We start from the raw sequence: 57,671 nt of genomic DNA, 5'->3' as shown, positions 1-57,671 counted from the left end.
GTCCGTGGTCCCGACAGTGGTGTCCCCTTCCTCGACCTCACCCCGGGTGGCGTTCAGATAAACCTTCCTGTACGTGTCCGAGGTGTTGATGAAAAAGAGGTCCTTGATGGCCTCCAGCTCGCCCCGGGCGCTCAGATAGTTATTCTGTTCGTCGCCCTTTGCCTGGTTCAGATATTTCTTGTTTTCAAAATCGTAGGAGAGATCGAAGAAGACTCTGGAGTGTTCGTACGTCGCGCTCAAACCCGGCTTGACAATAAACAGGGTATCCCCTTTCGGGGTATTCGTCTCCGTGACGTTGTCATTGTACTCCATGGTGGTCGAGATTCTCGGCTTGAACGTGAAGCCCTCGCCCCGGGCCACGCCCGCCATGGGAATCAGCAGGCTGAAAGCCAGGAGCAGAACGGGAACCGTCGACATGCGTACTACGAACACAACACCCTCTCAGCGGACAGACAATCCTGACCAATACAATGAAATTTCATAAGCTTTACTCGCTATTCAATTGCATTGCAAGAAGCCAGCACCGGAATATCCGCTTACTCACCTCCGAACAGCAACCTGTAGGCCCACCCCTTCTTTGCGGGCCGGGCCCCTTTTTTTTCAACTGGTTTCATGGGTTCCATCTTCTGCTGCGCCATCTTGTTCCAGTACATGGCCTTGACGGATTCCAGGCCGTCCTGGAGCAGCTTCACCTTTTTCTCCACCGTATCCAGCCGGTCCATCAGGACGCCCACGGCGTTCTGGTCCACCTGGTGCGATGCGCGCTCCAGCATGTCGAGGCGGTTGCCCAGGTCGTTGATGGTCTTGAGCACCTGGGACGCCCGTTTGGGCAGCTTCCTCGCCTTGTGCATGCCGGTCGCCGTGGCGGGCTTCTCCTCGCTCTGCCAGTACTGCCTCTCGAAATCGAGTTCATCGGCGATGGCCGCGACGTCCTCCCTGGCGATCTCCCGTTTCTCGCTGGCGAAGGCGTCGAGCAGGAGGTAGTCGCACAGGATGTTGATCAGCCGGGGCACCCCGCGGCTCAGTTCATGGATCAGGTCCAGGGCGCCGGGCTCGAAGACCACGGCCTCTCTGTTCCCCGCACTTTCCATGCGGTAATAGATGTATTCGGACACCTCTTCCCGATCCAGGGGCTTGAGGTGGCATCCGATCTGAATGCGCTGACGGAGTTGCAGCAGTTCCGGGCTGTTGAGTGTGTCCCGCAGTTCCGGCTGGCCCACCAGGACGATCTGAAGCAGCTTGCCGCCGTCGGTCTCCAGGTTGGAGAGCATGCGGATTTCCTCCAGCAGGTCCGTGGACAGGTTCTGGGCCTCGTCGATGATCAGCACGGCCCGTTTTCCCGTCGCGTACTGATCAATGAGGAATTCGTTCAGATCCCGAAGCAGCGCGGCCTTGGACCGCCCGTCGGTCTCCAGGCCGAAGTCGTCGTTGATCATGGTCAGCAGCTGCTGGGAATCCGCCTTGGTATTGAAGATCTTGGCCAGGGTCACGTTGTCGAGATGGCGCTTGATGAGCTCGCGGATGAGCGTGGTCTTGCCCGCGCCCACTTCGCCGCTCAGGAGGATGAACCCGACGCGCTCCTCGATGCCGTACCGGAGGTACGAGAGGGCCTTCCCGTGGGACCGGCTCATGAAGAGCATGTCCGGGTTCGGCAGCAGGTCGAAGGGTTTTGACCTGAAGTTGAAGAATTCCTCGTACATGGCGTCGCCTCAATACCTAGTTAGGCATTGTAAGAATACTTGTAGCTGTAGTGCGCGTATCCGCTGTAACCTGCGGCCGAATGTCCGCGGGACGCCTGGGTGAACACGGCTCCGGCCACGTTGGCCCCGCTCAGGGCCTCCAGGGTCTCGTTCAGCTCGTACTTGGACAGCCGCTGCTCCCTGACGACCAGAACCACCATGTCGGCCAGCCGCGCCAGGATGCGGGTCTCGGCAAAGGGCAGGACCGGCGGCGTGTCGATGATCAGGAAGCGGTCGGAATACCGTTCCTTCATCTCGCGCAGGACCGTGGCCATGCGCTGGGAGGCCAGGAGCTCGCCGGGGTTGGCCATGGGCGTTCCGGCAGGAAGGAAGGAAAGCTTGCCGATGCCGGTCCGGATGATCGCGCTGCTGACGTCCGTACCCTCCAGCAGGCAGTCCGAAAGCCCGTAGGCCTGGTCCATGCACAGAAGTTCATGGCAGGAGGGTTTGCGCAGGTCGGCGTCCACCAGGAGCACGGTGTGGTCGAATTCCTGGGCCAGGCTGATGGCCAGGTTGGTGGAGGTCACGCTCTTGCCCTCGCCCACGGTGCCGCTGGTGATGACGATGGTGTTCTGAAATCCCTTTTTCTTGGTCAGCCGGACGAGATTCTGCTTCAGCTTGCGGAACTCCTCGGCCGCCGGGGACACGATGTCGTTGAGGGAGACCAGCATGTGCTGCCCGGCCACCCGGTCGAGCACCTCCTGGGGAATCTCCTTCCTGGGAGCGAGGCCCAGATCGTGCGCCGACGCGCCGCCGCCCACGGGGCCCGATTGATTCGCGCGTCCCGACTTCTCTTCCTCCCGGCCGCGCAATTTGGATGCTTTTTTCAATGCTTCTTCTATTCTGCTCATATTCATATCTCCTGTCAGCCGACCATGCCGGCGACCTTGGCTATCACTTTGTCCACCAGACCGAGGTGGAGGAATTCCATCACCAAAAACGACAGGGAAATCAGCAGGCCGACGAACCCCACGGCATAGATCCACCGGTCCCGGGTGCGCTGCTTGGCCAGCTGCGCCTCGTCCCTGACCTTGGGGATCACCGCCAGCACGGGCACGCCGTACTCCTTGAGGTCGTCCAGGGTCTTGATGCTGGGATTGATCATGTCCAGAAGGACGATGACGCCCACGCCCAGGCCGATTCCGCCGATGATCCCCAGCAGGATGATGAGCGGCCTGTTCGGCTTGGAAGGGATGGAAGGCACCACCGCGGGATCAAGAACCCTGAAGGACATGGACTTGTCCTGGAGCTCCATTTCCTTGGAGACCTCGGATTGCCCATAGCGGGAAACGAGCTTCTCGTAGATGATCGTCTCGTTGGCGCGCTTGCGTTCGAGTTCCGTGAGTTCGCTGCGCATGGCCGGAATCTGGCGGAGGATATCCCTGTTCTTCTTGATCTCCTCTTCCAAATTCTGCGCCGTATTCTCGAGCGAGGCCAACTCCACCTTGATGGACTGGTACTCGGAGGTCCGGTACACGGCCTCCAACTCGGATTTGCCTTGGGCGCTGATCTGCCGCTTCGTTTCGGCGATAGCGTTCTCCATTTGCCTGACCCGGGGGTGGTTTCCCGTATACCGGCCCTTCATGGCTTCCAGGGCCTTCTGCTGGGAATCCAGCTGCTGCCTGAGGGGCGTGTTGCTGAGCAGAAGACTCCTTGAGGTCTTCAGCGCGTTGATGCGGATGCGAAGCTGTTCCAGGGCGGTGGTCGCATCGTTGATTTCCGAGCGGACGGCCCCTTCGTCCGCGAACAGGACCTGCCCGGATTCGGCCTTGAACTTGTCGATTTCTTTTTCCGCCGCGTCGATGCGCTTCTTGAAGACCTCGATCTGCTCGGCCAGGAACTGGGTCGCTTCGAAGGATTCCTTGCGCTTGGTGGAGGTGTTCTCCTCGATGTAGATGCGCGTGAGGGTGTTGACCACGTCCCTGGCCCTGACCGGGCTCGGGTCCTCATAGGAGATCATGAACACGCCTTTCTTCTCGTCCAGGCGTATCTGGATACGTTTCTGCAGCCCTTCGATCATGGCGTCGAGATCGCGATCCGAGGTAATGTGGACATCCATGTCCAGGGCCTTGATGATGTTGAGGACCATGGTCCTGGAGAGCATGGTCACCTTGATCGCCTTGATCTTCATGTCCATGGACGGCGTGATGGCGATGCCCTTGACCAGGTCGCTGATGACGTTCTGCTCGATGAAGACGATGGACTCCGCCTTGTACTTCTTGGGCATGACGTAGGCGACGACGATGGACACGAACATGACGACGAGGGCAATGGAGATCAGCAGGCCTTTGCGCTTGAGCACGAGGTGCACATAGCGCATGAGGTCAAAGCCGTTCTCGTTGGGAAGGGCGCCGGGAAGCGGATTGGGCATCTTTTATGTCCTAGAAGAAGCTTTCTTTCGCGATGATGTAGTCGCCGGCCTGGAGCTGGACGTTCTGCTTCAGATCGCCCTTCTTGAGGAGGTCCTTGGTGCGCACCGGGATGCGCTCCTTCTTGTCACCGACCGTGCGGACGATGACGACTTCGTCCTCGTTGGCGTACTTGCTGAACTCTCCGGCCTGGAGCAGCGCATCCAACACCGTGAGCCCGTCCTGGTAGAGGATGGCCTTGGGCTGGTTCACCGCGCCGACCACGTATACGTTCTGGTCGTACTTGACCGGCATGAAAATGGTGTCGCCCGGTTCGAGCCGGATGTCCTTGTCGAACTCACCCTTGTAGAAGAGTCCCACGAAATCCGACATCACCTTCTTCCCGTCACGATAGACGTAGGCCTTGCTCAAGTCGGCGCGGGCAAGGGAACCGAGGGAGGCGAGCACACGCAGGAGCGTGGTGCGCTGCGGCATGTCGAACACCCGGGGTTCCACGCCGCCGCCGACCACGAAGACCCGGCTGTTGACGCTCTTGACCAGGGAAATATTGAGGATCGGGTCCTTGATCAGGTTCGAAATACGCGCCTGCAACTGTTTCTTGAGCTGGGGCAGGGTAAAGCCCGCAGCCTCAATGTCGTCGACCCCCGGCATGGATATCTTGCCGTCGGGCCGGACGGTGACGGTAGAATTCAGTTCGTCCTCCCCCCAGACGTGCACGGTGAGCACGTCACCCTCGCCGATGACGTAGTCGTCGGCCAGACAGAGGGCCGGCGCCAGGAACACCAGCGCCACCACCAAGACACATGTTTTCAAGATACCGCCTGAAATCTGCATGCCACCCTCCTCTTTAGCGTCCCAACTTCATGGCCATGACGGATACGGTATCGATCATAATCCGGAAGTCGAAGAACAACGAATAATTCTTAATGTAGTACAGGTCGTAGCGCAGCTTTTCAATAGCATCCTCGACCGAGGCCCCATAGGGGTAGCGGACCTGGGCCCAGCCCGTGATGCCGGGCTTCACGAAGTGGCGCTCGGAATAGTACGGGATGACCTTCTTCAGATCCTTGACGAACTCGGGGCGCTCGGGGCGCGGGCCCACCAGGCTCATGTCGCCGATCAGGACGTTGAAGAGCTGCGGAATCTCGTCGATGCGGGACTTGCGCAGGAAGGCGCCCAGCTTGGTGATGCGGTTGTCGTTCTGCTTCGCCCACACGGCGCCGGATTCCTTCTCGGCGTCCTGGCGCATGGAGCGGAACTTGTAGATGACGAAGTTCTCGTCGGCCTTGCCCACGCGTACCTGCCTGAAGAGCACCGGGCCCGGGGAGTCCAGCTTGATGGCCAGGGCGACCAGGGGCAGCAGCGGCGAAACCAGGATGATGCCGACAAGGGACAGGACGATGTCGCCGATGCGCTTGAAGAAGCGGCGCAACCCCATGATCTTGAAGCCCTTGGAGAAGATGAACCAGCTCGGGGTGATGTTCTCGAGCATGAGCTTCCGGTTGACGCGCTCGTAGAACTCGGGGGCGTCCATCACCTCCATCCCGCTCAGCTTGCAGTTCAGGATCTCCTGCAGGGGGAAGGCGCCGCGGCGCTCGGTCAGGGAAATGACCACCTTGTTGGCCTTGACCTTCTTGGCCCGGTCGAGGATCTCACGGGTGGGGTTGTCCACCTGGGCCTCGGGATCGGCCCACTGGCCCGGCACGCATTCGATGAAGTCGCGGAACTGGTAACGGCCGCCGGAGGCCAGGGCCAGACCCTTCATCTCCTCGGCCAGCTTGCCGTTGCCCACAATGACCACGCGGTTCACCAGGCCGGGAATCTTCTGCCAGTTCCGGGAAAGGACGATCCAGCTCGACTGGAACAGGCCGAAGAGGCACAGGACCAGGAGGACCATCTCTTCCAGGCGCATGAACAGGCCGGTCTGCCAGTAGACCAGGAAGGCCACGTTGGTCGCCAGAATCAGGCTGATGAACAGGCTGGGATAACCGTCGGTCTTGTCGCCCTTGGTGGCATACAGGGTCATGTGGACGATGCAGGACGAGACCAGGACCACGGCGACCAGCGCCGCCAGGTCGTAGTAACGTCCCCGGAAGACCGACAGGACCTCGCTGAAGTCGTTGAAGAACAGCAGCGAGCCGAAGACCAGAGCCAACGCCAGGGACAGAAAGTCCTTGAATACTCTGAGTGATGCTATTGCTACCATAATTGTCTCTCCCTCTTGACCATGCGCACTTACTGGGCGTTGATGGTCTTAAGCAGGTTGCGGGCCTCCGTGCTCTTTTCGCACTGGGGGCAGTCCGCCACGGCCTTGAGTTCGGCCGCGGCCTGCTCCATCTTGCCCGCCTTGTAATATGCGTAACCGAGGTGATACTTTATGTTCGAATCATCGGCCTGCGCCGACGCCGCCTTCTCCAAGATGGAAACGGCGGGGTCCGCCTTGTCGTTCACGGCCAGGGTGTAGCCGAAGGTGTCCATGACCGCGGGGCTCCACGGCGCCTGCAGGTAGGCCTTGTAGGCCAGCCGCAGGGCCTCGGGGGCCGTCTTGGCATCCTCGACATAGATCATGGCCAGGTTATTCAGGGCCGGGATGTACCTGTCGTTCAGTTCCAGCGCCTTGGTGTAGCTGGAGACGGCCTTGCCCTTGCGGCCGGTCGTCAGGTAGACGTCGCCCTGCATGGCGTGGGCCTGGAAGGACTTCTCGTCGCTCTTGATGACCGAGTCGAAATAGGTCAGGGCCTTGGGATAATCGCCCAGGCTGGAATAATAGCGGCCGAGCTGCAGCAGCAGGGCCGGATGGGGGCCGCACTTGGCCACGCCTTCCTCCAGGGCCTTGCCCCAGGCGTCGGTCCGGCCGGCGCTCATGTTGACGTCGGCCAGGATCAGATACCCGCCCGGGACCTTGGGGTTGAAATCGCACATCTGGCGGGCCGCGGCCACGGCCTTGTCATATTCCTTCATCAGCACGTAGGTCCGGGTGCGCAGGCTGAGCCCCGCCTCGCGGTTGAGCTTCTCGATCTCGTTGCTCATGTCCAGGACTTCGTCGTACCGCTTCAGGGCGTACAGGATGTCGGCCTTCTGCTGGATGAGCTGGATGTGGTTGGCATACCGGCCCAAGCCCTCGTTCACGACGGCCAGGGCGCCTTCGTTGTCCCCGGCCTTCCGGCGGCTGCCCGCATAGGCCATGTAGGCGGTGGGATCGTCGGACTTCAGCGCTTCCTTATAGGTCGCGGCGGCCTCGTCCCCCTTGCCCATGGTGTCCAGGATCAACGCCTTGGCCAACAGGGCCTTGAGGTATCCTTCGTTGTGGGAAAGAAGGGCATCGTATTCGGCCAGGGCGCCGTCGGCATTCTTTTCCGACAGGTCCATGGACGCGAGCATCATGTACGGGGCGGGATTCTTCGCATCCAGGGACTGGGCCTTGCCCAGATATTCCCGCGCCTTTTGGGGATCCTTGCCCAGGAGGGACATCCGGGCGAGGGCGACATACAGCGGCACGTCGTCCCTGGTGCCCTTGAGGCCTTCCTCCAGGACCGACCGCGCAAGGTCATTGTCCCCGTTGCGCAGGTAGAAGCTGGACAACACGAGCCGGGGGCGGACGCTGTCCGGAGCGGCGTTTATGGCGCCCTTGAGGGCCTCCTCGGTCTCGCCCATATCCCCCTGCTCATAGTACAGCGCGCCCATCTTGATGAAGGCGTTTGCTAAATTCGGGTTCTTCGCCGTGATCTCCTTCAATTCGCTCAGCGCCTTGCCCGGATCGCCCTTGGCGGTATAGGCGTCGCCGAGAATGACACGGGCCAGGACGTTGTTGGAATCGACCGCGATGATCTTCTCCGCCTCGGTGATGGATTCGTTGAAGCGCCTCTGCTGGAAGAGGATAAGGCTGATCATCTCGCGGGCCTTGAGGAACCGGTCGGACCGGTCGGCGGCGATGCGCAGCTGGGAAATGGCCGTCTCCAGATCGCCCATGCCATAGTAGCTCATGCCGAGGTAGAAATACCCCTCCACGTCGGGACGGAGGGCGACGGCCTCCTGAAAGGCGTTGACGGCCGCCCGGTAGTCCTTCTTGGCGTAGTCGATCATACCGGTGAGCATCTTGCCGAAAGGCGCCTTCGGGGCGCCTTCCTGGAGCTCCTTGGCCAGGGCCGAGGCCCTGTCGTAGTCGCCCTCGGCGAGGAGGGTCTTGGCGTACAGGTATTTCCCATAGGCGTCGGTAGGGTGGGCCTTGACCAGGGTTTCCAAGGTGTTGCGGTACGTTTCCTGATCGCCTTCCATGCTCGCGATTCTGGCCTTGAAATACAGCCCCTCACTGTTGGCCGGGGAGGCGGTGAGCAGATTGTCGACGAGGGTCTTCGCCTGTTCCGGCTTATCCTGGGCAAGGTACAACTGGGCCAGGGCCAGTTCGGCCTCTTCCATGTTGGGGTCCAGGGTCAGGGCCTTCTCGAACATGTCCTTGGCTTCGGCGAAATTGCCCAGCCCCCAGTTGGCACGGCCGAGCAGACTGTACCCCTCGGCGGACTTGGGCTCCTTCTTCGTATAGGAGGCCAGGGCTTCGGCGGCCCCGGCAAAGTCCTGGCGATACAGCTTCAGACGGCCCGTCTCAAGGAGCAGGGCGGTATCGTAGGGGTTCTGGCGGGCGTACTTCTCGAAATTCTTTTCAGCCTGGTCCAGCTTTCCCGTTCTCAGGTAGGCCTTTCCCAACGCAAAGCGCGCATCCATCTTTTCCGGAGACTGCTCCAGCAACGTCTTGAAGATGACGATGGCCCCCTGGTAGTTCTTCTCCTGCATGTACCGCTGGCCTTCGGCCATGAGGTCGGCCTCGGAGTTCTGACCGCACGCGGGGAGCAGGGCTATCAGGCAAAGAAGGAAAAATATGGATGCAACTCGAGCTTTCACAACAGCCTCCAGAGAGATGTCAATTGTCGTTCGCGGCCAGCTATTCGGCCGCAGGGATCACCTCCATTGCTATAATTGTGCCAAGCCGGCAATAGAATAATAACAGTCTAAAATAACAGAATTTATAAAGCCAGATGGCATTCTCTGAGAGTGTTTTCAGCCTCTGTTTGTCCGGGAAATCCGGACACCGCACCCGGATGATCAACCGCCGGATTTCCCCCTCCGAAACGGCGCGGTCCGCACCCGTCCGGACGATTCCGCAAACAGTCGACAAGAACAGCGACGGACACCCGCGTCCCCATTTTTTACTTTTCCACAGGTTGCCCCTCGCCGGAGCTCTTTTTCGCAGGAAATGCCGCAATCGCTCCACGTATCGCCCCTGTCCCTGACAAGGCTCCGAACAGCCCGTTCGGAGGCCATTATTTCCAGAATTTCACTCAATTTTTTCTAGATATAATAAAACTAAATCGAATAATGCTTGTCCATTGCAAACGTTAATAACATCATTGATTCCGACATATCCGGATTTTCCGGACAGGGATCGCGCTGCCTCCTGCGGACGGGCCCGGAGGAATGTTGAGAAGGCGTGAAAGATTCGCATCAAAGCCATGTCGGTCAGCCGATGGCATCAACCGTAACTTCTTTGCAAAGCTGAGGAAGACAAAGGGCCGGGAACTTGATACGGATAGAGCTATAATCGGATAGAGCGGCCATGATATACCGAATAGCACGACAGAATCTCTTCCATGACAGGGTACGCCTGTGCGTCACCCTGACCGGCATCGTCTTCGCGGTGGTCCTGATCACCGTTGAGATCGGGCTCTTTCTCGGCTTCACCCACACCATATCGGCGGTCATCGATAATTCCGGAGCCGACGTGTGGGTCACGTCCCGGGGGGTCAAGAACTTCGACATCGCCCTGCCCCTGAAGGAGCGCAAGTATTACGAGGTCCTTTCCCTGCCCCAGGTCGAGGAGGTATCCAGGTTCATCATCCGGTTCGCGGACTGGAAAAAACCGGACGGCCTGCAGGAGTCCATCGAAATCATCGGCTACGAGACCGACAAGGACATGGGCGGCCCCTGGAACTTCGTGCGCGGCTCGGGCAAGATGCTCGACCTTCGGGACGGGATCGTCATCGACCAGCTGTACATGGACAAGCTCGGGGTTTCCAAGCTGGGCGACGAGGTGGAGATCAACAAGAGAAAGGCGCGGGTGACGGCCCTGACCCAGGGAATCCGGTCCTTCACCACCTCTCCCTACGTCTTCGCCTCCCTCGATGTCGCCCGGCGCCACACCTTTCTGGAACCGGGCGAATTCACCTACCTGCTGGTCAGGGGCAAGGCGGGAGTGACGCCGGAGCGGCTGAAGGCGGCCATCGCCCGGAGAGTGGACTACGTGGACGTGTACACCACGCCGGAATTCAGCGACAAGACCCAGCAATACTGGATGTTCAACACCGGGGCCGGAACCGGGCTGCTCATCGCGGCCTTCCTCGGCCTGGTGGTCGGCATGGTCATCGTGGCCCAGACCCTGTACGCCACCACCCTGGACCACATCGCCGAGTTCGCCACCCTCAAGGCCATGGGCGCGCCCAACTCCTACATCTACTCCATCATCATCGTCCAGGCGGCCATCTCCGCCCTGCTCGGCTACTCGCTGGGCATCCTGGCGGCCAGCATCATCTCGGACATGAGCGCCTTTTCGGCCATGGTCATCGTCCTGCCCTGGGGGCTGAAGCTGGCCATGCTCGGCCTGACGCTGGCCATGTGCATCGTCTCCGCCGTCATCTCCATCCGCAAGGTCATGCGCCTCGATCCCGCGCTGGTCTTCAAGGGCAGGTAGCATGCCGAGTTCCCGGACCGTCATACGCATAAACGGCGTCTCCAAGCATTTCGGCACAGGAGACAACCTGACCTACGCCCTGAGGGACATCACCCTGTCGGTCGACCGGGGCGAGGTGCTGATGCTCATGGGCCCCTCGGGCAGCGGCAAGACCACCCTGCTGTCCATCATGGGCTGCATCCTCCAGCCCGATGCGGGAACCCTGTCCATCGCCGGGCGCGAGACCACCGGACTAAGCGCCCGCAAGCTCGGGGCGCTGCGCCTCGAACACCTGGGTTTCATCTTCCAGGAGTACAATCTCTTTCCGACCCTGTCGGTGGTGGACAACATCATGGTCGCCCTGCACCTGCGGGGGATCAGGGGGGCCGAGGCCCAGAAGCGCGCCATGACCGCCCTGGAGTCCGTGGGGCTCGAGGCCAAGGCCGACTCCATGCCAGAGACCATGAGCGGCGGACAGAAGCAGCGGCTGGCCATCGCCCGCGCCCTGGCCGGGAGGCCGAGCATCATCCTGGCGGACGAGCCCACGGCCGCACTGGATTCCGCCAACGGAAAAATGATAGTGGAACTCATGACCGGACTGGCCCATGAGCGGGACCACTGCGTGGTCATGGTCACCCATGACCCGAGGACCATAGGCTATGCGGACCGGATGCTGACCATCGAGGACGGCGCCCTGGCCGCGACCACAACCACGCCAACCACCGGCGGATAGTAGCATGAAAACCGTTATCGTCATCATCGTCCTCATCCTGGGGGCGGCCCTCTTCGTCCACTGGCGGTCCCCGCAGTGGCTCGACGACTACCTGCCCGCCACCGACCGGCAGACCGAGCCCTTCGGGCAGATGCCCGAACTCGACAAGCAGTCGCCCTGGGTGGCCGGGTTCGGCCGGGTGGAGCCCGTCTCCCAGAAGCGCCGCCTGGCCTTCGAGATCAGCGGCCTGCTGGAAAAGGTCCTGGTGGAGGAAGGCGACACGGTCAAGCAGGGCCAGGTGGTGGCCCTGCTCAGGGACAACGAATACGCGGCCGGGCTCGATGCCGCCCGGGCCGACGCCCAGGCCCTCAAGGCCCAATACGAAAAGCTCATGGCCGGCGCGCGCCAGGAGGAGAAGACCGAAACCCTGTCCGTGGTCCAGCGGACCAAGTCCGTCATGGAAAACGCCCACGTGGAAATGAAACGGCGCAAGGAGCTCCTCGCCAAGGACCTCATCGCCAAGGAGGAGGTGGACCGGGCCGTGACCGAGTATCTGGTGGCCGAGAAGGAGTATGAGGAGGCCCGCCAGCGCTACCTGGTGATGAAGAATTTCTCGCGCAAGGAAGACATCGCCACGGCCTGGGCGCAATACGAGGCGGCCGTGCAGCGCACCGTGGAGGCGCAGTCCCAGCTCGAAAAGACCCGGCTCAGGAGCCCGGTCACTGGCAAGGTCCTGCGCGTGCACCGCCAGCCCGGGGAAAACGTGTCCATCTTCTTCGAGTGCCCGGTGCTGACCGTGGCCGATATCAGCCACTACCAGATCCGGGCGGAGATCAACGAAAAGTACGCCGCCCTCCTCGAACCGGGCCAGGAGGCGTACTTCACCTCCGAGGCCTTCGGCAGCCTCCGCTTCACGGGCAGAGTGGAGCGGGTCGGGCACATGACCGGCCCCAAGACCGTAACCCTCGACCGGCCCCAGGAAAAGGCCGACACCAAGGTCCTCGAGACCATCATCGGCCTGGAAAACCAGGACGGGCTGGTCACCGGGCTGACCGGAGACGTCTTCATCCTCACCAGCGCGAACTCCGGCCAGGTCCGAACCCCGGTCGGGACCAGCGCGTCGGACCAGTAATCATGAAACCGAACACCCACGACCTGCTGGCGCGAGTCGCCCCCTTCGCCCTGTACATGGCCTTCGTGGCGGTGCTGGAAATACCGGCCCTGGTCTCGGGTGAGCCGCTGTCCCCGTCCTTCGTCCTCGCCCTGTACCCGGTCAAGGCGGCCCTGGTCGCTGCGGCGCTCCTGACATTCAGGAAATTTTATACCGACCTGGACTGGGGCTCGCTGCGCAGGCCCGCTCCGACCACACTCAGCGTCTGCGGCGGCATCGCGGTTTTCGTCCTGTGGATCAACCTGGACCTCCCCTGGGCCGTCCAGGGCGAGCTGACCTCGTACGATCCCACCCAGGCCGCGCCGGGTTGGGCTCTGGCGCTCATCATCGCGCGCGTGGCGGGCGCGGTCCTTGTCGTCCCGGTCATGGAGGAGCTGTTCTGGCGCTCCTTCCTGGTCCGGTACCTGATCGACCGGGACTTCATGGCGGTCCGGGCCGGAACCTTCACCCTGTTCACCTTTACGGCCACCGCCGTGCTGTTCGGCCTGGAGCACCAGCTCTACCTCGCCGGGATCCTGGCGGGCCTGGCCTACAACGCCATCTACATGAAGACGGGAAGCCTGGCCCAGTGCGTCCTCAGTCACGCCGTGACCAACGGACTGCTGGCCGCATACGTGCTGGCCACCCAGTACTGGCGGTTCTGGTAGGCCGAAAAACTGTAAAAACCGCCCGGAAAAGCTGTCGGAAGCCTTAACACATTCGCCCCCTTGGCCAGCTGTACCAATGAGAAAAACAACGATTTCAGCATTCTATATTTTGGCACGCCAACTGCATAAGTCATGACAACTTTGAACCTAATACCAAAAGGGGCTCGCTATGAAGAAGTTGTTTATGTATTTCGCACTGGCTCTGACCGTGCTCGCCATGCCCGTCATGGCCCAGGCTACTGACATCTATGGCTGGACGCTGGACCTCTCCGCCTACGGCGGCAACACCTTCACCAACATAGACCAGCTGAGCGTCTACGGATATGGTGACATCGATCAGAGCTACGGCGGCGACGGCGTGCTCAATTCCGGTGATCCCTTCAGCGTTTCCTCCATGCTCTACAACGTCGCCTACACCGACGGCAACGGCGTTTACCACAACAATCCTGATTGGGGCGGCGGGAAGGAACTCTTCTTCGCTTCCGACAATCTGGCCGGCATCGTCACCAACGTGACCGCCACCAACTTCGACTACGTGTACCAGAGCGGCGACGTGACCCTGTACTTCGGCGACAGCAACAACCTCGCCGGTTCCACAGCCCTCGCCACCATGTCCTTGTCCTGGGGCCTGGGCAATTCCACCAACGTGAACCTGGGCGGTGCCGCCCTGTCCGGCCCGACCGACATGGGCATTCAGTTCCTGACTGCGGTTCTCGCCAACGGCCTGATCTCGTTCGACACGACTGACTACCCGGAACTGGCCGCCGCCTACCCCTGGCTGTCCACGTTCTTCACCTTTGACCTCAGCAACAACCTGAACACCAACGTCGTTCCTCTGGTCATCAACGATGAAGGTTTCACAGCTCGGGTCACCACCGGCGGCGACATCACCCTGGTTGCCACTCCGGAACCGTCCACCTTCCTGATCCTCGGCTTCGGCCTGCTCGGCCTGGTCGGCTTCCGCAGGAAGTTCAAGAAGGCGTAACTCAGGTATTCAAATCCCCGATACGGTATCAAGCGGGTGTGGCGAAAGCCGCACCCGCTTCATACTTCTGGACGACCGGAAGGCCGCCCTCCCCGCCGTCCCACCCGCCGCTCCACCCGCCATTCTTGCGGGTGTTCCTGTTTCCGACAGCCACCTTCCCGCGGACACGTTTGCGGACACACTAAAAGAGGACACCGCTCTCCTCTCGATGCCCGGCCGTGCCCACTACCTCGGCCTGCCGAGCTGCGGCACTAAAAATAACAGCCGAGGCGAAACACCTCGGCTGTCAAAAGAGACGTCGGAAGGACCGGCTAGAAGAGGAAGGACTCCACGGGCCGACGGTAGGTGCCGAAGTGGATGGGCTTGCCGAAGCCCGCCCGGAAGAGCATGACCGGCCCCTGGGCCCAGGCCCTGGGGAACAGTTCGGCCATACCGGCCCACACGGTGGCGAGCATTTCCCGATGCCGGGCGGAAAAGGCCTCGGGGCCTTCCATGAGCCAGCGCAGGCGGAAGAGCGTCACTGCGGTCATGGGCTGCATGCGCAGGTTGTAGTGCGCCAGGGTCAGCCAGACGCGCTGCAGAGCGCGGCCGCCCTGAAGGAAGTCCGTGATGCCGGTGCCGGGCACGGCCAGGAGCGCGGCCCCGCCGCTGTGGCGGATGCCGTTGGCGGCGACGCCCGCCCCGACCTTGCTCGCCCCGAACAGATTGGCCACGCGCATGACCTTCCAGGACTTGGTCGCCTTGAGGAACAGCTCGCCCCCCAGGCCCGCCTCCAGGTTCTTGAGCGGCAGGCCGTCGCGGGTTTCTGCGGCCGCCTTGGGCGTGAACCGGATCATCTTGACCAGGTGCTCGTGCAGATCCCGGCGTTCCATGCGGATACGGTCGGCAATGAAAATGGTGTCGGCCAGTTTCTTCAGCCTCTCCGGGGTGTTGATCCAATCGAGGTTGCCGCCCGCCTCCGAAGTCACCGTTCCGAGCCGGTTGAATATCCCGGCAGGGATCTGCCGCTTGCGATACGGCTTGCGGTTGGTGTGCCGACGCCAGATGGCGTCCACCAGCATGTCCTCGCGGGGATTCTCCGCCCTCTCGAGCCCGATGGCGGCCGCGAGATCGGGCCGGTCCGGGGCCGGGCCGAGGGTGACCGTCGGGGTGAGCCCGCAGGCCTTGGCCGCAATGGCGATGTTCTCCACGGCCGCGCCCGAGGCGATGGCCGTGGCCAGGTTGCCCACATTGAAAAAGGAATTGTCGGCCGCGAGGTCCATACGCACTTCCACGACATGGTCCTCGGCGTGGAAACGCCACGGCTGGACGTTATCCCCGGACGGCGCCTGGACGGCCGCCTTCAGCAGGTAGTCGTGGACCTGCCGCAGGCTCTCGCCCTCGGCGGGCGGCTTGGGCGCGGCCATGGGCTCGCAGCCCACGCGCTTGGCGCGCTTGAGCATGACGTTCTCGAAGAGCCAGGCCTTGAGCCGCTGGACGCGGGACTTGTTGCCCCTGCGCAGCCTGCCCCGGCAGAGCTTCCGGAGGTACGGGTCGATCTGGACGTAATAGGGAGCGGGCCGAACGCCCTTGCGCCCGAGCAGCAGGCGGACGGCCTCGGTTGCGGCCAGGGCCGAGCACATCTGGCAGCCGATGATCGTGGACGGACCCTTGCCCAGGTCGAAATCGACCACCGAGGAATCCAGGTACCGGGCATGGGTGGCCTTGGGGGCGAGCCCCATGGCGAAGTGGAGATATTTCCGGGTCTCCTCCATGCCGTCCGTGATGTCGAAATATTCGTCAAAGGACATGCCGTTCGGCGTGAAGACCAGCAGGGCCGAGCTGAAACCCAGCGGCCCGGCGGTGATGACCGGTATGCCCAGCTCCCGGGCGCGGTTGAAGAGCATGCGCCGGACATCGAAGACAAAGAAATCCAGACCGTCCACCACCACGTCCACGTCCTTGAGGAACGCGTCCAGGTTGTCCGCGTTCAGCCCTTCCGGGAACGTGGTGACCTCGGTGTAGGGATTGACCGAGAGCGCTTCCCCGGCCATGACGTCGAGCTTGGACTTGCCGAAATGCTGGACCCGCGCCCCGAACTGGCGGTTCATGTTGGCGGGCTCGAAGGAGTCCATGTCCGACAGGTGGAACTTGCCCACGCCCAGGCGGGCCAGGGTGACGACATGGACGCCGCCGACGCCGCCGAGCCCGGGGATGGCCACCCGGGCGTTGATGAGCCGGTCCATGTCCGCGGCGTCAAGGAACCCGATGGTCCGGGAAAACGCCTCTTCGTTGTAGGCGTAGATGTCCTTGAGCCCCCACTGCTCGGCAATGGCCCTGAGCGCGGCGGCCTGGTCCGTGTCGGCCATGGCTACACCGTCACCGGGTATCGCATCTGGATGTCTTCGGCGCTGTACAGCGCCTTGTGGTACAACGTCTCGATGTATTCCAGCTGCTCGGCGTTAATATTTTCCAGCAGCTCCGGGCGCACCTGGAAGAAATATCTGGCCGCGTCGTAGTCCAGGGGGATGTTCCGCGCGCCGCTGAATTTCATGTACTTGTCGACCCCGGCGTTGTGGATACGGCGGAAGAAGGTGTACAGGTCGGTTTCGAACTCCTGGTCCTTGAAGGTCTCCTCCAGTTTTTCCCAGAAGACGTCGTAATCGATGCGCAGGGCCACGGCCGGAGCGCCCACAGGACCGTAAAAACGCTCCTCGGCGAACTCCTCGAACATGAAGATGGCCTTGTAGAAGGTGACGTGCTTGGGATTGACCATGATCAGTATGTCGTTGATCTTGGCCTCCAGGGCGTACTGAAAATACGCCTTGCCCAGGAACATGAGCAGGTTGTGCCAACGCCCCTCGCTGGGGGTGGCCAGGGCGCAGATCTCGGCGACCTTGCGGCCCCGGGCGCGCAACTGGTCGATCTCCGGCTTGTACAGGGCGTCCATGGGCAGGCCGAACAGCCGGGTGTCCTCCACCTGGGTCAGGGTGGAGATGACATCCTTGTAGCTCTTGAAGGTGAAGACGCAGGTGGTGGGCAGCAGGCTGTGGATGCCGTAGTGGAGTTGCGCGGGATGGGGTTTGGTGATGTACCCCACCAGGTCGTATTCCTTGTAGACGATGTTGAACGCCTGACGATACTCGTCCAGGGTCTCCGCAATCTTGATGGCGGGCTTGTCGATATCGTCCAGTTTGTTTTTTGTCAGGGACGAACGCCGGATACGAATCGTCCGGCGCTTTTCAATAGCCTTGACGCGCTCATCGCGGCTCACCTTCTCAGCCACGGCCTCCCTCCTATATCTAAATGGAACAATAACTGTCGTGCGGATGCAATGTTCACCATGACGGTCCCGGCCCGTGGAAAACCCGTCGGCTCCTAAAAAGCATTCTGCCAGATTCAGGTACGCTTGGCTACCCGTGCACATCCGTTTTACAATAAAAAAAACGTTGCACCCGACGTAACAGAAGCAGGGTGCGCCATGCAAAAACGACGGCGCGGAGCAGGCAGATACCCTTGCGTTATGCAAAACGCCATACACAACGGTTTCAGCAAGGCCCCTGTTTCTTGACAGATAGTAAATTGATCAAATATTCCGCTTTACCACGCAACGATCCGAGGGGGCGGAAGCGCCGGTTTGCTACCGCAGCAGCGGCGAAAGAACGCGAAGCCACTCCTCACCAGTCCGGCCGACGGTTCGCCGACCGACGTCCTCGAAGGCGGCGCGAGCCATTGCCTTCCCCCTGTCCCGATCGTTCAGGACCAGCTCCACACCGTCCCGGAGCGCCTTCTCAGAATCGGTCAACGGCCGGTCGTCCCAAATGGTCAACGCGTCCAACTGCCGGGTAACGACACCCAACTCCGAAACAACGAGATCGCGGTCCGTCTCCCACGGGGCTTCGGCCCCCAACAGGATTTCGTGAACCCCCTCGTTATAGCTCGAAACGACGGGAGTTCGGCTTGCCATTGCCTCCAACACCACGTTGGGGAAGCCCTCCCAGAGGGAGGTCATCACGAAGACCTCGGATCGGGCGACCAAGACAAAGGGATTGTTCGTAAAACCGAAGAACCGCACGTGGCCGGAAACGCCGAGCTTGTCGCAAAGCGACCGCAAAGGCCGGGCGAATTCGCCTTCGCCGACAATCGCGAGATACAGGTCGTCGTGCCGCTTCCTCAGGTCGGCGAAAACACGGACAAGGGCCCATTGGCCCTTCTCGTAGCCGCAACGTCCCACGCTAATCAGCACCCGGGCGCCCGCAGGGAACGGCCACTCGCACCCCTTGGCTATGAGATCCTGTATCTTTTCGGTATTGCAGGGATTGTTGATGACGTGGATGCGCTGAGGATCGGCCCCGAAATTGTCCTGGAGATCCTGCCCGGTAAACCACGAATTCACGACAATGGCCGCGGCGCTCCGATAGACCCGGGAGAGGACCCATTCGGCCAGTTTTCTTTTGGCTCCGCTGAAGCGGAGCCCCTTGCTCTTGTTTTCCCTGACGGAAATGACTTTCTTGCCGAACAGGGACACCCTGTTCGCGATATGCATTATGTCCTTGAAGCTGAGGAAAAGACTCCCCCGGTTTCTGAACTTGTAAGAAAAGAGCTTCAGCGTGGCCAGCGCCAGCACCAGCATCTCCTTCGAAAACGAGGCGTAGGGGCCGGGGGGGAGCCCCAGCGAGACGATGCGGGCGTTCAGGGGATAGGGGCAGATGGAATCTGAAATGGTCAATATCTCAACAGGATAGTCTTTTCCCAAGGCGTCACAGATATAGTGAATGCTCCGGTCCACCCCGCCATGGCCCAGGTAGTCGACCAGGATGACGATTTTCTTCCTCTTCCGCGGCATGTCACCCCCGCCTGCCGGTGCAAAGCCGCACCAGGGACCGCACCCGCACGAAGGAGGCCAGGCAGAAGATGCCGAGCAGGAAGGCAAAACACACCCCGCATATGCCGAGCCAGACAAAGACGTTCTTCGACTCCGGCAGCGGAATGTTGCTCAAGAGGTATCCGGCCGCGCAGATCAATAGGGATTTCAAGGCGAGGAGGAGAAGAGACTTCATCGTCCGAGGCAAGGAGAATTGCCTGACCATGACGTACAGATAGACGGGCAATCTGACGACGATGAAGACCAGGGCCATGGCCAAAGCCGCCCCGAGTATTCCGTACCGCTCCGTCAAGATGTACATGCCGGCCAGAAACACGATCAGTTCCAGTACGCTCTCGACACTGATGGCCCGGACCTTTCCAAGGCCCACAAAAACGTTCATAACGACCTTGGTGTAGGAGTTGAAGAGGCCGCCGATGGTCATCACGATGAAGGCCTGGTAGATTTCCAGGACCGAGGTCTTGTTCAGCCAGGCAACCAGGAACCCCTCGCCGGCAACGCAAAACGCCACCAGAATGGACAGGGTTACCCCGAAGGCCATCTCGGCCGCGCGCAGCGCGATATCCGTCGTGTCGCCGGAAGAGGTATTGGCCGCTTCGCGGGCCACGAACGGCACCAGGACCCTTGCCCCCGACTGGATGCTCGACTCGACGTATTTGAACAGGCTGAAGGCGATGGCAAAGGATGCGGCCTTGTCCAGGCCTGCGACCGCTCCCACGATGAACGGTCCGGCCACCGACAGCACCGTATGGGAGATAGATATCATCACGAAGGCGGACCCTATCTTGGCAAGGTCCTTGTAGGTCTCCCAATCCAGATACTTGAGCCCTATCTGCCACTTGCGGGTGATCCAGACAAAGCACGCGGCCATGGTGATGATCCCGCCCAGGCCGAACACCGTGCTTATGGCCGCCAGGGGAATAATGCCGTACCCGTGCAGCACCAGCATGACCATGACAAAGGCGCCAAGCGCGCCGAAGACGATCTGCACAAGGCAGGAAATGTCATATCGCTCCATGCCCAGCAAGGCTCCGGTCAACGAATTGAACGGGAGCGAGGCCGCCACCTTGAAGGCGATGAGCAGAAAGGCGGCATTGAACTCGAAGGCGTAATTCTTGAGGTCGTACAGGCTTGCCGAAAACCGGGTAAAGATCAGGGCGCAGGCAAAGATCAGAATCCCGACGCAGATGAAATGGACCAGGGAATTCGTGATGATCCGGGCCTGCCGCATCTCGTCGTTGACGGCATTGGCTTCGGCGTACCCCCTGACCACGGACGTGCGCATACCCAGATCGAAAAACGCCACGTACCCGGCAATGGACATCACCAGGGTCCATGCGCCGTACATTTCCTCCCCGAGCCCGTTGAACAGGATGGGAGTGGAAATGAAGGCGATGACCATGGACGTGCCCAGGGCCGCCCAGTTCCACAGTACGTTTCTCCTCACCCTGCCGGCTATCATGCTCATTCCTTGCCCCGTCGGCCCGCTCGGGGCACGCCGCCATGCCGATTGTTCCGTTGACGTTTCTCCACCAATCCGGCGAAGGCCAGGACGCTGGCCCGCCCCAACCGGGACATATCCTCTATGGTCCGTCCGCCCCAGGGATACTCCAGGGCCAGGCAAAATGCCCCCGCATGCTGCATGACCCGCATCACGCCGCGGGTCTTCCGCGCCATGCACAGCGGCCTGCGCATGACGCGCCACGGCTTGTCGTGGGACCGTTGCGCATTGAGCAGCCGCCTGAACCGCATCATGTCGAGACAGTTGGCATAGCTGATCCCGTCCCGGTCCTCGTGCATCCAGTTGTGGATATCCAGATAGCCGACCACATCCTCCGTTCTCCGCAATTCGCTCAACAGGAGGACGTAGGGGTCGTCCGGCCCCACATCCCGGCAATTGTCGTAGCCCAGGCCGCCGCTCCCGCTGTACCGGCAAAGCCCCTTCCGGACGCCTTCCGGGGAGGCCACGGGCACCAGGATCCAATCAAAGGCGCGGGTCAGCTCCCCGGCGAACACCGGGTCCTCGGCGTACCTTCGGACAACCCCGTCCAGGCAATAGCTTCCGGCCGTTTCATAGGGGTGCAGCCGGCCCGCCGCAACGATGACCGGGCGGCGGCCGCCCCCGCCCTCCAGACGAAAGGCGTGAACCCCCGCCGTTTCCGCCGTACCGCCGTGAATCCGTACTTCGACCCTGTCGCGGCAGTCCTCCGCCAGCCGGTTCAGCCGATCCAGGCCATACGTCGGCAGCAGGGAAATCTCATAGCTGCCGGGAGGCTGATCGAACAGGAACTCGCAACGGGTTCCGCCGACCACGGCGCCCGGCAGGACACGCCAATCCGACGAGCCCAGCTCCGCGTAGCGGAGTATGGTCCGCAAGCGCATGTACCTCGGTTCATCCCAATCGATCGCGATCGTGAACGGAGTCGATTCCTCCACGGACAACCGGAAGCGCAACATGAACCTATAGGCGGGCCCGGCCGGATCCTCGGCGAAGGGCCGGACGACCAGCCTGCCGCCGGTCCAGCGGATGGCCTCGGCGGTATCCGGGTTGGCTCCGGGGAAATCGACGTCTGTCCTGACCATGGCGAATCTAGAGGAAGGGACTGACTTCCGAGATGCAGTACAGGAGCTTGCCCGACGCGGGCTGCTCGATCTCGTCCACGAACTTCAGCACCGCTTCCACTTCGTCGCCCAGGTACTTCCTCGCCTCGCGCCTGATGTAGTCGTCGGTTTCCGAGGCATACCCGTCCCCCTTGACGATCCGGAATTCCACCTGCTCCGGCCTGGCCTGGTAGAGCTGCATGCGCTGGACATTGGGCGCGTTGGCCGTAAGGAAAATGGTCATGGACGCCCCGGAGACGATCTTGCCGGAGGGCGTCACCAGGAAGTCCGTGACCCGGCCCCCGGAGAGCTTGATCCTCGGCAGACCGCGCCCGCAGCCGCACACGCCCGCCACGGGCGTTCCCACGTCCCTGATCCGGTAGCGGATGAGCGGCATGCCGTAGTTCAAGAGGTCGGTGATGACCACCTCGCCCAGTTCGCCGGGGGCCACCTGCTTCCCGTCCTTGACCGTTTCGAGCAACAGGGCCTCGGCATTGACGTGCATGCCGTCGTGCCGGTCGCACTCGCTGGCGATGACGCTGGTCTCCCGGCTGCCGTACCGGTTGTAGATGGGGCAGCCGATGATCCGCTCGATCTCCGCCCGGCGTGAATCCTCCAGGATCTCGGCGGTACTGATGATGGACGTCGGGGTGTAGTCGAACCTGAGGTTCCGATCCTCCATGAAACGCGCGAACAGATACATGGAATTGGCGTAGGTGATGAAAGCCCCGGGCTTCTCCCTGTTGAGGGTCTCGAAGAAATCCATCATCTTCCGCTCATCGAGCGAGGAGGTGTCCAGGAAGACGTTGCGGTATATCCACTTTTCCCGGAAGGCGTCCCACAAGTCCTCGCCCAGGGTCCGGATATCGCGGGGATGCCCCCAGACGGTCGCCTTCAGGGTGCAGACGTCGACCCCTGCCCAGCGGTTGTGCCGGATGGTGCTGGCCGCGCGGGTCGTCACCCGTTCCGGGTCCATGTAGAAGACCACGGGCTCGCCCGTGGACCCGCCGGTCATGTTCCTGACCAGGTCGTCCTTGGTCTTGTCCGTGCGGATCATCTCGTCGGCGTACCGCTGCACGTCGTGTTTGGAAACCATGGGGATCAGATGCGTGTCGTCCAGGCTCTTGAGCCGGTCGGGATGGAAGCCGTGCTCGTCCCAGCGCCGCTTGTAGAAGGGACAGAATTCGTAGCTCTCCCGGATCAGTTTCCGGAGGCGTTCGAACTGCAGGTCGCGGATTTCCCCGGCGCTCAGATACTGGGTCCGCTCGAACTCTTTGACATACGCCGCACTGTATTCGCCATCCTTCCAGGTCCAGAGGGGATGGATGACATGCTTATGGAACGTTTCAAAAAGATTTCGCATCTAAGCCTCCGCTTCTCGGCTTTCCGATTCCAGTTCGCGGGGATCGAACTCCCGCTTGCAAAACAACAGCTTTCCGGACCGCTCACGGGGGATGGATTCCACTTCCTGAAAAACGACCTCGTTTTTCTGCCCCATGAAGTCTTCCAGGCGTCCGACAAGCCACTGCCGGGCGTCTTCCCCATATCCTTGACCGGGGATCACACGCACCAGGAATTTGGTGTAATCTTTCTGAATAATCTGCATTTCCCGAACCAACGAGTCGTCCTTGATGATCCGGTTGGTGAAGGCCACGCCCGGCACCTTGCGGCCCGAGAGGCTGACGAACACCTCGGCGGTCCGTCCCTTGACCGGGGACAGCCGCGGCAGGCTGCTGCCGCAGGCGCAGGGCGTCTCGTCCAGGCTGGACAGATCGCCCGTGGCGTACCGCAGCATGGGCATGCCCACGTTCCACAGGTCCGAGATGACGATCTCCCCGCCGCCGATTTCGTCCCTGTCCTCAAGGACCTCGACGTACAGGCCGTAACTGTTGACGTGCATCCCGTCGTGGGCCCCGCATTCGGTGGCGACCCGGCCCGCCTCCCTCGACCCGTACCATTCGTGGACCTTTCTGCCGAAGGCCTTCTCGATGGTCGCGCGCGCGGAATCGGTCAGGGGCTCCGCCGTGCAGGTGATGGCCGGGACATCAATCCTGACGTCGTTCTCCAGCATGTACTCCGCGAGGATGCGCAGGGGGGTCGGATAGGCCTGGATCAGGGCCGGACGGGTTCGCTGCAATTGTTCGCAATAGCGCTGCAGCGTCTGGCCGTCCAGGGACTCGGTCGTGTAGAATTTGTTCCGTTGGACCAGGGCGTTCAAGAGCTTCCGCTTCAGCGAGACCTCGGCCGGGAAGTCCTGGCTCGCGCCCCACAGGAAGCCGCCCCGCATGCCCGGCATGAAGCCCACCCAACGGTCGAAGACCATGGTGGCCGCGTGGCGTCTCTGGACCGAGTCCCAGTCCATATGGATCTTCATGGGCGAGGCCGTGGTCCCGCCGGTCGCGGATTCGCGAAGGCCGTCGAGCGGAAAGCGTTTGTTGACGAGCCGCCCGCCCTGCTCCCTGATGATGTCCTTGGTCAGCAGCGGGATGCGTTTGAACTCCTCCCAGGTGAGGGTCGCCGGGTTCAGGCCGAGATCCGCGAACACCCCGGCGTAATACTCGGTGTTCTCCACGGCGTCGGCGGCCACGGCCCGTATCCGGCCGAGCTGGTATTCCCGGATTTCGGGCAGGGAACCGGCGATGACCCGGGAGACCTCCCGCATATAGGCGTAACGCTTGCTGCCCTCGTACCGTGCGTACAGCGGGGCGGCGACCCTTGAGGCAAAATAATCCATCAACTTCATGGCAACACATCCTCCCGTCGGGCTGACAGGCTCCTCCCGCGCGAATCCTAGGCGGAACGGGGTCTCAGCAATTCATCGTACAACGTCATGTAGCGTTCGGTTATCCTTTCCGGATTCTGCTCCGCAAAGAGCGCTTCCCGCCGCGCGGCAATCGCCTCCGGGTCATACTCGCCCCGTGCCATCCTGATAACCGATTCGGCGAGCGCCTGCACGTCGCCCGGCTGAAAAATGTATCCGGTTTTCCCGGACTCGATCAATTCTGCGCAGTTGCCCACATCGGTGCAGGCCACGGGCAGTCCCGAGGCCATGTACTCCAGCACCGCGCTGGGCTGGCTCTCGAAGTCGGAGCAGAGCACCGCGCTGTCCATGGCGCGCAGGATGCGCGGCACGTCGGAACGCGACCCCCAGAAGACGACGGCGTCTTCCAGTCCCCGGCGAGCGACCAGCTCCCGTATCTCCGCAGTCCCGTTCCCGTCTCCCACCAGATGGACGACCGCGTCGGGCACGGACTCCCGGACCAGAGGCAGAGCCTCGACCAGCAGGTCGAGCCGCTTGATGGGCCGGATGTTGGCCACGGCCACCACGGCATGGCCGCCTGCAGCCATGCCCAGGGATTCACGGCAGGCGGCCCGGTCCTCCCGCGCGGCCGAGCGGAACCGCTCGGGGTCGATGGCGTTCGGGACGACCAGGACGCGGGACGGGGCGGCGCCCTCCTTCTCCACCGTGGCCGCGGCCACCAGGCTGGAATTGGCCAGGAACCGGCCGGGGATGCGGTTGACCTGGCGGATAAAGAATCTCGACGCCCATCCTTCCCAGCGGTGGTCGCCGCGTCTGGACGTGACGATCGCCCTGACGCCCGCCAGACGGGCGGCGATCACGCCGATGTAGGAGGCGTCACGCAGGTAGGCGTGGACCACCGAGGGACGCTGTTCCCGGAGCCAACCGACCAGCCGCCCGAAGCTCCGGCAGCCGCCCAGGCTCTTCAGCGTTTGTATCCGGGGAGAAAACGTGGGGCAGCCTTCGAACGCCTCTATCCAGGACGTCGGCTGGAGCGCGCAGAGCACCGGCTCGTACCGCGTCCGGTCCAGGCTGAGGATCAGGTCCACCAATTGCTTCTCGGTGCCGGAATACGGGTTGACGATCCTGTCCGCGACAAAGACGATCTTCTCAGGCATGGCCCTGCTCCCGGCCGCGGCTTGCGCGGGCCTTTCCGGCTCCGGCGAAGAACTCCTTCAGAAACCCGATGCCCAGGCCGAAGTGAATGACGAAAAAGATGCCGGGCAGGTACCGCGCGTACCGCCATCCGGCCTCGCGGCAACTCGCGACGGTCTGGATCGCGACCAGCAGAGCGTAGGCCCCGAAGCCCAGGACCGCGGGCCACAGCGTCCAGGCGGGCAGCAGTCCGGCCGTCACGGCCACGGCCAGGCAGCAGGCGGCCAGGACCGCGCCAGCGAACACGGGCGGGACGAGCGTGTTCAGCGACAGCGTCTCCGGGTGCTTGCGCCAGAGGCGGCAGCGCCCTTCCCCGTAACGGCGCATCTGCCGATACAGACCGCCGAGGCTCTCGCGGGGATAATAGAGCACCGCGAGTTCTGGGCTCATGAAGGCCGTGAGCCCCGCCTTCTCCACCCGATAATTGAACTCCACGTCCTCGCAGGCGTCGAACAGCTCGTCCACGTACCCGACCGCGCCGAAGACCTCCTTGCGGTACATGGCGCCGTTGCTGACCGGACTGATGAAGCCCGCATGGTCGGAATAGATGAGCGAATCGCCGCCGTGCCCTATGCGCGCGGCACGGGCCAGGGCCACGGCCCGCTGGAACACGGAGATGCCCTCCGGGGCCAGGGGCTGGGCCCGCCCCAGGGCGTCGGCACCGCTCTTTTCGAAGGCGGCAGCGATATCGCGCAGCAAGGTCACGGACGGGATGGAGCAATGCCCGTCAATGACCACGAAATAGTCCCCGCGTCCGCTCTTGAAGCCCACGTTGCGGCCCGAACTGGAACGTCTCCCGGGGTTGTCCAGGAGCCTGACCGCAGGGTGCCCGGCAGCGATCTCCCGGACCGACTCGCGGGTCCGGTCCGTGGACCCGCCGTCGCAGACCAGGATCTCGTACGCCGCCTCCGGGTAGTCCTGGTGGATCAACTGCTCCAGGGTCTCGCCGATGAAGCGCTCCTCGTTGTAGACCGGGATGACGACAGTTATGAAAGGCAAGGTCTCCACGGCTACCGGTCCCCTATCGTTTTCAGGATCTTCGCCGGATTGCCGGCCACCACGACCCGGTCCCCGAAATCCTTGGCGACCACGGACCCGGCTCCGACCACCACCTGACTGCCCAGGTTGGACATGACGACGGACCCGTTGCCGATCCAGCAGTTCCGGCCGATGGAGATCTTCTCGAACTCGCCGCCCTGCTGTTGGATGGGAACATCCAATTGTTCGAAATTATGTTGCTTTTTCCCGCTCAGGAGCGAGACCTGGCTACCGATGGTCACATGGTCGCCCATGTCCACCATGCCGATGATGCAGTACGCCCCGATGTAGCAGCCGTGCCCAAAGGACGAGGCCCGGTGGGAATAATAAGAACCGAAACCGATCTCCCCGCGCGTGGAGCAGCGCTCCAGGGTCTGGGCGTAGTACGCCAGGCGCAGGAAGCTCCCGGTCAGGCCTGGAACCAGGGCCAGCAACTGCCCGAAAAACACGAACGATCGGTTGCCGCCCGCGACCTTGACCACCAGAATGGCGGGCAGGACAAGCAGAGTCGCCGCCAGCATGACCAGCTTTCTCGCCAGGCACCGCATCATCGCATCCCCCCATTTTTCACCAGGGAGCCGTACAGCTCCCGGTACAATTCGGCTTGGCGGGGATACGTGAAATCCCTGGAGACCATGTCCCTGCCAGCGGACCCCATCCGCTCGCGCAACGCTTCATCCCGGCCCAGGGACAGCAGGCGTACGGCCAGCCCCTCCACGTCCCCCACCTCAACGAGAAAACCGCTCTCCCCGTCGCGGACCAGCTCCGGGGTTCCGCCGACGCTTGTGGCCACCACGGGTGTGGAGCAGGCGAACGCCTCCAGGACCACGTTCGGCAATCCCTCGGTCAGGGAAGGGAGGGTGAAAATATCGGTGGCCTGCATGACCTCCACCATGTCCGACCAGAAGCCCGGCAGCAGGAAGCGCCCTTCCAGCCCGGCCTTGCGGCACTCCGCCTCCAACTCGCCGCGCAGGACGCCTTCTCCGAAGACCGCGAAATACACATTGTCCATCTCCGGCACGATCCGCTCCGCGGCCTGGAGCAGCATCCGCTGGTTCTTCTCCGGGCTGAGCCTTCCGGCCGTGGACACCAGGATGGCGTCGGCGGGGATGTCCAGCCGCGCCCGGACGTTGTTCGTCCCCAGACCGCACCAATTGCCGACATCAATGCAGTTGTGGATCACGGAGACCTTGTCGGCCCGTACCCCGCAGGCCAGAATCTTGCGCCGTTGCCCGTCCGACACCGCGACCACGTGATCCGCGAAATGCAGAAAGACCTTGTCCAGGAACTCGAAGAAACGGATCTTGAGACTCTCCATGGTCCACCCCCGGGAAACGGCGATGGTCGGGATGCCCAGCCGCCAGCAGGCCAGCCTGCCGAAGATGTTCCCCTTGTGCCCGTGGGTGACCAGCATGTCGGCCCCGGCCTCGCGCAGCACGCGGATGATCCGGGTGATGTTCTTCGGGCTGAACGGGGACATGACCGGCAGGGTCAGGCAGGAGAGTCCCTGCTCCTCGGCCCGGAGGCGCAGGTCGTTGGGACGACCCGGCTCCTCGTAGCAGACCAGGATCATCTCGTAGGCGTCGGACTCCATGCGCTTGAAATGCTCGAGAATCTGCCGCTCGGGCCCGCCCACGAAGTTCGAGTCCCGCAGATGGACGATGGTGACTTTATCCGGCACGGGCATGCTCCACTGCGGCGCTCCAGGCCGTGTCCAGGGTCCGGGCTATGGCGTCCCAGCCATAGGACCCGAGGACCTTTTCTCGGCCCGTGCGGGCCAGACCGGCATATTCGCCGCCCGCCCGGAGCACGTCCGTGACGGCCCGGGCGAACTCCCGGGGGTCGTCCCTGAGCAGGAGATGCTTCCCGTCGTCCAAGTCCAGCCCCTCCGCGCCCACGCGGGTGGACACGACCACCTTGGCCATGGCCAGCGCCTCCAGTATCTTCAGGCGCGAGCCGCCGCCGATGCGCAGCGGGACCACGTAGACCGAGGCGGCGTCGATGTATCCCCTGACGTCGTCCACGGTCCCGGTGACCACCACGCCGGGGACCTGCTCCCACTGGGCCCTGAGCCTGTCCGGCGGGCAACGTCCCACGACGTAGAACTCCGCGTTGGGCTCCTGCTCCCGAATCAGGGGAAAGATCTCTTCCACGAAGTGGGAGACGGCGTCCTGGTTCGGGCGCCAGTCCATGGACCCGGTAAAGACGATGTTGCCCAGCGCGGGTTCCTCGCCGCCGGGCTTGAAAAAGGTTTCGTCCACCCCGTTGGGCACGACGGTCACCCGCTCCGGGGCCGTGTACCGCCGAAAAAAATCCGCGTCGTTCTCGGACACGCAGACCACTTGGTCGTACCTGCCGGTCACCTCCCGCTCATAGGCGGCCATCTTTTTCCATTGCGGGTAGATATAGGCCTTTTTCAGCGGGTTGCGTTCGGTGTCGAAATACCGGCCCCAGATCTGGGACTCGACGTTGTGGGTGGACAGGACCGTGGGGAAATGGCCCAGCAGGGAGCGGATGTTCTCGGTGTATGGGGTCCATTCGCAGTGGACCAAGTCGATGCGCTCCCGCTCGACGATCTCGCCTATGCGCTGGATCATCCCCGGCGAATGGTGGCGGGAAACGAGGTAGGGTTTGGGAGAGGCCAGGTTCCACAGGAGTTCCATGTAAAACCGGAGCCCGGATTTGTCCGTGAAGGCCTTGTCCACGGGATGGCAGCGGATGTTGGGGCAATTCGGGAACACCTGGTCCTCGCCGTGGTAGACGTAATGGATCAGGTGATCGTCCTGCAGCCTGGACAACAGATTGTATGTTCGCAGACGCTTGCCCGTGTTGGGCGGGTAGGGGAAGTCTTCATCAATGACAAGGACATTCATCGCGCACTCTCCACCGTCATCGCCCGCTAGAGCGTCATTGCCGCCAAGACATCCTTTACCGGGGCGAATCGATATTTGCCAAGTAATTTCTGCAACTTTCCCCAGGTACGGCTCAAGTTGACATAATGCCGGAAGCGCGATTTGAGGCCGGCGCCGGATATCCTCGGCTGGTCCGGATCGATCTCCCAGGGGTGAAAATAGACCACGCCCGGCATCCCGTCGTCGAAGTTGATTCGGCGCAGGGCCCGATCGATCATCCCGAACGGGAGCAGCCGGAAATAGCCGCCGCCGGAAAACGGGAGGTCCAGCTTCCTGCCCAGGAACCGGAACGGATAGGTGGTAATGGGAAATTCCCTGATGCTCCCCTTCTCGCGCTCCACGAGGTAGGGAAAACGCGGCGAATTGGGGATGCCGTAGACGTCGTGGTAGATGGGGAACACGCTGGAATCGTAGGTGAACCCCTCGTCGATCAGAATGTCCCAGGCCCACATGGACTTGTGCGTCACCGAGTAGCTGGGCGCGCGGTAGCCGTGGACCGCCACCCCAGCGATGTCCTCGAGCATGCCCTTGGCCCGGTGGATGTCATCCCTGAACACCTCGGGCCCGATCTCGAAGACCAGTTGGTGGCCGTAACCGTGGCAGGCGAGCTCGTGCCCGGCTCCCACGATCCGGCGGATCAGGTCCGGGTCGCGCTCGGCCACCCAGCCCAGCGAAAAAAATGTGCTCTTGACGCCGAACTCGTCGAAGAGATCAAGCACTCGCCGGGTGTTGTCCCCGGCCCTGAACGGATAGGAATCCCAGTCCGCCGGGTCGATGACGCTCTTGAACGCGCCGACCTGGTAATAGTCCTCCACATCCACCGACATCGCGTTGACCAACAGGCCGCCATTGTCCGGCATCGTCGTTCCCATGCTCCTTCCTTTCCTCACCGGGACGTCCGCTCTGCCGCCATTTCGGCGAACAGCCGCTTCATGCCGTCAGCCGTCTTCTGCACATCATACCGTTCGACGGCCACGCCTTGGTACTCCCGGAACACGGCGCCGAGATCTTCAGCCATCAACCGGCGCATCGCCCCGGCCAACGCCTGCCAGTCCTCGGGCGGGAAGGTCAGGGCCGGAGTGTCGCGCACGACCTCGCGCAATCCGATGCAGGTCGAGGCGGCCAGAGGCTTTCCCGAAGCGAGGGTTTCGGCAGCCAACAGACCAAACGCCTCCCAGCGCGAGGGCATAAGCACCCCGTCGACCAGGTTCAGGACATCCCTCGGGTCGCTCCGGAAGGGAATCAACAGGAACCGATCCTCCAGGCCGGACTCCGCGATTTGCCTGCGGTACACGCCGATGTAATCCCCGGAGCCGCAACAGACCACGACGGACTTGCCGAGATCGCCCCGCTCCTTGATGTCGCGCACGGCCTTGATGACCAGATCCAGGCCCTTCTGGGGCATGAACCTTCCCAGAAATCCAAACAGGTAGGCGTCCCCATCCAGGCCCAATTCCCGGCGCAAGGCATCGGCATTCCCCTGGTAAGAGGCAAACCGCTCCGTATCGATGCCGTTGGCGACGACGACCTTCCTATTGCGGCTCCGCGCCAGTGACGGAACCTTTTCCAGGAGATGGGCCAGGATGTCCTCCCCCACGCCGTGGACAACGTCCACATGGGTGACCACCCAGCCGAGCAGCCATTTCTTGACCTTGCCCACGACCCCGGACAGGAAACGCTCCTCGACGATACCGTGGACGGTGAGCACATGCGGAACGCGACTGAGCCCCCCCCCGAGACAGGCGCTGCTGGCCGAAAGGAAACCGTGGCTGTGCAGGACGTCGTACCCGCCGCCGGCCAACTCGCGGCGCACGGCCCGGGCCAGGCCCAGGGCGCTGTTGTCGCACTGCACCAACCGGCCGCCATAGGCCTCGACGTCCTCGCGCAGGGCGTCGTTCTCCGGCCCGGTGCTGGCAACGAGCGTCACGTCCGCGTCGCTCCCCAGGCGGGAATAGACGTAGCGCATGTACGTGCGAATGCCGCCCAGAGGGAGACGCGAAACGGCAAGGATCCTCATGCGCTACTCGGCCCCGAGGGTGAATTGGTGGACCTCCGGGCCCGGCAGAGGATACTTCCTCTCCTCCTGACCGTGGCGCAATACGAGTTCCCAGCCGTCGGGGGCCATATCATAGAGCTTCCGCTGGGGCCCCTTCCCCTTGAGGTAGTTCGTCAACAGCCTCTCGGGCACGATGAAATCCGTCCAATCGCCGCAGACGAGAGGACTGCTCCAGACATCCTCCCCCCGCTGGTCCCGCATGGACAGGACATACTCGTTGTCGCCCTGCCCGGAGCAGGGGGCCTGGACCGACAGGGTCCGGCAATAGGCCAACTCCTTCAGCGGGAGACTGATGTTGTCGTAATCGAAATCGTCCTTGGACGCGCCGTCCAGGTACTCGTTGTCCAGGAATCTCGCCGTGGAGATGAACTCCTTGTATTCGGAGCGAATCGTGTGGTAGTTCTCGCTGCCTTCCAGCCTGATGATGGTGTTCTTCTTGAACAACGGGAACCCGTTGCTCCAGGAATAGAGATCGCCCAGCAATATGTTGCCCCAACTGCTGGCGATGACGTTGTTCTCGAAGATCAGGTCGGGCGATTCATTGGAAAAGACCACGGCCACCGCGGCGCACTTCCCGCCATGGCCCTTGTTGACCCCGACGATGATGTTGTGGTGGAAGACGGCCTTTTGCCCCTTGCCCAGGCCGACGAACAGGGCGCGTCCCCAACTGTCCGACTCCAGGTGCTTCCTGGATATGGCGGAAAAGACCCCGGCCTCGGCCCTGACAATGAACGTATTTCCGTAGAACTCAAGCTTGTCCGAGTACGTCCAGTCCGCCAAACCGAAGCGCACGCAGCACGCTCCCGGAGAGACATATTCCTTCCCGGTTCTGGTATTCTGCACATCCACATAGTTGGAATACACCTTGACGCCCACGCCGGGCCAGATGCCGGTGGGGTTCACTCCCCGGCCTATTACCTTGTTGTGGTGCGCGATGCCGTTCGGAATGGAGATGGCTGTCGAGTTGGCCACCCGGCTGTCCAAGGTGATCTCGTTGTTGTGCACGTCGCAATTGGTCGACCGGTGGCACCGGATTCCCAACTGACGGGCATTGATGATCCTGTTGTGCCGGACTTTGGGGTTTTCGCCGGCGAGATAGACTGCGGCTACACCCGCATGCCTGTTGGTGACGCTGGTTCCCTCGTCGACAACCGTATTATGGTGGAAATCAAGGTCGTCCCCGTGTTCGGCGACATGGACGCCGGACAGGTCCGCGCCATGGTAGACCAGGGTCAATCCGGCAAACTCCGCACCCCTGAAGGATTTGGTTCGGACGGGGTTGGCCCCCCGGCCATAGGCGTTCCCGTTCCCGCCCGCGCTCCCCTGCCGGATGGTCCCGTTGATCAGAACGATATCCCGCATATTCCACTTGCTGAAGGCAACGCCGACACCGTCGGCCTGCTTCTCGTTGTACGTCAACGTGTGCCCGTTCAGATTGAGGGTCACATGCGCCCCCTCCACGGAAAAGCCCGCTCCGTCCGCGACGATATCTTGAATGAGAACGTATTCCGTATCTCCCTCGGTCAACCGACCCGGCGCGGAGATTTCAACACGCTTGGCCCTCTTGGGCCCCGTTATGACCTTTTGGGCTTCCGCATACTCCCCGTTTTCCCTGGCCACGGAAATACCCGGGTCATCGAACTCCCACTGCAGGATCTTGTCGAGAGATGCGGCATAGACGGCATTGGGAACGATAAGAATCAATATCATACATAGAGTTTTCATCACGACGCATCACCTTGGGTTACCATGTATCTGTATATGTTTTCGTATTTATGCATGATCCAGGAACCGACTGCGGCCAAGTAGACGACATACACCCAATGATAGCGCAACATATTATGTCCCGACATGCCCCCCAAAAACAATAGAATGATCAGTTGCTTGGTGGCTGTACCCATCTTGGCGACGAAATCCACGACGACCGCCTCATTCTCCATCTCCGATTGCTGCCTGAATAGTTCCCTCAAACGGCTCCCCATGGATGCGATCCAATTCGCCCTGAAATAGCAGATTATGAAAAGAAGCGTGAACGGTATGGTCCCCAGCAAGCCGGTATCCGACAAGATCTGTCCGATCAGGTTGTGCGCCTGGAACCCTCTGTGTTCATCTCCCCATGTGTATATCAAATTGCCCGGCCCTACTCCAAACATAATATTTTCTTTGAAGACATCGATACCGTGCAGGAGTCCTTCAATTCGCCCCATGGCCGACTCCCTGGCGCGTTCCGGGTCCGGCGCGACACTGGGATCTATCAGGGAATAATAGCGGTTCTGCATTTCCTCCGGGATCGCATGCCAGACAACCACAAAGGCCAGCAATGCGAGGAAAATGTACAGGAACTTTTTCTTGCTCTTCATGAAAAGCAGACCCACAAAAGCCAGGCATTGGACAAAGCCTCCCCGGGATCCCGTAAGGAAAAGGCAAAGGAGCGACAAGGGGGCATATCCATACAATATGTAACGTATTTTTTTTTTGATGATATCCGTTTTCAGGAGAACCCATAACGTCGGGTATGAGAGGACAATCGTCGTAGCGAATGAGTTCGATTGCCCCATCGTAATATCATAACCGAGCATTCTGTGCATGCCCATTCTATATTCGAAACGACCGCCAAGATATTCCCGGAACGACATCAGAACGTATATTGCGGTCACGATCATCATGGCCTGAGTTATCTTTATGTATCCCTCTTCATCATGCATGGTGAAGAGCATCAAGACAAAAACAAGTGATCCAACCGTGTATGAGTACACGACAATATAGGAATTATCAAAATTGATGCCGACAAAAGCACATACCCAAAGCGCCATCAAATACATAAAGTAAAATACTACGATAGAATCCATCTTAATCTTTTTTCGCTTATATAGCGCAAACGCAATCAGCGTAAAAATCAGATAGATTCTTTCTATATGAATTTCACCAAGGAATAGATAGTGCTCATACGGACGGACGATAAGAAGGAAAAGTCCTCCAGCCAGCATATATAACATAATCACCCTTTTGAATTCACATTCTGTCGCGGAACAGGTTCCCGCCGAACCCTGCCGATTCAGTGGCGCATCGCATACGGCGCATAAGGTGCAGTCACCAGGATTATCGATATAAAATCATGGCGGAGGCTGGGCCGCAATCTCATTTTCATGGCTGTTGAGGCAATATTCCGGTAATGCCGTCGACGACACCAGGACGATAGAGACCGGATTGTCCTTCTCGGCGGCACCATATCGGCAGTCCTTGTCGGCGTAGCGGGCCCCGGATGTCACCTGGAGACCAGGCAACCTCCCGGAATTCTCGACTTCCGTCCGATCACGCATCGGCATCATTCGAGTTCCGGCCAGACCGCCGGAACGGCAAACCGGCCCCTTAACCACTTCCAATTAACATATTTTAATTAATTATCCTGTCAACCTGAAAGGAGACCGACGGACTCCGAGGATCAGCTCCCACGCCGCACCATCTCACCACTTCACGGGAATAGACAACGTCAATATTGGCGGTCAAACAGGGAACGCCATGGTCAACGACCGGAAACCAAGCCATCCTGCCGATCTCCCGTCCCGGAGTACTTCATCGTAAAAAAACGGCGTGCGGGATCGACGCCCCCTCCCCAGCAACTAGGCAACACTTCGAACCGGAAGATCTCGGCGAGAAATACGGCCGCGCGCAGCAAAGCGATGGAGCTCTTCGGCGGCGTTCGAGGCCGTGAATACACCAAGGGGAAAGCCTAAAGGATGACAGCCGTAACAAGCAGGTCCATCCCGCCGCCACGGATCGAGGGTTGTGAGGGCGGCGGCCGGGAAACATCTCTGGCCGCCTTTCGAGGTTCGGGAATATAGGGCGAGCTTACGCCCAGATCTTTTCTGGCATGTAGGGATGGGTGCCTTCGATGACCGGGAGGCCGGACTTGGCCTGGATCTTGGTGACGACGTCGTCGGCGTGGGCGCAGTGGTCGGACAGGCACGGGCCGATGTGGATCACGGTGGGCTGCTCCTTCAGGGGCACGTTCCAGAGCTTGACCTGGGCCAGGCGCTGGACGATGGACGCGCCGGGGCAGCCGCCGCAGTTGAGGATGCCCAGGACCTCGGCCTCTTGGCCCTTGTAGCGCTCGAACTGGCCCTCGCGCCGGTTGAAGGCCACCAGGCAGCGGGAACAGCCGATGCAGACGTCGTCCATGGTGTTTCGGCACCCGATGATGAGAATTTTTTCCATGCGCACCTCCTGTGGGTAGTTGTACCTCCCCCTTGTCTTATTTGAACGAATGCGTCAATGTTCATATAACGCCGGAGCCGATTCGGGAAAGGACACCTTTTTTCGCCATACCGTTTTTGACTCAGCCACTTGTTGGGAATATGAATAAATATTTCAGGAGCCATTCGGTAAAGAGTCACCAATCAGCACTGCATTTTCTTAAAACAAAAATAGTCACCTAGAACCTCAAGAGGAGGCAATGCCATGAGCGACAAGACCCCGATGTACTTTTACATAAAGAGCGCGGTATACAGCGATTACGCGATAGTCGCCGGAGACAAGGCGGACAACCACGTGTATTTTCAAAAGCCCGACGGGCGCGAAAACGCCCAGTGGTGTTTCAAGGATGTTGGCAACGGGACCTATACCATCTGCGACAAATTGCACCAACGCTGTCTCGCGGCGGGAGAGTCGGCCGACAACCATCTATACCACCAGTCCGATACAAACAGGCTCATGGCCAAGTGGGAGGCCGCCATCAAGGAACTGGACGGACTGCGCGGCCTGGCTCTCATCGACTGCTTCCATCACTTTACCATCGCCAGCCCTATCAAGAATGATGGACACGTTTATCACCAGGACCTCAACAACGATAAACTGTTGCAGCACCCTTACCAGGGGGACACGCCGATACACCGCGAATGCATGATCTGGGAGCTCGAACCGGTTGCCCCGGTCGCGGAAGGACTTGATATCCCCAACTGTTATGCCTGCTTTGCGGGAAAGACCGAGGTAAAGGTGGGTACACCGGTGTACGGTACCCCCTCTGAAATTTTCGGCGCTGAGCAGACAGTAGACAACAGCAGCGCCATAAGCGGTACGTCCACGGTGGAACTGAAGGACTCGCTGACCATCAGCAGTACTATCGAATTCAGCGAAGCCGTCAGCAAGTCCCAGGCAGAAGATATTGCCTGGAATGCCGGCCTGGCGCTGGGCTTAAGCGGCGATACTTTCAAGGGGAAAGCGAGTGGTGGCTACTCGCACACCACAAAGCAGGAAAAGAGCTTTTCTCAGGAGACATCCACTTCCCACACCCTGTCCGAGACACGGGAATACTCGACAAAAGGTGATTTCAATTTCGGTGCCCATTCCGCATTCCGTGTTCGACTGGCCGTAACACTGCGGCCCGTAACGGTACCTTTCACCGTTTCCATCACCTTACCCCTGGCTCAGGGGAAGACCCTTTCACACACGATACAAGGGACATACAAGGCTCAGGAATTCATGAAAACCGATATGAAGATCGAGTAGCCGAATACGTTCCAACCACCAGAACCAATGGGCGGCCCCGGAGTACTTCCGGCGGCCGTCCATTGCTTTCATTGAGGCGAAGATGTGCAACTATGTGCAATGCTTGAAACAGATCGCAAGTTGTGGTGGACTGCCTAGCATGTCGGTGCTAGGTTTCACCCCCGGCAAGATTGGAGGTCTTCCATGTTCAGTTTATTCACCAATTATAAAAAAGCGGCCATGAAGTTTCTCTCCCAGCATCAGGTTGGTCAGAGGCTCTTCTCCACCGGCGACGGCGGCCGAAAGATGCGTTTTCTGCGCGAAAAAGGCTATGTGGTCTCCGAGCGCGTCTCGGAAAACCGCTGGGTCCACGAAATCGTGAAAAAGCCCTAACCCCACGTCCTTCCGGCGGGCGGGGCCGCCCCCTCGGCCGGACCCGCCCCCCCCTTTCCCGAACCGCCCCCGCGACGACCGGACGTCCCTTCCTCAGGAGGGGATTCTTTCCTCTCGCCTCCGTCCCGGACCTCCATTCCACTTTTTTCCGTGCCGGTATAGGGCATGTGAATTATCACGCAAACCCTTTGTCGGTTCTGGCTTCGGACCGCCTCCTGATAATGATTTTCAAATAACCTACTCAACTGGTTCCCCTTTTGCTTCAGGTTGTTGCGCAGATTTTAAGAACAGTTCCCACCTTGAACTTTCTGCTTGACGTATCCATGACATCTAACATACCGGGCAGGTAGGTATTAAAACCTCGTGGTTGAGTAGGTATTTTAACCCACTCAACCGGGAGGAGTTTAAGACCGGATTTTCGCGCGGCCGCAGATGCCGCGTTTGGGGGGCCGGAGGTACCCGGAAACGGGACCAGGGGAACGGGCCGAAGAGGCCGGTTCATTGCCATCAACGCTTTTGAGAAAGGGATCGACACATGGCAAACGGTAAACGGATACTGCGATTGACTGCCATCGTGATCGCGCTGGCCGGCGTGCTCGGCTTCCAGTTGGAAGCCATGGGCATGTTCGATGCGGCGAGCGAGGCCGCCGGGAAACCGGACGTGATCATGATCGACACCATCGCCAAGCTGGAGTCACTCGAACAACCCGCGGTCGTGTTCCGCCACGATCTGCACACCAAGGCCCTGAAGGATCAGGGCATGAGCTGCGAATCCTGCCACAAGAAGGACGCCAAGGGTACGCTGACCCTGTCCTTCGACCGGCTGGAGGGCGAGGACCGGGCAGGGATGTCCGCCTCCGGGCTCAAGGACATGTATCACAACGGCTGCATCTCCTGTCACGTCAAGACCGAGGAGAAGGGCTTCAAGACCGGCCCCAAGACCGGCGAATGCCGCAGCTGTCACCAGGAACGGCCCGAGGCCGCCGACCGCGTCCCGGCGGGCATGGACAACATGCTCCACTTCGTCCACTGGGATTCCAAGGTCATCCCGGCCGATGCGGGCAAGGACACCAACTGCGGCGCCTGCCACAAGAAGGCGGGCGAAGAGGACAGCTGGCGTTTCTCCGAAGCGGCCAAGACCGAGCCCCTCAAGGACGTCTTTCACAACCAGTGCGTGACCTGCCATGAGAGCCTGATCGAAAAGAAGGCCGACCGCTCCGGCCCGGTGCAGTGTGCCGGTTGCCACGGCGAGAAGGAAACCGCCGAGCGCGCGGTAGAGCTGGCCAAGAACCTGAAGGCCATGAGCGGCACCCTGCCGCGCCTGCCGCGCAAGCAGCCCGACGCCGTGCTCCTGGCCCCCGAGGTCAAGCCCGACGCCGCCGACCAGAAGCCCACGGGCATGGCCCCGGTGGCCTTCGACCACAAGCTGCACGAGGCCCAGGTCGATTCCTGCCTGACCTGCCACAAGGACGGCGTCAACGCCAAGCTGAACGCCTCCTATGAGGCCCTGCACGACGTGAACGACTCGGCCACCTGCGTGGGCTGCCACGTCCAGGCCCAGAAGAAGCCCCAGTGCGCGGGCTGCCACGACGCCCGTCCGGCCGCCAAGGTCCTGTCCCAAGACTCCTGCGCCACCTGCCACAACGTCGGCGTCGGTCAAAAGACCGGCATGATGTCGATGATGGCGAGCGCGCCCGTGAACCCGGCCGCCATGAGCAAGGAAGAGAAGCAGGCCGAGGCCGCCAGGGTCATCGCGGACCGTCCGCAGACCCAGGCCATGGTCGCGGAAAAGGACATCCCGGAGTTCGTGACCATCGGCGCGCTGGCCGACCAGTACCGTCCGAGCAAGATGCCCCACCGCAAGATCGTCATGGCCCTGTACAAGGGCATGCAGGGCGACAAGCTGGCCGCCACCTTCCACGCGACCCCCGAGGCCGTGTGCGCCGGTTGCCACCACAACGCCCCGGCCACCCTGACGCCGCCCAAGTGCGCCTCCTGCCACGGCAAGCCCTTCGAGACCGAAGGCAAGCCGGGCCTGAAGGCCGCCTACCACGGGCAGTGCATGACGTGCCACAAGGAAATGAAGCTCGAAAAGCCCGCCGCCACCAACTGCGTCGCGTGCCACGAGAAGAAAACCAACTAGCCGAAGGAGACATTGATGTTACGCAGAACCTTCCTCGGATTGTTGGGTGCCGCGGGCGCGAGCGCAGCGCTGGTCAAGCCGACCCAGGCCGGAAACAAGCACTTCGGCCCGCACCCCGACACCCACGGCGTGCTCTTTGACGCGACCCGCTGCATCGGCTGCCGCCAGTGCGAGCTGGCCTGCAACGAGGTCAACGAGCTGCCCGCACCCGAAAAACCGTTCGACGATCTGACCGTGCTCGACACCGAGCGCCGGACCGACGAAAAGACCTTTACCGTGGTCAACAAGTACCAGACCTCCCTGGGTCCGGTCTTCCGCAAGAACCAGTGCAACCACTGCCTGGAGCCGGCCTGCGCCTCGGCCTGCTTCGTGCGGGCTTTCAAGAAGGAGCCCAACGGCGCGGTGACCTACGACGCCTCCGTGTGCGTCGGCTGCCGCTACTGCATGGTGGCCTGCCCGTTCTCGATCCCGGCATACGAATACAACGAACCGCTGACCCCCCGGGTCCGCAAGTGCACCATGTGCTACCCCCGCCTCATGGAGGGCAAGCTCCCCGGCTGCGTGGAGAAGTGTCCCAAGGAGGCGCTGACCTTCGGCCTGCGCACGGACCTGATCCAGATCGCCCGCAAGCGCATCGAGACCTACCCCGACCGCTACGTGGACCACATCTACGGCGAGCACGAGATGGGCGGCACCAGCTGGATGTACCTGTCCGGCACGCCCTTCCATGAGATCGGCATGCGCGAGGACCTGGGCACCGTCTCGGCTCCCGAGCTGACCGCCGGTCCCCTGGCCGCCGTGCCCATGGTGGTCGGCCTGTGGCCCGTGCTGCTGGGCGGCATCTACGCCGTGAGCAAGCGCAACGCCAAGGTCGCCAACGACGAGCGCGTCAAGGCCGTCAAGGACGCCCTGACCAGGGCGGGCGAAGAGGCCGAGAAGAAGCTTCACGAGGAGCTGGGCAAGGCCGAGCAGGCCAGCCAGCGGCGCATCGAGGTCGAGGTCAAGAAGGCCGTCGAAGAGGCGCTCGCTCCCAAGGAAGAGGACGCCGGAAGCAACGAGGAGGAGTCCTAGATGTCTGTCGAAACCACTGCGGTCGCGAAGAAGTCCCTCTTCACGCCGTTCAATCTTATCGCTGCGGTCATTCTCGTCGCCGGACTGGTGGTCACGGTGATGCGCTTCACCGGCGGCCTGGGCGCCGTCACCAACCTTGACCAGAACAACCCGTGGGGCATCTGGATCGGCTTCGACCTGATGTGCGGCGTGGCGCTGGCCGCGGGCGGGTACACCACCTCCGCCGCCTGCTACCTCTTCGGACTGAAAAAATACCACGCCGGGGTCCGCCCGGCCATCCTGACCGCCTTTTTGGGCTACGCCCTGGTGGTCTTCGCCCTGGGCTACGACGTCGGCCGTCCCTGGCGGCTGCCCTACCCCATCTTCGTCCAGCAGGGCACCACGTCCCTGCTCTTCGAGGTGGGTCTGTGCGTCATGCTCTACCTGACCGTGCTGTTCATCGAGTTCACGCCCGCCCTGTTCGAGTGGCTGGGCCTGAGGAAGATCCGCAACATCGTGGTCAAGATGACCCTGGCCCTGACCATCCTGGGCGTGGTGCTGTCCACGCTGCACCAGTCTTCCCTGGGCGCGCTGTTCACCATCGCCCCCTCGAAGCTGCACCCGCTGTGGTACTCCCAGTACCTCCCGGTGTTCTTCTTCGTGTCGAGCATCTGCGCGGGCATGTCCATGGTCATCTTCGAGGGCACCCTCTCCCACAAGCCCATGCACCACTTGATGGACAAGGAGTACCTGGACAACCACGACGGCCTGATCCTGGGTTTCGGCAAGGCCGCTTCCCTCGTGCTGTTCGGGTACTTCGCCATCAAGCTCATCGGCCTGGCCTACGACAACAACTGGCACTACCTGGCCACCGGCTACGGCGCCTGGTACCTGGTCGAGATGCTCGGTTTCGTGGCCCTGCCGTCCTTCCTGTACGCCGTGGGCGTGCGGGACAGAAACCTGACCGTGATCCGCTGGGCCGCCGGACTGACCGTGCTCGGCATCATCGTCAACCGGTTCAACATCTCCATGGTCGCCTTCAACTGGCAGCTCCCGGCCGCGCAGCGGTACTTCCCGAGCTGGGGCGAGATCACCATCTCCCTGTTCGTGGTGACCATCGGCGTGCTGGTCTTCCGGTTCATCTGCACCAGGATGCCCATCTTCTACGCGCATCCCGACTACAAGGGCGAACACTAGGAGGTTGCCATGGAATTCTACACGCTTCAAGACTACTACACGTTCACCAAGGGAACCATATACCTGATCATGGGCGGCATCCTCGTGGCGGCGACCCTGTACTGGCGCTTCCTGATGGGCGGCAACAAAAAGGACGACTAGCCGCTAAGGCCATCGTTTAAAAATTAACGATATGACTATCAAGGAGAAGCGGAAATGTACGATTTCCTGACCGGGCCCATGCTCTGGCTGACGTTTGTCGTCAGCTTCGGCGGCCTGCTCGTTCGCGCCGTGATGTATGTCAGGGGCCTCAGCTGGCAGCTCGACCGCGTGGCGTACCGTCCCAATATGAAATACGGCATCCGGGGGGGCATCCGCTCCATCGTGGCCTTCATCATTCCGTTCAAGGCCCGGCTGTGGCGGACCCGCCCCGGCTTCACCCTCATCTTCTTCGCCTTCCACATCGGGCTGCTGGTCACCCCGATCTTCCTGGAAGCGCACAACGTGATGTTCCGGAACGCCTTCGGCTTCAGCCTGCCCGCCCTGCCCACCGGGGTGGCGGACGGCCTGGCCTGGGTCTGCCTGGTGGGCGGCCTGTTCCTGATCCTCAGGCGCATCGCCTTCCCCGAGGTGCGGATCATCACCACCTTCTACGACTACCTGCTGCTGGTCATCTCGGTGATGCCGTTCATCACCGGCCTGATCGCCCGGTACGAGATGGGGGACTACAACTTCTGGCTGGCCGCCCACATCCTGAGCGGCGAAATCTGGCTCCTGGCCCTGCCCTTCACCAAGCTCAGCCACGTGGTGCTGTTCTTCATGTCCCGCATGCAGCTGGGCATGGACTACGGCATCAAGCGCGGCGGCATGAAGGGCACGGACATGGCCTGGTAACCGGGCTTTAGCCATACATCACGGAGAACCGAAATGCCTGAAGGTAAATTCTGCAATAAGACGCCGATCACCACCGACGAACAGCTCAAAGCGACCCTCGGTGACAAGGGCGGCAAGCAATACTACGAAGAAATGAACCACCTGGACGTGGACTCGGACAAGCTCTGGGCCACCATCCAGAAGACCATGAAGTCCAGGACCAAGACCTGGCTCGAAATCTGCGCCCACTGCGGGCTGTGCGCCGAGTCCTGCTTCCTGTACCAGGTCAACGGCCGGGTGCCCGAACAGGTCCCGTCCTACAAGATCCAGTCCACCCTCGGGGTGATGGTCAAGAAGAAGGGCAAGGTCGACAACGCCTTCATGCAGATGTGTATGGAGACCGCCTGGTCCAAGTGCACCTGCTGCAACCGCTGCGGCATGTACTGCCCGCACGGCATCGACATGGGCGTCATGTTCAGCTACCTGCGCGGCCTGCTCTACTCCCAGGGCTTCGTGCCGTGGGAGCTCAAGATCGGCTCCGGCATGCACCGCGTGTACCGCGCCCAGATGGACGTGACCACCGAGGACTGGGTCGAGACCTGCGAGTGGATGGCCGAGGAGAACGAAGAGGATTGGCCGGGTCTTGAGATTCCCGTCGACAAGGAAGGCGCGGACATCATGTACACCTGCAACGCCCGCGAGCCCAAGCACTACCCCGAGGACATCGCCGAGGCGGCCATCCTCTTCCACGTGGCGGGCGAGAACTGGACCGTGCCCTCCGAGGGCTGGGAGCAGACCTCCCTGTCCATGTTCGCCGGCGACTGGGAGTGCTGCAAGGACAACGTCCTGAACGTCTACGCCGCGCTCGAGCGCCTCAAGCCCAAACGGGCCATCGGCACCGAATGCGGCCACGCGCACCGCGCCACGGTCATCGAGGGCCCCTACTGGGCGGGCCGTCCCGACGGACAGCCGCCGGTCCCCTACATCCACTACGTGGAGTGGCTGGCCGAGGCCCTGCGCACCGGCAAGCTCAAGATCGACCCGACCAAGCGGATCAAGGAACCGGTCACCCTGCAGGACTCCTGCAACTACGTGCGCAACCAGGGGCTGAAGGACGTCACCCGCGAGATCCTCAGCTACATCGTGGAGCCCGGCTACTTCGTGGAGATGGCCCCGAACAAGGAGCACAACTACTGCTGCGGCGGCGGTGGCGGATTCAACGGCATCGGCAAGTACCGCGAGCAGCGCAACGTGGCCCTGCGCAAGAAGATGGAGCAGATTCTCGACACCGGCTGCAAGCTGGTCATCGCGCCCTGCCACAACTGCTGGGACGCCATCCGCGACCTGGAGGAAGAGTACAAGATCGGCATCCGCTGGTCCTTCCTCAAGCCCCTGGTCATCAAGATGCTCGACGTGCCCGAGCACCTGCGCCCCACCGAGGAATAACCCGGAGACCGTGTAACCAAAGGACGAGGTGATCTATGTTCAAGAAGATTCTACTGGCGACCAGCGGTGCTCCGTCCACCTTCGGCGCCGCGCGGGTGGCCTTCGACATGGCCAAACGCTACGGAGCCGAGGTGGTGGTGTTCAACGTCATGGGCGTGCCCACCAAGGCCTTCTCGCAGGTCGTCAACGACGTGCGCACCGGTGAGGAGATCGAGGTCGACGACGAATACCGCGCCTGGGTGGAGGAGGAACTCAAATCCACCTTCGAGAAGCAGATCGAGTCGGTCGAGTACGCCAAGATCGTGACCACCACGGGCGTGCCCAGCCGCGAGATCCTGCGCGCCGCCCGGGCCGAGGACGCGGACCTGATCGTCATGGGCGCGAGCTCCGGCGACTCTTCCGCCTACCGCAAGGGCTACCCCGGCTCCACGCTCCAGCGCGTGGCCAAGGCCGCCCGCTGCCCGGTGATGACCGTGCACCGCGAGACCGCCTCCTACTGGGGCGGGTTCGGCAACATCGTGTTCGCCACCGACTTCTCCAAGCAGGCGGAGAACGCCTTCAAGTTCGCCCTCAATTCGGCCAGGGAGCTTAACTGCGACCTGACCCTGTTCCATGCCCTGGACATCAGCGGCAAGGTTCTGGACCAGAACGATATCGAGGACAAGCTCATCGCCGCCAGGGCCCGCATCCGCGAGACCTACGGCCCGCTCATGGGCGACTTCAAGGACTTCGACATCGAAGTCTGGGAAGGCGTGCCCTACGTGGAAATAGTCAAGATCGCCCGCGAGCGGTCCGCCGACCTCATCGTCCTGGCGCACCACTCCCGCGAGCTCGACCCGGAACTGGCGTCCATCGGTTCCACCCTGGAGCAGGTCATCCTGCGCGCCGGGTGCCCGGTGGTCAGCGTGAGCAAGCCGGACAAGGTATAGAGAGCAGAGCGGCGCGTCCGGCTGTGCCGGGCGCGCCTTGAGAAATATAAATGCCGCAGCCGGCCTTGGCGGGAGCGGCTGCGGCAAATCAAGAATCAAGCGAATTGATTCGTGAGTACCAGGAGGAACGTTATGTCCAAGAAGATTCTCATAGTCGACGACGACCAGGAAATCCGTTCGTATCTGTCCGAACTGTTCGGCGACAACGGGTATGAAACCGTGACCGCCAACGACGGCGCCGAGGCCGTGGAGATCGCCAAGACCGAATTGCCCGACCTGATCACCCTGGACCTGGAAATGCCCAACGAATGGGGCCCGAGGTTCTACCGCAAGATCAGCCAGGACGACGCCCTCAAGCGTACGCCGGTGGTGGTCATCAGCGGGCTCAACGCGATCAAGTACGCTATTCCCAAGGCGATCGCAAGTCTTACCAAGCCTTTTGAGCCCGCTCAGCTGCTGAAGATCGTCAAGGACGCCATCGGCTAGCGGCCCCACGGGTTGGTTTTTTACCGGCCCGCGGATCGGCGTCGATTCGCGGGCCGAATTTTCCGACTTGAACTCGCGCGCGGGTTGAGTATACGTTGCAGGCGTTGCGGGGGTACCCCCGCCACTTGAAACCAGGTTGAGCTCATGCCAAAGAAAATCATGGTGGTGGACGACGATCCGGACATCGTCGATTACCTCATCAGCGTATTCGAAGACCACGGATACGACACCTGCCGCGCTTCCGACGGGATCTCCGCCTATGAGGTGGCCATGGCCGAAAAGCCGGACCTCATCACGCTGGACATCGAAATGCCCCACGAGTGGGGACCGCGTTTCTACCGTCGGCTTACCAGTGAGAAGGAATTCTCCGACATTCCGGTGATCGTCATCAGCGGGCTGTCGGGAATCCATCTGGCCATTCGGCGGGCCGTGGCGACCATCAAGAAGCCCTTCGACCCGGCGGATGTGATCCAGATCGTACGAGAGGCGCTGGGCGAATAGCCCGGCCCGGCAATCCTGGACTGAAGAGAGAGCGCGCAGGGAAGCGGCCGCCCGGGCGGCCGGCGGCGGGACTCTCCCGGAGGGTGTGATGGATTTCAAACGACTGTTGCTCGTGGATGACGAGGAAGGCGTCCGACGTTTCCTCGGCCTCTCGCTGATGGACCTGGGCTACGAAGTGCAAACCGCCGCCAACGGCAGGGAGGCCCTTGAGGTCTTCGACGCCTTCCGGCCCAACATCGTCTTCACCGACATCAAGATGCCCGTCATGGACGGCATCGACCTGCTCAAGGCCATCAAGGAGCGCTCCCCGGACACCGAGGTGGTCATGATCACCGGCCACGGGGACATGGACCTGGCCATCGAATCCCTCAAGTTCGACGCCTCGGACTTCATCACCAAGCCGATCAACAACGACGTCCTCGAGGTCTCGCTCGAACGCGCCCGCGAGCGCTACAGCATGAAGCTGCAGCTACGGGAGTACACCGAGAACCTGGAAAAGCTGGTCGAGGAGAAGACCGACCGCATCGTCGAGCTGGAGCGCCAGAACGCCGCCTGCCAGGTGGTCCAGGGGCTGTCCTCGGCCCTGTCCGACGCGGCCCAGGAGGTGGAGACCGGCTACGGCGTGTTCAACGAGTTGCCCTGCCTGGTGTCCATCCACAACCGCTACCTCGAGATCGTGGCCCACAACCGCCTGTTCGAGGAGCGCCTGGGCAACCAGGTGGGCAACAACAGTTTCGACATCTACTCCGACCGCACCTCGCCGGGCAACGCCTGCCCGGTGCAGCGCACCTTCGAGACGGGCAAGGGCCAGCGCAGCAAGGAGAATTTCCTGACCAAGGATGGCGAGGAGATCCCGGTCACGGTGTACACTGCGCCCCTGCCGAACAAGGACGGCGAGATCGAGCTGGTCCTGGACATCTCCGTGGACATGACCGAGCTCAAGCGCCTCCAGGACGAACTGTACACCACCCAATACAAATATCAGCGCCTGTTCGACGAGGCCCCCTGCTACATCACCGTGCAGGACGCGGACCTGAACATCGTCGAGGCCAACCGGCTGTTCAAGCGGGACTTCGGCGAGGTCGAGGGGCACTTCTGCTTCGAGGCCTACAAGCACCGCAACGAGCCGTGCGAGGGGTGCCTGGTGGACAAGACCCTGCTGGACGGCGAATCGCGGCAGCGCGAGACCGTGGTGACCACGCTGACCGGCGAGCAGAAACACATGCTCGTCCAGGCCGCGCCCCTGCACGACGCCTCGGGCCGCATCTTCCAGGCCATGGAATTGTCCACGGACATCACCGAGATCCGCAGGCTCCAGGACCACCTGACCTCGCTGGGCATCATGCTCGGGTCCATGTCCCACGGCGTCAAGGGCATGCTGACCTCGCTGGACGGCGGCATCTACCGGCTGGAATCGGGCCTGAAGAAGGGCGACAACGAGCGCGTGGAAGCGGCCACCAGGACGCTCAAGTCCATGATCGGCCGGGTCAAGAAGATGGTCCTGGACATCCTCTACTACGCCAAGTCCCGCGAGCTCGAGACCGAGGCCGTGGACGCGTCCAGGTTCCTCCGGGACACGGCGGACGTGGGCGCGGCGCGGGCGGCCGCGGGCAGGGTGGAGTTCGTCCGCGACATCCCCGACGACCTGGGGACCATGCAGGCCGACACCGCCGCCCTGTCGGCGGCCCTGGTCAACTTCCTGGAAAACGGCGTGGACGCCTGCGAGGGCCGGGATGACGGCCGCCTGACCCTGTCGGCCGAACGCACGGCGACCGGGCTGGTCATCACCGTGTCGGACAACGGCATGGGCATGGACCACGAGACCCGGGACAAGATATTCACCCTGTTCTTCTCGTCCAAGGGCAAGCGCGGCACGGGCATCGGCCTGTTCATCTCCAACCAGACCATCGAGCAGCACGGCGGGTCCATCCGGGTGGAATCGGCGCCGCACGAGGGATCGACCTTCATCATCACCCTGCCCGACCGGGCCGGAAGGCAAGAGGCCGGAGCCGGGAGCTGATCGGCCGAGGGGCCGGGGAAACCGGTTCAAAAACGGCCGCCGATTGATTGTCGCGGTGTTTTTCCCTATGCTTGCGGGACGCGCGCCGCGCGCCCACCACTTTCACCGCCGGGGACGAAGACAATGAAATTGACCACACGCAGCCGATACGGCACCCGCCTGCTCCTGGACATCGCCCTGCATTCCGAGAACGGCAGTCCGGTCCCGAGCAAGGATACCGCCGAGCGCGAGGGGTTGTCCCTGAAGTATCTCGAAAAGCTGATCAAGATGCTCAAGCAGGCGGGCTACGTGAAGGGCAAGCGCGGCCCCAACGGCGGCAACGTCCTGGTGCGCACGCCCGAAGACATCTCCATCGGCGAGGTGGCCCGCATCCTGGACGGCGAGGAGCAGGTCCTGGGCTGCGAGGGCGACCCGTCCACCTGCCCGCGCGCGGCCGTCTGCCTCAAGCGCTCCATCTGGGACGACGCGTCCCTGGCCATGTACAAGATGCTCGACTCCTATTCCCTGGCCGACCTGATGAAGGACGCGTACCTGTGTCCCGAGAATCCGCCCAGGAACGACGGCTAGCCCGACCGGCCCGGCCGACCGAGAGGAAGGTGAGAAGGTGCTGAAGCGGTTCCGCGAGAGCCTGATCGCGAAGATGATCCTGTCGGGCGGGGTGACGCTCATCCTGTGCATCTTCCTGTGGACAGGGTTCAACGTCTATTACTTCAAGAGCAACGTGGTCTCCAACGTCATGTCCGACATCGAGATGGTCTCGGACACGATCATGCTCGCCCTGCACTACGCGATGATGCTCGACAACGAAGAGGACATCAAAGAGAACATCAACAACATCGCCAAGCAGGAAGAGATCGAAAACATCCGGGTCTACAACAAGCAGGGGCGCATCGTCTTCTCCAACATCCCGTCGGAGATCGGCACGGTCATCGGCCAGGAGACCCCGGCCTGCCGGGCCTGCCACCAGTACACGCCGCCGCCTCCGGCCCTGCCCCTGTCCAAGCGCACCCGGATGATCGAAGCAAAAGGCCGCCAGCTCATGGCCATCATGACCCCGATCGCCAACTCCGAGGGATGCTCCCCCGGCCCCTGCCACGTCCACTCCGGAGACGAGCAGGTCCTCGGCCTGCTGGACGTGACCGTGAACATGGACGCCAAGAACGCCATGATCAAGATGTTCGAGCGGGCCAACATGGGCATCTCCGTGGTCGTGTTCGCGGCCACCTTCCTGGCCCTGTTCGCCTTCACCTACCGGTTCATCTTCCGGCCCATCAAGCGGCTGATCACCGCCACGCGGGGCATCAGCGGCGAGGCCGACTACACGGACATCGACATCGAGCAGGTGGACGAGATCGGCACCCTGGGCCAGGCCTTCAACATGATGGGCCGCCGCGTGGCCGACAAGCACCGCGAACTGCTCGACCAGCGCGAGGAATACCGCAACCTGTTCGACAACGTGCCCTGCCTTGTCTCGGTGGTGGACGCCGACTACCGGGTCATCCGCCACAATTCGGCCTACGAGGGACACTTCGGCCTGCCCGACGGCAAGCGCTGCTGGCAGGTGAACAAGGGCCGACTGGAGAAATGCGAGGTCTGCCCCGTGGACCGGACCCTGCGCGACGGCAAGCCGCACATGTCCGAGGAATCCGGCCTGTCCAAGGACGGCCACCCGATCCACTGGATCGTGTACACCTCTCCGGTGCGCGACGAGAACGGCAAGGTGGTGGCCGCCATGGAAATGATGGTCGACATCACCCACCGCCGCGAGCTGGAATCCAAGCTGGCCGCGTCCGAACACCGCTACCACGCCATCTTCGACTCCATCCCCAACGCGGTCTTCGTCCTGGACCGCAACACCCTGGAAATCCTGAACTGCAACGAGTCCTCCCAGGAGATGTACGGCTGGGGCCAGCTCGAGATGCGCGGCCGCTCCTTCATGGACTTCTTCCGCGAGGACGAGGCGGGCGACTGGGAGGAGGCCGTGCGCAGCCAGTCCGAGATCGAGCTGTGCACCCACGTGGACAAGTCCGGCAGGCCGTTCTTCGTATTCTTAAGCATCTCTCCGGCCCGGTTCGAGGGCCGGGGCACGCTCATCGTCACCTGCACGGACGTGACCCGCAAGGTCGAGATGGAGCAGCAGCTCATCCAGGCCAGCAAGATGACCACGCTGGGCGAGATGAGCACGGGCGTGGCCCACGAGCTGAACCAGCCCCTGACCATCCTCCAGGCCATCTCCAACCTGCTCACGCGCCGGGCCGAGAACGGCGCCGAGGTCTCGCCCGAGATCATGCGCGAGATGGCCGAAGGCATCTCCACCCACGTGGACCGGGCGGCCAAGATCATCGAACACATGCGCGAGTTCGGGCGCAAGTCCGACCTGCGGACCATGCCGGTGCAGATCAACGAGGTCCTGGAGCGCGGCTTCGAGTTCTTCAGCCAGCAGCTGCAGGTGCACAACATCCGGGTGGTCTGGGAGCTGGAGGAGAACCTGCCCCTGATCATGGCCGACTCCAACCGGCTGGAGCAGGTGGTCATCAACCTCCTGCTCAACGCCCGCGACGCCATCGAGGACCGCTGGAAGGACGACAAGAACAATCCGGACAAACGCATCCTGCTCCAGTCCTTCAGCACGCCCGAGCGCATCGTCTTCCGCATCTGCGACACGGGCGCGGGCATCCCTCCGGCCATCCGCGAGCGGCTGTTCGAACCGTTCTTCACCACCAAGATCGTGGGCAAGGGCACCGGGCTCGGCCTGTCCATCTCCTACGGCATCGTCACCGACTACGCCGGAAAGATCCGGGCCACCACCTGGGAAGAGGGCGGCGCCTGCTTCGAGATCACCTTCCCCAGGGCGGAGTGCGAACTGTAGCGCCCCCTGACGCAAACCCGGCCGGGAATCGCTTCCCGGCCTTTTTTTCGCCCGATTCCCCGCCTCCGGCGCTCGGCATTGCGGCGAATGGCAAAAAATAATACCCCGGCACTGCCCTTTCCCCCCTTTTTCTGCTAACGGGTTGTAAAACCCCTCCCCCATGACCGGGGGCAATGGTCTGTGGGAGGGGGAACAACCAGGAGGAGGTATGCAGCGAACAACCAAATCGGTTCTGTTGGTTCTGTTCGGCATCTTGATCGCCTTTCCGATCTTCAGCATGACCTATTACACCATGGTCAGGACTTCGACCCCGGAGTTCTGCGGTTCCTGCCATGAGATCCGCCCGGCCGTCCTGGCCTGGGAGAGCTCGACGCACCACAACAACGCCCAGGGGTTCGTGGCCGATTGCATGGACTGCCATCTGCCCGCGCCCCAGGACACCGTCGACTTCTTCTTCACCAAGACCATGCACGGGGCCAAGGACGTCTTCTCTCACTTCACGGGCGGGGACGAGACCTACGACAGAGCGGTCATGCGCGAGCATGTCTGGGCGACCATGAAGAACGACCAGTGCATGAAGTGTCACCGGAACATCCTGCACATGCCGGGCAAGAGCGGGGCCATGCTGGCCCACCGCAGGGTGCTCTACGCCGGAGGCGGCGAGGAGTACCGCTGCACCGACTGCCACCGGCATCTGGTCCACAACGACAGGCAATTCTACGAGTACAAGCAGTTCGAGGCCCCCTACCGGGCCAGCGGGCTGCCCAATCTGGGTATCTAGGAGGTTGGTTTATGTATCGCAAAGTGACGTTCACCCTTGTCGCCGCGTTCGCCGTCATCGCCCTGACCGCGCTTGCGGCCGGCGCGCAGAATTTCCCCAAGGTCCGCGAACTGCGCATGGACCGCGCCACCCCGCCCCAGGGCACGGCCTGCATCGAGTGCCACAAGCAGGAGACCCCCGGCATCTTCGCCGACTGGGCCATGAGCCGCCATGCCTCGGCGGGCATCACCTGCCTGGACTGCCACCAGGCCCAACCCGGCGAGGGGGACATCTCCACGAGCCACGAGAAGTACTACTCCATGGGCAACCTGCCCATGGGCGAGAAGCAGTACTACGTGCCCGTGGCCGCGGCGGTCACGCCCAAGGACTGTTCCCGCTGCCACCCGGACGAGGCCAAGCAGTATTCCAAGAGCAAGCACGCCAACACGCTGGAGATCATCTGGAAGATCGACCCCTGGCTCAACGGCGGCATGAACTCCGAAAACGAACGCAAGACCGGCTGCTTCTACTGCCACGGCACCGTGCTCAAGATGAAGGACGGGGCGCTGGACAAGGACACCTGGCCCAACGTGGGCGTCGGCCGCCTGAACATGGACGGATCGCTGGGCTCCTGCACCAGTTGCCACACCCGGCACCGTTTCGCGGTCATGGAGGCGCGCAAGCCCGAGACCTGCGGCCAGTGCCACCTCGGCCCGGACCATCCGCAGATCGAGATCTACAATGAATCCAAGCACGGCGACATCTACCAGGCCTTCAAGCAGGAGTACAACTTCGACTCCGCGCCCGGCGCCTGGACCCCCGGCGTGGACTACCGCGCCCCGACCTGCGCCTCCTGCCACATGTCCGGCTCGGGCAACGTGGCCACCACCCACGACGTGACCGAGCGGATATCCTGGGAGACCCAGGCCCCGCTGACCATCCGCCCGTCCGAGTTCAAGCCGCTGCCCGCGGCCACGGACTGGAAGGTGGAGCGCGACAAGATGAAGAACATCTGCAGCCAGTGCCACGGCCAGGCCTGGATCGACGACTTCTACACCCAGCTCGACACCTCGGTGGAGGAGTACAACGAGGTCTACTTCAAGCCCGCCAAGAAGACCCTGGACGAGCTCTATGAAAAGGGGCTGCTCGACAAGACCAAGTTCTTCGACGAGCACCTCGAAGTGCGCTTCTACGAACTGTGGCACCACGAGGGCCGCCGGGCCCGCATGGGCACGGCCATGATGGCCCCGGACTACGCGTGGTGGCACGGCTTCTACGAGTGCAAGCACCACTACAACCAGTTCATGGAGGAGGCCCGCCACCTCATCGACACCAACACCAAGGCATACCGCTATCCCGACTTCCCGAACGCCACCGGCAGCACCACCCGCCCGGTGCAGATCTTCGGCAAGCAGTAGGGGCATATCCGGCAAACCGATACGGGGGGCGTTCGCGCCCCCCTTTTTGTTGCCCCGCGGGTCCGGCCCGGACCGGATGCCCGCGCATTGACCTTTCGCAGAAAAAACGCGATATTAGTAATTATATTGGCGCACGCCCTCCATTGCCCGGACAGCGGGCGGGCGGCCCCCGGACGGGAGACATAGAATGAGCGAAGCATCCCAGCGCAGGCAGCTTGAAGAAGCGCAACGGCGCATCGAGGAACTCGAAGAAGCCCTTGATCAGGCCGCCAGGGCGACCTGTGAGGACCGCTACCACATGGTCTTCGAGAACGCCCCCGGCGGCATGGCCATCATCACCGAAAACGGGCGCATCCTTCTGTCCAACGCCGAGGCCAAGCGGTTCCTCGGCCTGTCCGCCGACGACGCCGAACGCAACGCCGAGGATTTCTACGTCAACCTGGAGGACCGCAACCGGCTCCTGAACATGATCCGGGAGGAACGGCACATCCGCAACTACCCGGTGCTCATGCACCGCCTCGACGGCACCTCCATGTGGGCCAGCCTGAGCGCCCGGTCCATCGACTACGGCGGGGAGCCGGCCAACCTGATCTCCTTCACCGACATTTCCGAGCATCGCCGGGCCCTGAGGCGGCTGGAGCTGGACGAGATCCGCTTCGAGCGGCTCTACGCCCTGTCCGAGATGACCCAGCATACCGAAAAGGAAATCCTCGATTTCGCCCTGGAGGCCATCACCGAGGTGACCGGCAGCCAGATCGGCTACATCTACCGGATTAGCGACGACCAGACCGAACTGGTCCTGCACGCCTGGTCCAGTAACGTCATGGAGCGGTGCTCCATCAAGGACGCCCCGACGGTCTATCAAATCTGCGAGACCGGGCTCTGGGGCGAACCCATGCGCCAGGGAAAGCCGGTCATCACCAACGACTACCCGAACATGGAGGGCAAGAAGGGGTACCCGGAGGGGCACATCCCGGTGCGCAACCACCTGGGGGTGCCGGTCTTCGAGGAAAACCGCGTGGTCTTCCTGGCCGGGGTGGGCAACAAGCCCGAGGACTACACCGAGGACGACATCCGGCACATGGAGCTGATCATGAACGGCACCTGGCGCATCATCCAGCGGCGCCGGTCACGGGCGGAGCTCCGCGAGGCCCACGCCGAACTCGAGGAAAAGGTCCGGCGGCGCACGGACCGGCTGCAACAGGTCAACCGGGAGCTGGCCGGGCTCAACCTCAAGCTGATGACCAAGGACCAGGAGCGCGAGCAGGCCCGCATGGAGCTGCTGCGCTACCAGCGGATCATCGAGACCAACCCGGACCTCATCTCCCTGATCGACAGCGACTACCGCTACATCATCGTCAACGAGTCCTACACCCATATCTTCGGCCTCAAGCGGGAGGACATCGTGGGCCAGCCCGTGGGCATCCTCTTCGGCTCCGAGGCCTTCGAGGCGCAGTTCCGGCCCGCCATCGACCGGGCCCTGCGCGGCGAAACCCTGACCGAGGCCACTTGGCTGCCCCTGCCCGACGCGGGCGAGCGGTACATGTCCATCACCTACCAGCCGGTCCGGGTTCAGGGCGACGAACAGGACTACGTCTCCTTCGAGGCCCGGGACATGACCGACCTCAAGCGCAGCGAGGAGAACCTCAAGGCCATCGCCGAGCGGCTGGACCTGGCCACGGACGCCGCGCACCTCGGCATCTGGGAGTGGGACCTGCGCACCGACGACCTGCTCTGGGACCACAAGATGTTCGACCTCTACCGGGCCGAGCCCCGGCCCTCCAAGGAGCTGTTCGACTTCTGGCGCAGCTGCATCCACCCGGACGACTTGGCCGCCACCGAGCAGCAGCTGGCCCGGTCCATAGAGACCAAGGAGCCGCTCTACATGGAGTTCCGCATCATCCGGACCGACGACGCCATCCGGCACATCCGCATCGAAGGGCTGGTCCAGGTGGACGACAAGGGCATGCCCACCCGGCTCATCGGCATCAGCATGGACGTCACCGAGCAGCGCAAGATGGAGGACGAACTGCGCACCCTGGCCTCCACCGACCCCCTGACCGGGGCGAGCAACCGCCGCCAGTTCATGTCCCGCCTGAGCGAGGAGTTCGAGCGCTGCAAGCGGTACAACACCTCCCTGGTCCTGCTCTCCCTGGACATCGACCACTTCAAGCGCATCAACGACACCTTCGGGCACCCCGCCGGGGACGACGTGCTCAAGGAGCTGGTCGCCCTGTGCAAGTCCACCCTGCGCACCACCGACCTCTTCGGCCGGGTGGGCGGCGAGGAATTCCAGGCCGCCCTGACCCAGACCCGCATCGGCGCCGGCGAGAACACCGCCGAAAGGCTGCGCCGCCGCGTGGAGCGGTGCGAGGTCAAGACCCACGACCAGGTCATCACCTTCACCATCAGCATCGGCGTGACCGCCCTGAACCCGGACGACGATTCCATCGAGGGGCTGCTCAAGCGGGCCGACGACGCCCTGTACCAGGCCAAGCGCAGCGGCCGGAACCGGGTCATCGTCCTCTGACCCCCTTGACTCCCCGCGCCCGTCCCCCTACCCTTTTCGATAACGAATACTGCGACCACTGCGAGGTTCCCTCATGTCCCTTTTCAAGAAAGACAAGAAAGAAGACTGGTTCCTGCCCGAAGACGTCCGCAAGCAACTGACCGAGACCTTTCAGGCCCTCAAGGGGCCCGTGCACCTCGAACTCTTTGCCCAATCCGGGGTCAACGACGATTTTTCCGGCTACACCGCCAAATTCTGCACCGACCTGGCCCGGCTGAACGACAAGATCACCTTCGAGCAGTTCGACATCCCGTCCGAGCGGGCCGAAAAGCTGGGCGTGACCGCCTCGCCCACCCTGTGCCTCAACCCGGACGATTACCACATCCGCTTCCTGGGCGCGCCGCTGGGCGAGGAGGGCAAGTCCTTCATCACCTCCATCATGCTCGTCTCCCTGGGCATGAACGGGCTGTCGGAGGCCTCCCTCTCCCTGCTTGAACCGCTGGACGAGGAACGGCTGGTCCAGGTCTTCGTCTCGCCCTCCTGCCCCTACTGCCCCGGCCAGGTCATGCACGCCGTGAAGTCCGCCATCGCCCGCCCCGGGCTGGTCAAGGCCGAGTGCGTGGAGATGAACGAGAACCGGGAACTGACCGAAAAGCACAACGTCGGCTCCGTACCGCACACCATCTTCAACAACGGCGCGCACGACGCCCTGGGGCTCATGCCCGAGGAGCGCTTCGTGGTCGAAATGGTCTACCTCAAGTCCGCCGAGGAACTCCTCAAGGAAGGCAAGCTGCCCGGCGTGGAAGGGCTTGAGACCGCCACCGGCTACGGGACCATCGAGCCCGGCGCGGTGGACCTGGTCATCATCGGCGCGGGCCCGGCCGGGCTGACCGCGGGCATCTACGCCGTGCGCGCCGGGCTCAAGACCGTGGTCCTCGAAAAATCCATCGTCGGCGGCCAGGTGTCCCTGACCCCGGTGGTCGAGAATTACCCCGGCTTCACCGCCGTGCCCGGCAAGCAGCTCATGGACATCATGAGCGAGCACGCCCGCCAGTACGTGCCCGTGCACGAGGGCGAGGGCGTGGAGTCCATCCACTTGGGCGACGCGGCCAAGGACGAGCCCATCGTGGTGACCACGGCCCGGGGCGAGTACCCGGCCAAGGCGGTCATCCTGGCCACGGGCGCGAGCTACCGCAAGCTCGGCATTCCCGGCGAGGAGACCTATTTCGGGCGCGGGGTCAACTACTGCGCCTCCTGCGACGGCTACCTGTACAAGGGCAAGTCCGCGGCCATCATCGGCGGCGGCAACACCGCCCTGACCGACGCCCTGCACCTCAAGAACCTCGGCGTGAACGTGACCATCCTCCACCGCCGCGACGAGTTCCGCGCCCAGAAGTCGCTGGTCGACTCGGTGGAGCGCGAGGGCATCCCGGTGCTCTGGAACACCGTGGTCGAATCCATCGAGGGCGACGGCAAGAAGGCCGCCTCGCTCAAGCTGCGCAACGTCAAGGACGACGCCCAGACCGAACTGCCCCTGGACGGCGTGTTCATGGCCATCGGCCAGAAGGCCGCCACCGAGCTGGCCAAGGCCATGGGCGTGAAGCTGAACGCCGACGGCTACGTCGAGGCGGGCCCGGACATGCGCACCAACGTGCCGCGCGTCTACGTGGCCGGCGACCTGACCGGCGGCCTGCAACAGATCGTCACCGCCATCGGCGAAGGCTCCGTGGCCGCCATGTCCGCTTTTGAAGACATCTCCCATCCGTACTGGAAGGAATAGCCTCCGGCGGCCGGGGGAAGGGGAGAAGGAAACCCTTTGAAAAGGGCTTTCCTTCTCCCCTTCCCCC

The 57,671-nt window shown here is 62.2% G+C and carries 47 protein-coding genes (1 of these 47 running past the window's edge); 23 read left to right on the top strand and 24 right to left on the bottom strand.

Features of this window, described 5'->3' with window-relative positions; genetic code table 11:
* The 7 genes from AB6M95_RS08110 to prsT all read right to left on the bottom strand — a co-directional run.
* Positions 1–417: the beginning of a TIGR03016 family PEP-CTERM system-associated outer membrane protein gene (locus tag AB6M95_RS08110; RefSeq protein WP_371386232.1), read on the bottom strand. The gene continues 816 nt to the left of window position 1, outside the view; only the first 417 of its 1,233 coding nucleotides appear in the window; its start codon is at positions 415–417; its stop codon lies off the left edge, out of view.
* Positions 418–536: 119 nt separating this feature from the next.
* Entirely contained in the window at positions 537–1,700 is a 1,164-nt protein-coding gene (locus tag AB6M95_RS08105) for an XrtA/PEP-CTERM system-associated ATPase (protein ID WP_371386231.1), read from the bottom strand.
* Positions 1,701–1,720: 20 nt separating this feature from the next.
* Positions 1,721–2,590: an XrtA-associated tyrosine autokinase gene (locus AB6M95_RS08100; protein WP_371386230.1), complete on the bottom strand. Its 870-nt coding sequence runs from the start codon at positions 2,588–2,590 to the stop codon at positions 1,721–1,723.
* Between the two features lie 14 nt (positions 2,591–2,604).
* Positions 2,605–4,110, bottom strand: a complete 1,506-nt coding sequence (locus AB6M95_RS08095) for an XrtA system polysaccharide chain length determinant (protein WP_371386229.1) — start codon at positions 4,108–4,110, stop codon at positions 2,605–2,607.
* 10 nt (positions 4,111–4,120) lie between these two features.
* Positions 4,121–4,921 carry a polysaccharide biosynthesis/export family protein gene (locus AB6M95_RS08090; RefSeq protein ID WP_371386228.1) on the bottom strand — a complete coding sequence of 267 codons (801 nt, stop codon included), beginning with the start codon at positions 4,919–4,921 and terminating at the stop codon, positions 4,121–4,123.
* 34 nt (positions 4,922–4,955) lie between these two features.
* Positions 4,956–6,314 (bottom strand): TIGR03013 family XrtA/PEP-CTERM system glycosyltransferase, encoded by a 1,359-nt coding sequence (locus AB6M95_RS08085; RefSeq protein WP_371386227.1) that lies wholly within the window; start codon positions 6,312–6,314, stop codon positions 4,956–4,958.
* Between the two features lie 29 nt (positions 6,315–6,343).
* A complete protein-coding gene (prsT, locus tag AB6M95_RS08080; RefSeq protein WP_371386226.1) occupies positions 6,344–9,004 on the bottom strand; it encodes an XrtA/PEP-CTERM system TPR-repeat protein PrsT in 2,661 nt (886 codons plus the stop codon).
* A 712-nt stretch (positions 9,005–9,716) separates the two neighbouring features.
* Between prsT and AB6M95_RS08075 the strand changes: the two genes are divergently transcribed.
* The 5 genes from AB6M95_RS08075 to AB6M95_RS08055 all read left to right on the top strand — a co-directional run bounded on the left by AB6M95_RS08075 (position 9,717) and on the right by AB6M95_RS08055 (position 14,341).
* Entirely contained in the window at positions 9,717–10,847 is a 1,131-nt protein-coding gene (locus tag AB6M95_RS08075) for an ABC transporter permease (RefSeq protein ID WP_371386225.1), read from the top strand.
* 1 nt (position 10,848) lies between these two features.
* The gene (locus AB6M95_RS08070) at positions 10,849–11,559 is read left to right on the top strand and encodes an ABC transporter ATP-binding protein (protein ID WP_371386224.1); all 711 of its coding nucleotides are present in this window, start codon (positions 10,849–10,851) and stop codon (positions 11,557–11,559) included.
* Between the two features lie 4 nt (positions 11,560–11,563).
* Positions 11,564–12,670, top strand: coding sequence for an HlyD family secretion protein (locus AB6M95_RS08065; RefSeq protein WP_371386223.1), 1,107 nt, complete (start codon positions 11,564–11,566; stop codon positions 12,668–12,670).
* A gap of 2 nt (positions 12,671–12,672) precedes the next feature.
* Positions 12,673–13,356 carry a CAAX prenyl protease-related protein gene (locus tag AB6M95_RS08060; RefSeq protein ID WP_371386222.1) on the top strand — a complete coding sequence of 228 codons (684 nt, stop codon included), beginning with the start codon at positions 12,673–12,675 and terminating at the stop codon, positions 13,354–13,356.
* 169 nt (positions 13,357–13,525) lie between these two features.
* The gene (locus tag AB6M95_RS08055) at positions 13,526–14,341 is read left to right on the top strand and encodes a PEP-CTERM sorting domain-containing protein (protein WP_371386221.1); all 816 of its coding nucleotides are present in this window, start codon (positions 13,526–13,528) and stop codon (positions 14,339–14,341) included.
* A 311-nt stretch (positions 14,342–14,652) separates the two neighbouring features.
* Here the strand turns inward: AB6M95_RS08055 and AB6M95_RS08050 are convergent, their stop codons facing one another.
* From AB6M95_RS08050 to AB6M95_RS07970, 17 genes are all read right to left on the bottom strand, one after another.
* On the bottom strand, positions 14,653–16,689 hold the full coding sequence (locus AB6M95_RS08050; protein ID WP_371386220.1) for a ThiF family adenylyltransferase: 2,037 nt from the start codon (positions 16,687–16,689) through the stop codon (positions 14,653–14,655).
* Between the two features lie 2 nt (positions 16,690–16,691).
* Positions 16,692–17,606, bottom strand: coding sequence for an N-acyl amino acid synthase FeeM domain-containing protein (locus AB6M95_RS08045; protein ID WP_371386219.1), 915 nt, complete (start codon positions 17,604–17,606; stop codon positions 16,692–16,694).
* Positions 17,607–17,960: 354 nt separating this feature from the next.
* Positions 17,961–19,166, bottom strand: a complete 1,206-nt coding sequence (locus AB6M95_RS08040; protein ID WP_371386218.1) for a glycosyltransferase — start codon at positions 19,164–19,166, stop codon at positions 17,961–17,963.
* A gap of 1 nt (position 19,167) precedes the next feature.
* On the bottom strand, positions 19,168–20,673 hold the full coding sequence (locus AB6M95_RS08035; protein ID WP_371386217.1) for a lipopolysaccharide biosynthesis protein: 1,506 nt from the start codon (positions 20,671–20,673) through the stop codon (positions 19,168–19,170).
* Positions 20,670–21,788: a M14 family zinc carboxypeptidase gene (locus AB6M95_RS08030; RefSeq protein ID WP_371386216.1), complete on the bottom strand. Its 1,119-nt coding sequence runs from the start codon at positions 21,786–21,788 to the stop codon at positions 20,670–20,672. Before AB6M95_RS08030 ends, AB6M95_RS08035 begins: the two co-directional genes overlap by 4 nt.
* Before the next feature lie 7 nt (positions 21,789–21,795).
* Positions 21,796–23,169, bottom strand: a complete 1,374-nt coding sequence (locus AB6M95_RS08025; RefSeq protein WP_371386215.1) for a phenylacetate--CoA ligase family protein — start codon at positions 23,167–23,169, stop codon at positions 21,796–21,798.
* Positions 23,170–24,549 (bottom strand): phenylacetate--CoA ligase family protein, encoded by a 1,380-nt coding sequence (locus tag AB6M95_RS08020; RefSeq protein ID WP_371386214.1) that lies wholly within the window; start codon positions 24,547–24,549, stop codon positions 23,170–23,172.
* Positions 24,550–24,596: 47 nt separating this feature from the next.
* The gene (locus AB6M95_RS08015; protein ID WP_371386213.1) at positions 24,597–25,724 is read right to left on the bottom strand and encodes a glycosyltransferase; all 1,128 of its coding nucleotides are present in this window, start codon (positions 25,722–25,724) and stop codon (positions 24,597–24,599) included.
* Complete coding sequence (locus AB6M95_RS08010) at positions 25,717–26,769, bottom strand: glycosyltransferase family 2 protein (protein ID WP_371386212.1); 1,053 nt, start codon at positions 26,767–26,769, stop codon at positions 25,717–25,719. Before AB6M95_RS08010 ends, AB6M95_RS08015 begins: the two co-directional genes overlap by 8 nt.
* A gap of 2 nt (positions 26,770–26,771) precedes the next feature.
* Positions 26,772–27,350 carry an LbetaH domain-containing protein gene (locus AB6M95_RS08005; protein WP_371386211.1) on the bottom strand — a complete coding sequence of 193 codons (579 nt, stop codon included), beginning with the start codon at positions 27,348–27,350 and terminating at the stop codon, positions 26,772–26,774.
* Positions 27,347–28,480, bottom strand: a complete 1,134-nt coding sequence (locus AB6M95_RS08000) for a glycosyltransferase family 4 protein (protein WP_371386210.1) — start codon at positions 28,478–28,480, stop codon at positions 27,347–27,349. The genes AB6M95_RS08005 and AB6M95_RS08000 overlap by 4 nt, the downstream gene beginning before the upstream one ends.
* The gene (locus AB6M95_RS07995) at positions 28,470–29,672 is read right to left on the bottom strand and encodes a glycosyltransferase family 4 protein (protein WP_371386209.1); all 1,203 of its coding nucleotides are present in this window, start codon (positions 29,670–29,672) and stop codon (positions 28,470–28,472) included. Before AB6M95_RS07995 ends, AB6M95_RS08000 begins: the two co-directional genes overlap by 11 nt.
* Positions 29,673–29,698: 26 nt before the next feature.
* Positions 29,699–30,583, bottom strand: a complete 885-nt coding sequence (locus AB6M95_RS07990) for an XrtA system polysaccharide deacetylase (protein ID WP_371386208.1) — start codon at positions 30,581–30,583, stop codon at positions 29,699–29,701.
* A gap of 14 nt (positions 30,584–30,597) precedes the next feature.
* The gene (locus tag AB6M95_RS07985) at positions 30,598–31,728 is read right to left on the bottom strand and encodes a glycosyltransferase family 4 protein (RefSeq protein ID WP_371386207.1); all 1,131 of its coding nucleotides are present in this window, start codon (positions 31,726–31,728) and stop codon (positions 30,598–30,600) included.
* 3 nt (positions 31,729–31,731) lie between these two features.
* Complete coding sequence (locus AB6M95_RS07980) at positions 31,732–33,213, bottom strand: right-handed parallel beta-helix repeat-containing protein (protein ID WP_371386206.1); 1,482 nt, start codon at positions 33,211–33,213, stop codon at positions 31,732–31,734.
* Positions 33,214–33,491: 278 nt separating this feature from the next.
* Positions 33,492–34,763 (bottom strand): O-antigen ligase family protein, encoded by a 1,272-nt coding sequence (locus AB6M95_RS07975; RefSeq protein ID WP_371386205.1) that lies wholly within the window; start codon positions 34,761–34,763, stop codon positions 33,492–33,494.
* Positions 34,764–35,616: 853 nt separating this feature from the next.
* A complete protein-coding gene (locus tag AB6M95_RS07970) occupies positions 35,617–35,982 on the bottom strand; it encodes a CGGC domain-containing protein (RefSeq protein ID WP_371386204.1) in 366 nt (121 codons plus the stop codon).
* 243 nt (positions 35,983–36,225) lie between these two features.
* On the opposite strand from AB6M95_RS07970, the gene AB6M95_RS07965 reads away from it, so the two are divergent.
* From AB6M95_RS07965 to AB6M95_RS07880, 18 genes are all read left to right on the top strand, one after another.
* Positions 36,226–37,272 carry a hypothetical protein gene (locus tag AB6M95_RS07965; protein ID WP_371386203.1) on the top strand — a complete coding sequence of 349 codons (1,047 nt, stop codon included), beginning with the start codon at positions 36,226–36,228 and terminating at the stop codon, positions 37,270–37,272.
* Between the two features lie 183 nt (positions 37,273–37,455).
* Positions 37,456–37,644, top strand: a complete 189-nt coding sequence (locus tag AB6M95_RS07960; RefSeq protein ID WP_319583426.1) for a hypothetical protein — start codon at positions 37,456–37,458, stop codon at positions 37,642–37,644.
* Positions 37,645–38,179: 535 nt separating this feature from the next.
* Entirely contained in the window at positions 38,180–39,787 is a 1,608-nt protein-coding gene (gene hmcA / locus AB6M95_RS07955; RefSeq protein ID WP_371386202.1) for a sulfate respiration complex hexadecaheme cytochrome HmcA, read from the top strand.
* A gap of 15 nt (positions 39,788–39,802) precedes the next feature.
* Complete coding sequence (hmcB, locus tag AB6M95_RS07950; protein ID WP_371386201.1) at positions 39,803–40,858, top strand: sulfate respiration complex iron-sulfur protein HmcB; 1,056 nt, start codon at positions 39,803–39,805, stop codon at positions 40,856–40,858.
* Positions 40,859–42,034 (top strand): sulfate respiration complex protein HmcC, encoded by a 1,176-nt coding sequence (gene hmcC / locus AB6M95_RS07945; protein WP_371386200.1) that lies wholly within the window; start codon positions 40,859–40,861, stop codon positions 42,032–42,034. It begins immediately after the preceding gene.
* A gap of 9 nt (positions 42,035–42,043) precedes the next feature.
* A complete protein-coding gene (hmcD, locus tag AB6M95_RS07940) occupies positions 42,044–42,175 on the top strand; it encodes a sulfate respiration complex protein HmcD (protein ID WP_071544730.1) in 132 nt (43 codons plus the stop codon).
* Between the two features lie 54 nt (positions 42,176–42,229).
* Positions 42,230–42,907, top strand: coding sequence for a sulfate respiration complex protein HmcE (gene hmcE / locus AB6M95_RS07935; RefSeq protein WP_371386199.1), 678 nt, complete (start codon positions 42,230–42,232; stop codon positions 42,905–42,907).
* Between the two features lie 33 nt (positions 42,908–42,940).
* Positions 42,941–44,332 carry a sulfate respiration complex iron-sulfur protein HmcF gene (gene hmcF / locus AB6M95_RS07930; protein ID WP_371386198.1) on the top strand — a complete coding sequence of 464 codons (1,392 nt, stop codon included), beginning with the start codon at positions 42,941–42,943 and terminating at the stop codon, positions 44,330–44,332.
* A 35-nt stretch (positions 44,333–44,367) separates the two neighbouring features.
* Positions 44,368–45,261 carry a universal stress protein gene (locus AB6M95_RS07925; protein ID WP_371386197.1) on the top strand — a complete coding sequence of 298 codons (894 nt, stop codon included), beginning with the start codon at positions 44,368–44,370 and terminating at the stop codon, positions 45,259–45,261.
* A gap of 132 nt (positions 45,262–45,393) precedes the next feature.
* A complete protein-coding gene (gene divK / locus AB6M95_RS07920; RefSeq protein WP_371386196.1) occupies positions 45,394–45,747 on the top strand; it encodes a DVU0259 family response regulator domain-containing protein in 354 nt (117 codons plus the stop codon).
* Positions 45,748–45,891: 144 nt separating this feature from the next.
* The gene (gene divK, locus AB6M95_RS07915; RefSeq protein ID WP_071544735.1) at positions 45,892–46,248 is read left to right on the top strand and encodes a DVU0259 family response regulator domain-containing protein; all 357 of its coding nucleotides are present in this window, start codon (positions 45,892–45,894) and stop codon (positions 46,246–46,248) included.
* An 88-nt stretch (positions 46,249–46,336) separates the two neighbouring features.
* Entirely contained in the window at positions 46,337–48,268 is a 1,932-nt protein-coding gene (locus AB6M95_RS07910; RefSeq protein ID WP_371386195.1) for a response regulator, read from the top strand.
* Positions 48,269–48,391: 123 nt separating this feature from the next.
* Positions 48,392–48,835, top strand: coding sequence for an RrF2 family transcriptional regulator (locus AB6M95_RS07905; RefSeq protein ID WP_371386194.1), 444 nt, complete (start codon positions 48,392–48,394; stop codon positions 48,833–48,835).
* 37 nt (positions 48,836–48,872) lie between these two features.
* A complete protein-coding gene (locus AB6M95_RS07900) occupies positions 48,873–51,137 on the top strand; it encodes a PAS domain-containing protein (protein WP_371386193.1) in 2,265 nt (754 codons plus the stop codon).
* A gap of 208 nt (positions 51,138–51,345) precedes the next feature.
* On the top strand, positions 51,346–51,918 hold the full coding sequence (locus AB6M95_RS07895; RefSeq protein WP_371386192.1) for a NapC/NirT family cytochrome c: 573 nt from the start codon (positions 51,346–51,348) through the stop codon (positions 51,916–51,918).
* Between the two features lie 11 nt (positions 51,919–51,929).
* Positions 51,930–53,315 (top strand): multiheme c-type cytochrome, encoded by a 1,386-nt coding sequence (locus AB6M95_RS07890; RefSeq protein ID WP_371386191.1) that lies wholly within the window; start codon positions 51,930–51,932, stop codon positions 53,313–53,315.
* Between the two features lie 187 nt (positions 53,316–53,502).
* Positions 53,503–55,845, top strand: a complete 2,343-nt coding sequence (locus AB6M95_RS07885; RefSeq protein ID WP_371386190.1) for a diguanylate cyclase — start codon at positions 53,503–53,505, stop codon at positions 55,843–55,845.
* A 73-nt stretch (positions 55,846–55,918) separates the two neighbouring features.
* On the top strand, positions 55,919–57,604 hold the full coding sequence (locus AB6M95_RS07880) for an FAD-dependent oxidoreductase (RefSeq protein WP_371386189.1): 1,686 nt from the start codon (positions 55,919–55,921) through the stop codon (positions 57,602–57,604).
* Positions 57,605–57,671: the final 67 nt, after the last annotated feature.

Source organism: Pseudodesulfovibrio karagichevae (assembly GCF_041414475.1).
GTDB classification, from domain to species: domain Bacteria; phylum Desulfobacterota; class Desulfovibrionia; order Desulfovibrionales; family Desulfovibrionaceae; genus Pseudodesulfovibrio; species Pseudodesulfovibrio karagichevae.
This window is presented reverse-complemented; position numbering and strand designations above follow the sequence as displayed.

Bases quoted from the DNA above. Each gene is read 5' to 3' on its own strand.
- AB6M95_RS07960 (WP_319583426.1), top strand. From the start codon at position 37,456: ATGTTCAGTTTATTCACCAATTATAAAAAAGCGGCCATGAAGTTTCTC.
- AB6M95_RS07885 (WP_371386190.1), top strand. From the start codon at position 53,503: ATGAGCGAAGCATCCCAGCGCAGGCAGCTTGAAGAAGCGCAACGGCGC.
- AB6M95_RS08025 (WP_371386215.1), bottom strand. From the start codon at position 23,169: ATGCGAAATCTTTTTGAAACGTTCCATAAGCATGTCATCCATCCCCTC.
- AB6M95_RS08040 (WP_371386218.1), bottom strand. From the start codon at position 19,166: ATGCCGCGGAAGAGGAAGAAAATCGTCATCCTGGTCGACTACCTGGGC.
- AB6M95_RS07925 (WP_371386197.1), top strand. From the start codon at position 44,368: ATGTTCAAGAAGATTCTACTGGCGACCAGCGGTGCTCCGTCCACCTTC.
- AB6M95_RS08100 (WP_371386230.1), bottom strand. From the start codon at position 2,590: ATGAGCAGAATAGAAGAAGCATTGAAAAAAGCATCCAAATTGCGCGGC.
- AB6M95_RS08005 (WP_371386211.1), bottom strand. From the start codon at position 27,350: ATGATGCGGTGCCTGGCGAGAAAGCTGGTCATGCTGGCGGCGACTCTG.
- AB6M95_RS07970 (WP_371386204.1), bottom strand. From the start codon at position 35,982: ATGGAAAAAATTCTCATCATCGGGTGCCGAAACACCATGGACGACGTC.
- AB6M95_RS07965 (WP_371386203.1), top strand. From the start codon at position 36,226: ATGAGCGACAAGACCCCGATGTACTTTTACATAAAGAGCGCGGTATAC.
- AB6M95_RS07995 (WP_371386209.1), bottom strand. From the start codon at position 29,672: ATGAATGTCCTTGTCATTGATGAAGACTTCCCCTACCCGCCCAACACG.
- AB6M95_RS08065 (WP_371386223.1), top strand. From the start codon at position 11,564: ATGAAAACCGTTATCGTCATCATCGTCCTCATCCTGGGGGCGGCCCTC.
- divK (WP_371386196.1), top strand. From the start codon at position 45,394: ATGTCCAAGAAGATTCTCATAGTCGACGACGACCAGGAAATCCGTTCG.
- AB6M95_RS08020 (WP_371386214.1), bottom strand. From the start codon at position 24,549: ATGAAGTTGATGGATTATTTTGCCTCAAGGGTCGCCGCCCCGCTGTAC.
- hmcF (WP_371386198.1), top strand. From the start codon at position 42,941: ATGCCTGAAGGTAAATTCTGCAATAAGACGCCGATCACCACCGACGAA.
- AB6M95_RS08030 (WP_371386216.1), bottom strand. From the start codon at position 21,788: ATGGTCAGGACAGACGTCGATTTCCCCGGAGCCAACCCGGATACCGCC.
- AB6M95_RS08050 (WP_371386220.1), bottom strand. From the start codon at position 16,689: ATGGCCGACACGGACCAGGCCGCCGCGCTCAGGGCCATTGCCGAGCAG.
- AB6M95_RS07990 (WP_371386208.1), bottom strand. From the start codon at position 30,583: ATGGGAACGACGATGCCGGACAATGGCGGCCTGTTGGTCAACGCGATG.
- AB6M95_RS08085 (WP_371386227.1), bottom strand. From the start codon at position 6,314: ATGGTAGCAATAGCATCACTCAGAGTATTCAAGGACTTTCTGTCCCTG.
- AB6M95_RS08015 (WP_371386213.1), bottom strand. From the start codon at position 25,724: ATGCCTGAGAAGATCGTCTTTGTCGCGGACAGGATCGTCAACCCGTAT.
- AB6M95_RS08035 (WP_371386217.1), bottom strand. From the start codon at position 20,673: ATGAGCATGATAGCCGGCAGGGTGAGGAGAAACGTACTGTGGAACTGG.
- hmcA (WP_371386202.1), top strand. From the start codon at position 38,180: ATGGCAAACGGTAAACGGATACTGCGATTGACTGCCATCGTGATCGCG.
- AB6M95_RS07910 (WP_371386195.1), top strand. From the start codon at position 46,337: ATGGATTTCAAACGACTGTTGCTCGTGGATGACGAGGAAGGCGTCCGA.
- AB6M95_RS07890 (WP_371386191.1), top strand. From the start codon at position 51,930: ATGTATCGCAAAGTGACGTTCACCCTTGTCGCCGCGTTCGCCGTCATC.
- AB6M95_RS08075 (WP_371386225.1), top strand. From the start codon at position 9,717: ATGATATACCGAATAGCACGACAGAATCTCTTCCATGACAGGGTACGC.
- divK (WP_071544735.1), top strand. From the start codon at position 45,892: ATGCCAAAGAAAATCATGGTGGTGGACGACGATCCGGACATCGTCGAT.
- hmcB (WP_371386201.1), top strand. From the start codon at position 39,803: ATGTTACGCAGAACCTTCCTCGGATTGTTGGGTGCCGCGGGCGCGAGC.
- hmcD (WP_071544730.1), top strand. From the start codon at position 42,044: ATGGAATTCTACACGCTTCAAGACTACTACACGTTCACCAAGGGAACC.
- hmcE (WP_371386199.1), top strand. From the start codon at position 42,230: ATGTACGATTTCCTGACCGGGCCCATGCTCTGGCTGACGTTTGTCGTC.
- AB6M95_RS07975 (WP_371386205.1), bottom strand. From the start codon at position 34,763: ATGTTATATATGCTGGCTGGAGGACTTTTCCTTCTTATCGTCCGTCCG.
- AB6M95_RS08060 (WP_371386222.1), top strand. From the start codon at position 12,673: ATGAAACCGAACACCCACGACCTGCTGGCGCGAGTCGCCCCCTTCGCC.
- AB6M95_RS08105 (WP_371386231.1), bottom strand. From the start codon at position 1,700: ATGTACGAGGAATTCTTCAACTTCAGGTCAAAACCCTTCGACCTGCTG.
- AB6M95_RS07905 (WP_371386194.1), top strand. From the start codon at position 48,392: ATGAAATTGACCACACGCAGCCGATACGGCACCCGCCTGCTCCTGGAC.
- AB6M95_RS08070 (WP_371386224.1), top strand. From the start codon at position 10,849: ATGCCGAGTTCCCGGACCGTCATACGCATAAACGGCGTCTCCAAGCAT.
- AB6M95_RS08055 (WP_371386221.1), top strand. From the start codon at position 13,526: ATGAAGAAGTTGTTTATGTATTTCGCACTGGCTCTGACCGTGCTCGCC.
- AB6M95_RS07985 (WP_371386207.1), bottom strand. From the start codon at position 31,728: ATGAGGATCCTTGCCGTTTCGCGTCTCCCTCTGGGCGGCATTCGCACG.
- hmcC (WP_371386200.1), top strand. From the start codon at position 40,859: ATGTCTGTCGAAACCACTGCGGTCGCGAAGAAGTCCCTCTTCACGCCG.
- AB6M95_RS07880 (WP_371386189.1), top strand. From the start codon at position 55,919: ATGTCCCTTTTCAAGAAAGACAAGAAAGAAGACTGGTTCCTGCCCGAA.
- AB6M95_RS08095 (WP_371386229.1), bottom strand. From the start codon at position 4,110: ATGCCCAATCCGCTTCCCGGCGCCCTTCCCAACGAGAACGGCTTTGAC.
- AB6M95_RS07895 (WP_371386192.1), top strand. From the start codon at position 51,346: ATGCAGCGAACAACCAAATCGGTTCTGTTGGTTCTGTTCGGCATCTTG.